We start from the raw sequence: 57,671 nt of genomic DNA on the forward strand, positions 1-57,671 counted from the left end.
ACTGGCCGCCAGGACGGCGGCCAGAGGCTGAGTCGCGGCAAGGATGCCGCGTCTCAGCCGGTCCGCCAGATGAAGCCGGAGTGGAGCGGACCGCGCAGCGGCAGGTTTCCAGCGCAATGCCGGGGGTGCAGGGGGACGGGCGAAACGTCCCCCTGCCCGTTCACTCGCAAGGGTCAGAAAAACTATCTCCGTATTCACAGTGAACGGAACAGCCCACGGAACCAGAATGTGAAGCAGGTTTAAGCGTGATGCCGAATCTGTATGAAATTATTGTGCCCACATTTTTGCCGGGTGGCGGCTACGCCTTACCCGGCCTACTCACTGTCAGTCTTTCAGGTGAGGCAGATATTTTCCCCAGTTTTTATCATCTTCAGCGGCCAGACAGTTGCAGGTTTCCTGCGGGCTCACCGCCGGGGGGGTTGGGCGCATCAGGGAAACCTGGCGGGAACGCAGGCGCGCATCCAGGACTGGCCGCCAGGACGGCGGCCAGAGGGCGGGTCGAGACAGGGACGTCGAGTCCCGCCCGGTCCGCCAGATGAAGCCGGAGTGAAGCGGACCGCGCAGCGGCAGGTTTCCAGCGCAATGCCGGGGGTGCAGGGGGACGGGCGAAACGTCCCCCTGCCCGTTCACACGTAACGAACAGAAAAAATGACCGCGTACTGACAGTGAACGGAACAGCCCACTGAACCAGAATGTGGGGCGCTTGCACAGCACCACCAGGGAGATAACAGGCCTGTTTGCACTACCATGCCCGCATTCCTGTCAGGTGGCGGCTGGCGCCTTACCTGACCTGGAAACCCATAAATACCGGGCTCCCCGCCTTCAGGCGGCTGAGGACCTGTAGCCCCGGTAAGCGCAGCGCCACCGGGGGATAACAAGCCCATTTAGATATCATGCCCACATTTTTGCCGGGTGGCGACTACGCCTTACCCGGCCTACTCACTGAGGACCCGTAGCCCCGGCAAGAGCAGCGCCTCCGGGGAAAACCCCAAGAGCCAGAAACAAAAAAGCCGGAAGTTTCCCTCCGGCTTTTCTCATCACAAAAAGTGATTAAGCAACATCTTCGTACTGAGGCACCGGGTTACGGAAGCTTTTGGTCACGCAGGCCAGATACACCAGACCAATCGCCCCCCAAATCAGGCCGAGAATCATTGAACTCTCTTCCAGATTGATCCACAAAGCGCCCACCGTCAACGCGCCGCACACCGGCAGCACCAGGTAGTTGAAGTGGTCTTTCAGCGTCTTGTTGCGTTTTTCACGGATCCAGAACTGAGAAATCACCGACAGGTTAACAAAAGTGAACGCCACCAGCGCACCAAAGTTAATCAGCGCCGTCGCGGTAACCAGGTCAAAATTAATCGCCAGCAGCGCAATCGCGCCCACCAGCAGCACGTTCCATGCCGGGGTACGCCACTTCGGATGAACGTAACCAAAGAAACGGGTCGGGAACACGCCGTCGCGGCCCATAACGTACATCAGACGGGAAACGCCCGCGTGCGCGGCCATACCGGATGCCAGAACGGTGACGCTGGAAAAAATCAGCACGCCCCACTGGAAGGTTTTACCGGCAACATACAGCATGATTTCAGGCTGTGACGCATCCGGATCTTTAAAGCGAGAAATATCCGGGAAGTACAGCTGCAGGAAGTAGGACGCGCCGATAAAGATCAGGCCGCCAATCAGCGCGGTCAGGAAAATCGCCCGCGGGATCACGCGCTCTGCGTCTTTGGTCTCTTCCGACAGAGAAGAGATACCGTCAAAGCCGAGGAACGAGAAGCACAGAATCGTCGCACCGGTGATCATCGGCACCACGTGCGCGCCTTCGGACCAGAACGGACGGGTGCTGGTCAGCGTACCCGCGCCTTCGCCGTGCATCACACCGTGAATAATCAGGCCGACAATCACCGCGACGATCCCCAGTTGCAGGATCACGATCAGGGTGTTGAAGTTCGCCACGCTCTTGATGCTGCGCAGGTTGGAGATGGTCATAAAAGCCACCAGCGCGACAACAAAAATCCACGATGGAACAGAAGGCACCAGCGCTTCAAAGTAAATTTTCGCCAGCAGAATGTTGATCATCGGCATGAACAGATAGTCCAGCAGCGACGACCAGCCCACCATAAAGCCGACCGCCGGATTAATGGACTTCTGCGCGTAAGTATAGGCGGAACCGGCGGACGGAAAACGACGCACCAGTTTACCGTAGCTCAGTGCCGTAAAAAGGATAGCGATCAGCGCAAAGGCATACGCCGTGGCGACGTGACCGCCGGTCAAACCAGAGACGATACCAAACGTATCGAACAGCGTCATTGGCTGCATATAGGCGAGGCCCATCATTACAACCGGAATCAGCGTAAGCGTTTTACGTAATTCCACGCGAGAGGTCTTTGGAGTAGCGTTAAGCGACATAGTTATCCCCTTTTACGGTGAACGCCAGCGCGTAAGCAAAAAATAGCCCCATTTCTTTGTATTCCTCAGCGACAACGACTGTCGGTTTTTAGTAAATATCTATCCGGTACGAAGCCCGGCCTCTTGGTATTGAATGATGTATCTTTCAACCAAAAAAATAACCGACGCTTTAAAAAAGCGTCGGCCAGTTTCTGATTTTCAGGGCGCGTATTTTGCAACAACTTCCGGCACGATGACAAGACGTTACATGGCTAAATAGTTCATTGCCTTATTCAACAGCCTAATATTCATACGGTTTTATTATCGCCCGGCGAAAAAATCAGATTATGTTCACCAGGTTTCCTGACGCCCGTTACTCCATTGGCATCACCAGCGGATCGGGATATTGATATTCAAACCCCAGTTCGTTGCAAATACGGCTTCCGTCAACGATCTTGCCCGCGCCGTTCTGCGGATTATCGGCAAAAACCGGTGCCGGGAGCCCAAGCTCGCGGGCCATCTGCGGGTAAAAGATGCCGCGCGCCGGGTGCTTTGGCGCACAGATATTGTAGATGTGCCCGCCCTTCGGTGCCTGCAATAGCAGTTCAATCGCGGCAATCACATCCTGGAGATGCACCAGATTGACGCCCTGCTGACCATCCGGCGCGGATTTACCGGCAAAGAAGCGCCCCGGATGGCGGGAGGGCCCCACCAGACCGGCAAGGCGCAAAATATCCACCGACGTGCCGGGAAGATTATGCAGCCAGTCCTCCAGCTCTTTCAGCACTTTACCGCTGGCGGTTCGCGGGTTGCGCGGCGAATTCTCTTTCAGCGTCCCGCTGGCGTCGCCATATACCGAGGTCGAACTGGTAAAGATGATGCGCGGCACATGATAGGCCAGCGCGGTATCGACAATTTCCTGCACCGCCTGCAGGTAAAAATCCTCCCCCGGCCCGGTACGGCGCGCCGGTAAGGTAATGACCAGCGCATCAACGTTCATTAATGCATCCAGATCTTCGCTATCGCAGACCAGCTGCGGCTCCAGACGAAGCGGATAACTGTCGATGCCGCACATCCTCGCCGCTTCAACGCCATCCTGCGTTGTCTTACTCCCGGTAACCTGCCATCCGCGTGACATCAACGACAGCGCAAGCGGCATACCCAGCCATCCTAAACCCACGATTGCGACCTTTTTCATCCCCTCGCTCCTGACTTTTCGCTGTGCTGACTTAAGGCTACGCCAGCCAGCGGCAACTGACAATTTCTTCAGTGAATATGAAATGAATTAATGATAGAAAAAAGCCCTTGCTTTATGCCGCTCAAGTGGTTTAGGTTAAAAGGCATCAAATGCATAGCCATTCGCAGAGAATTTTATGAACAGCGTTCAATTTAACAACCACCATCATCACCATCATCCTGACTAGTCTTTCAGGCGATGTGTGCTGGAAGACGTTTGGATCTTCCAGTGGTGCATGAACGCAATGAGAGCCCCCGGAAGATTCACTTCCGGGGGCTTTTTTTTAGACGTAATTTAGACAAATTCAGACAGGTATACAGAGGAAAACAAGCATGTCAGACAACAGCCGTTTACGCATAGCTATTCAGAAATCGGGGCGTTTAAGCGAAGATTCACGCGAATTACTCAGCCGCTGCGGCATCAAAGTGAACTTGCACACCCAGCGCCTGATTGCGCTGGCGGAAAATATGCCGATCGATATTCTGCGCGTGCGTGATGACGATATCCCCGGCCTGATCATGGACGGCGTGGTGGATTTGGGGATTATCGGCGAAAACGTGCTGGAAGAAGAGCTGCTGAGCCGTCGCGCCCAGGGAGAAGATCCGCGCTACTTCACCCTGCGCCGTCTCGACTTCGGCGGCTGCCGCCTGTCGCTGGCCACCCCGGTAGACGAAAGCTGGAACGGCCCGGCGGCGCTGGACGGTAAACGCATCGCCACCTCCTACCCGCACCTGCTGAAGCGTTACCTCGACCAGAAAGGAATTTCGTTTAAATCCTGTCTGCTGAACGGTTCTGTTGAAGTTGCCCCACGCGCCGGTCTGGCCGACGCGATTTGCGACCTGGTTTCCACCGGCGCGACCCTTGAAGCGAACGGCCTGCGCGAAGTGGAAGTGATGTTCCGCTCCAAAGCCTGCCTGATTCAGCGCGACGGTGAAATGGAGGATGCCAAACAGCAACTGATTGACCGCCTGCTGACCCGTATTCAGGGCGTGATTCAGGCCCGCGAATCGAAATACATCATGATGCACGCGCCAACCGAGCGCCTGGAAGAAGTGATCGCCCTGCTGCCGGGCGCCGAGCGTCCGACCATTCTGCCGCTGGCCGGCGACAAACAGCGCGTGGCGATGCACATGGTAAGCAGCGAAACGCTGTTCTGGGAAACCATGGAAAAACTGAAAGTGCTGGGCGCCAGCTCCATTCTGGTGCTGCCGATTGAGAAGATGATGGAGTAATCCGGCGGGTCGGTCACAGGACAAACAGGGGAAACAATCATGAGCTTCAACACAATCATCGACTGGAACGGCTGTAGCGCAGAACAACAACAGCAACTCTTAATGCGCCCGGCGATTTCCGCTTCCGCCAGCATCAGCAGAACGGTGGCGGAGATCCTGAATAATGTTAAAGACAACGGCGATGCGGCGCTGCGTGAATACAGCGCGAAATTCGATAAAACCGACGTTAAGGCGCTGAAAGTCAGCGAAGAAGAGATCGCCGCCGCCGCTGCGCGCCTGAGCGATGAGCTCAAGCAGGCGATGGCGGTGGCGGTGAAAAATATCGAAACCTTCCATAATGCGCAGAAACTGCAGGCCGTTGACGTGGAGACCCTGCCCGGCGTGCGCTGCCAGCAGGTGACCCGCCCTATCGCCTCCGTCGGCTTATATATTCCCGGCGGTTCGGCGCCGCTGTTCTCGACGGTGCTGATGCTGGCGACGCCAGCGCGCATCGCGGGCTGCCAGCAGGTGGTGTTGTGCTCGCCGCCGCCGATCGCCGATGAAATCCTCTACGCCGCCCAGCTCTGCGGCGTGCGCAATATCTTTAACGTCGGCGGCGCGCAGGCCATTGCCGCGATGGCCTTCGGCACCGAGTCGGTGGCGAAAGTGGATAAAATCTTTGGCCCGGGCAACGCCTTTGTCACCGAAGCGAAACGCCAGGTGAGCCAGCGTCTTGACGGCGCGGCGATTGACATGCCCGCCGGGCCGTCGGAAGTGCTGGTGATCGCCGACAGCGGCGCCACCCCGGACTTCGTCGCCTCGGATCTGCTTTCCCAGGCGGAGCACGGCCCGGATTCGCAGGTGATCCTCCTGACGCCGGATGCCGCAATGGGCACGCGCGTCGCACAAGCGGTGGAACGCCAGCTGGCGGCCCTGCCGCGCGCGGAAACCGCCCGTGGAGCGCTCTCCGCCAGCCGGATCATCGTGGCCCGCGATCTTGCGCAGTGCGTGGCGATCTCCAATCAGTATGGCCCGGAGCACCTGATTATTCAGACCCGCAACGCCCGGGAACTGGTCAGCAACATCACCAGCGCCGGTTCGGTGTTCCTCGGCGACTGGTCGCCGGAGTCCGCTGGCGATTACGCCTCCGGCACCAACCACGTGCTGCCGACCTACGGTTACACCGCCACCTGCTCCAGCCTCGGCCTGGCGGATTTCCAGAAACGCATGACCGTACAGGAACTGTCGCGGGAAGGGTTTGCCGCCCTCGCGTCCACCATTGAAGTTCTGGCCGCCGCCGAGCGCCTTGACGCCCACAAAAACGCCGTTACGCTGCGCGTCGCAGCCCTTAAGGAGCAAGCATGAGCATCGAAGATTTAGCCCGCGCCAACGTTCGCGCCCTGACGCCCTATCAGTCTGCTCGCCGCCTGGGCGGTAAAGGCGACGTCTGGCTGAACGCCAATGAATTCCCGACGGCGGTCGAGTTCCAGTTAACCGCGCAGACGCTGAACCGCTACCCGGAACCGCAGCCGAAAGCGGTGATTGAACGCTATGCGCAGTATGCGGGGGTGAAGCCGGAGCAGGTGCTGGTCAGCCGCGGCGCCGATGAAGGTATCGAACTGCTGATCCGCGCCTTCTGCGAGCCGGGCCAGGACACGGTGCTCTACTGCCCGCCGACCTACGGCATGTACAGCGTCAGCGCCGAAACCATCGGCGTTACCTGCCGCACGGTGCCGACCCTCGCCGACTGGCAGCTCGATCTGCCGGGCATCGCGGCGAATCTCGACGGCGTGAAGGTGATTTTCGTCTGTAGCCCGAATAACCCGACCGGGCAGATCATCAACCCGCAAGATTTCCGCACTCTGCTGGAAATGGCGCGCGGGAAAGCCATCGTGGTGGCGGATGAAGCCTATATTGAATTCTGCCCGCAGGCGACGCTGGCGGGCTGGCTGAACGAGTACCCGCACCTGGTGGTGCTGCGCACGCTGTCGAAAGCCTTTGCCCTCGCGGGCCTGCGCTGCGGCTTTACCCTGGCCAACGCGGAAGTGATTAACGTGCTGCTGAAGGTTATCGCCCCTTACCCGCTCTCGACGCCGGTCGCCGATATTGCCGCCCAGGCGCTCAGCGTGGAAGGGATCGCCGCCATGCGGGCGCGGGTGGCGCAGATCCTCAGCGAGCGCGACTATCTGGTCAGCCAGCTACGCGACATCGCCTGCGTTGAAGAGGTGTTCGATTCCGAAGCCAACTACGTTCTGGTGCGGATCACCGCCTCCAGCGCGGTATTTAAATCTTTGTGGGATCAGGGCATTATCTTACGTGACCAGAATAAACAACCGTCATTAAGCGGCTGTTTGCGTATCACTATCGGTACCCGTGCAGAGAGCCAGCGCGTAATTGACGCTTTGAATGCGGAGAATGTATGACTCAGAAGTTTCTCTTTATTGACCGTGACGGCACGCTGATTGCCGAGCCGCCGGTTGATTTTCAGGTAGACCGCTTTGATAAGCTGGCCTTTGAGCCGCAGGTGATCCCGGCCCTGCTGAAGCTGCAGCAGGAAGGCTATAAGCTGGTGATGATCACCAATCAGGACGGTCTGGGAACCGCCAGCCTGCCGCAGGACGAGTTCGACGGCCCGCACAATCTGATGATGCAGATTTTCTCCTCGCAGGGCGTTAACTTCGAGGAGGTGCTGATTTGCCCGCACCTTCCGGCTGATAACTGCGACTGCCGCAAGCCGAAAACCCGGCTGGTGCTGCCGTGGCTGGAACAGGGCGTTATGGATACCGCACACAGCTACGTGATTGGCGACCGCGCCACCGATATCCAGCTGGCGGACAATATGGGCATCGCGGGCCTGCGCTATGACCGTGAAAAGCTGGACTGGCCGGCCATTTGCGAACAGCTGACCCGCCGCGACCGCTACGCCCACGTGGAGCGCAACACCAAAGAGACGCAGGTTGACGTCAAAGTGTGGCTGGACCGCGAAGGCGGCAGCAAAATCTCCACCGGCGTCGGCTTCTTCGATCATATGCTCGACCAAATCGCCACTCACGGCGGCTTCCGAATGGAAATTAAGGTCGGCGGCGATCTCTATATCGACGATCACCACACCGTGGAAGATACCGGCCTTGCGCTGGGCGAAGCGCTGAAGCTGGCGCTGGGCGACAAGCGTGGCATTGGCCGTTTCGGCTTTGTGCTGCCGATGGATGAGTGCCTGGCCCGCTGCGCGCTGGATATCTCCGGTCGCCCGCATCTTGAATATAAAGCCGAGTTTAGCTATCAGCGCGTTGGCGATCTGAGCACCGAAATGGTCGAGCACTTCTTCCGCTCGCTCTCCTACACCATGGCGGTCACGCTGCACCTGAAAACCAAGGGCAAAAACGACCATCACCGCGTGGAGAGCCTGTTTAAAGCCTTTGGCCGCACCCTGCGCCAGGCGATTCGCGTCCAGGGCGATACGCTGCCGTCTTCAAAAGGGGTACTGTGATGAACGTGGTGATCCTCGATACCGGCTGCGCCAACCTCAATTCGGTGAAATCGGCGGTGAGCCGCCACGGCTATACGCCAGTGGTCAGCCGCGACCCGGATGTGGTGCTGCGCGCCGATAAACTGTTTCTCCCTGGCGTCGGCACCGCGCAGGCGGCGATGGACCAGCTGCGTGAGCGCGAATTAATCGAACTGATCAAGGCCTGTACCCAGCCGGTGCTGGGCATTTGCCTTGGCATGCAACTGCTGGGCAAGCGCAGCGAAGAGAATAACGGCGTCGATTTGCTGGGCATCATCGATCAGGATGTGCCGAAAATGCACGACCACGGCCTGCCGCTGCCGCATATGGGCTGGAACCGGGTGTCCGCCAAAGCCGGGGATCGCCTGTTTCGCGGCATTGAAGACGGGGCTTATTTCTATTTTGTCCATAGCTACGCGATGCCGGTGAATCCTTATACCATCGCCCAGTGCAACTATGGCGAGCCGTTTACCGCCGCGGTGCAAAAAGATAACTTTTTTGGCGTCCAGTTCCACCCTGAACGCTCCGGCAGCGCCGGGGCGCAGCTGCTGAAAAACTTCCTGGAGATGTGATGATCATTCCTGCTTTAGATTTAATTGACGGCACGGTTGTCCGTCTCCATCAGGGCGATTACGGCCAGCAGCGCGACTACGGCAACGATCCGCTGCCGCGCCTGCAAGCCTATGCCGCGCAGGGGGCTGAAGTCCTGCATCTGGTGGACCTGACCGGCGCGAAAGATCCGGCGAAGCGCCAGATCCCGCTGCTGAAAACGCTGGTTGCCGGTGTCGATGTGCCGGTACAGGTCGGCGGCGGCGTACGCAGCGAGGAAGATGTGGCCACCCTGCTCGATGCGGGCGTGGCGCGGGTGGTGGTCGGTTCAACGGCGGTGAAATCCCCGGACGTGGTGAAAGGCTGGTTTAACCGTTTTGGCCCGCAGCATCTGGTGCTGGCGCTCGACGTGCGCATTGACGCCGCAGGCACTAAGCAGGTGGCGGTCAGCGGCTGGCAGGAGAACTCCGGGGTGACGCTGGAGGAACTGGTGGAGAGCTATCAGTCAGTGGGCCTGCAGCATGTGCTGTGCACCGATATTTCCCGCGACGGAACGCTGGCGGGCTCTAACGTCTCGCTGTATGAAGAAGTCTGCGCCCGTTATCCGCAGGTGGCGTTTCAGTCCTCCGGCGGCATCGGCGATCTTAATGATATCGCCGCCCTGCGCGGCACCGGCGTGCGCGGGGTGATTGTCGGCCGCGCGCTGCTGGAAGGTAAATTCAACGTAACGGAGGCCATTCAATGCTGGCAAAACGGATAATCCCCTGTCTCGACGTTCGCGACGGCCAGGTAGTGAAAGGCGTGCAGTTCCGTAATCACGAGATCATCGGCGATATCGTTCCGCTGGCAAAACGCTATGCCGACGAGGGCGCGGATGAGCTGGTGTTCTACGATATCACCGCCTCCAGCGATGGCCGCGTGGTGGACAAAAGCTGGGTATCGCGGGTGGCGGAAGTGATCGACATTCCTTTCTGCGTGGCGGGCGGCATTAAGTCGCTGGAAGAGGCGGCGCAGATCCTCTCTTTCGGCGCGGATAAAATTTCCATCAACTCCCCTGCTCTGGCGGACCCGACGCTGATTACGCGTCTGGCGGACCGTTTCGGCGTGCAGTGCATTGTGGTGGGTATCGATACCTGGTTTGACGCCGACAGCGGTAAGTATCACGTCAATCAGTATACCGGCGATGAAAGCCGCACGCGCGTGACCCAGTGGGAAACGCTGGACTGGGTGCAGGAAGTACAGAAGCGCGGGGCCGGAGAGATTGTCCTTAATATGATGAATCAGGACGGCGTGCGTAACGGCTACGATCTGCAGCAATTAAGCAAAGTGCGCGCCGTATGCCATGTGCCGCTGATAGCTTCCGGCGGCGCGGGCACCATGGAACACTTCCTGGAGGCTTTCCGCGACGCCAACGTCGACGGCGCGCTGGCGGCTTCGGTGTTCCATAAGCAAATTATTAATATTGGTGAACTGAAAACGTACCTGGCAGCACAGGGCGTGGAGATTAGGGTATGTTAACTGAACAACTGGACTGGCAAAAAACCGACGGCCTGATGCCGGTCATCGTGCAGCACGCCATTTCCGGGGAAGTGCTGATGCTGGGCTATATGAACCAGGAGGCGCTGGCAAAAACCGAAGAAACCGGCAAAGTGACCTTTTATTCGCGGACCAAACAGCGTCTGTGGACCAAAGGCGAGACGTCCGGTAATTTCCTCAACGTGGTGAGCATCACCCCGGATTGCGATAACGATACCCTGCTGGTGCTGGTCAATCCCATTGGCCCGACCTGCCATAAAGGCACTTCCAGCTGCTTCGCGGAAACCGGCCATCAGTGGCTGTTCCTTTATCAACTGGAGCAACTGCTGGCGGAACGCAAACACGCCGATCCGGCGAGCTCCTATACCGCCAAGCTGTACGCCAGCGGCACCAAGCGTATTGCGCAGAAGGTAGGCGAGGAAGGCGTGGAGACCGCGCTGGCGGCAACGGTGCATGACCAGTTCGAGCTGAAAAATGAAGCCTCGGATTTGATGTATCACCTGCTGGTGCTGCTACAGGATCAGGGACTGAGCCTGACGGATGTGGTGGAGAATTTGCGTAGCAGGCACACTAAAGCCTGATGATGACAGGGAGGCCCGGCGCCTCCCTTTGTTTTTGCCGTTGTGTTGATTGTATTGATTGTATTGAAATTCCAGGCCGGGTCAGGCGTCAGCCGCCACCCGGCGTAAATGCAGGCACAGTTGCTGATACAGATTCGCCTCCACGCTCAAACCCGCCAACCCACTTCACACTGCTGACACCGCGCGTTGTTCCGGGATCGCCCGGCGGCGCTGCGCCTGCGCGTGCCTGCGTCGCCGAATGCTGAAGGTCGTGTAGGCCGGGTCAGGCGTCAGCCGCCACCCGGCGTAAATGCGGGCACAGTTGCTGATACAGATTCGCCTCCACGTTCAAACCCACCAACCCACTTCACACTGCTGACAATGGGCGTTGTTCCTGAATCGCCCGGCGGCGCTGCGCCTGCGCGGCCTTGCGTCGCCGAATGCTGAAGGTCGTGTAGGCCGGGTCAGGCGTCTGCCGCCACCCGGCAAAAATGCGGGCACAGTTGCTGATGCAGACTCACCTCCACGCTCAAACGCACTAACCCATTTCACAGCGTTGTTCCGGGATCGCCCGCCTGCGCGGGCCTGCGTCGCCGAATGCTGAAGGTCGTGTAGGCCGGGTAAGGCGTCAGCCGCCACCCGGCAAAAATGCGGGCACAATCGCTGATACAGATTCACCTCCACGCTCAAACGCGCCCCGGCCATGCTTTTATGCAGGCGCGATCCCCGCGCAATGGTAAAGCAGGTGATCCACACAGCAAGCCAGTGTAAAATCAATCATTATATAATGCGGGACACAGCGAGCCCGGAGGATAAATATGAAGTTTTTAGTGACTGGAGCCGCAGGATTTATCGGCTTTCATGCTTGTAAACGCCTGCTTGAGGCAGGTCATGACGTCGTCGGCATCGACAATATGAACGACTACTACGATGTCAATCTTAAACAGGCCCGCCTGGATTTGCTGCAATCCCCCCAGTTCCGCTTTCACAAAATCGATCTGGCGGATCGTGAAGGAATTGCCCGGCTTTTTGCCCAGGAGCAATTCAACCGGGTGATCCATCTTGCCGCCCAGGCTGGCGTCCGTTACTCCCTGGAAAATCCCTTTGCTTACGCCGACGCTAACCTGATCGGTTACCTGAATATTCTCGAAGGCTGCCGCCATAATAAAGTCGGGCACCTGCTCTATGCTTCATCCAGTTCCGTCTATGGCTTAAACCGCAAAATGCCCTTCTCCACCGACGACTCGGTTGACCACCCGGTTTCGCTGTATGCCGCCACCAAAAAAGCCAATGAACTGATGGCGCATACCTACTCTCACCTGTACGGTATCCCGACCACCGGACTGCGGTTCTTTACCGTCTATGGCCCGTGGGGGCGCCCGGACATGGCGCTGTTCAAGTTCACTAAAGCGATGCTGGAAGGAAAAAGCATTGACGTCTACAACTACGGCAAGATGAAGCGCGACTTCACCTATATCGACGATATCGTTGAGGCGATTGTGCGGATGCAGGATATTATCCCGCAGCCGAACCCTGAGTGGACCGTTGAAACAGGATCTCCTGCAGACAGCTCCGCGCCCTACCGCGTGTATAACATCGGTAACAGCTCGCCTGTTGAACTGATGGACTACATCACTGCCCTGGAAGAGGCGCTGGGGATGGTCGCGGAGAAGAATATGATGCCAATCCAGCCCGGCGATGTGCTGGAAACCAGCGCCGATACCAAACCGCTGTATGATATGGTGGGATTCAGGCCGCAAACGACCGTCAAACAGGGCGTGAAAAATTTCGTGGACTGGTATAAAGCCTATTACAAAGCCTAATCGCGATTGCCAGATCGCTCATGATAAACCGCAGTGCAAGCACTGCGGTTGTCTATTCTGCGATGGTTGCCAGAAGTTCTGTATCAGGCGTAGCGCGGTTATGGATAACTTTTTCAGCCATCACAACGACAAAAAGCGCAACTTGTTAACAAAACAACAACAATTCATACCAGAAAGCATCATTTGTACATTTTTTCATCTAATTTTTTATGGAGTATTATTCCACAAAAACAACAAATTTTAGATGATATTACCATAATCATAATAAAATCCACAAATACAACCCAGAAAATAACTCAATAGAAGAATATTTATATATTTCCTTACATAAAAACAAATCTAGGAAATTTCTTAAACCCAGGGTATGTTAAACATGTAGTTCATATTGTTGTCGATGCAGTATTCACTCACGAGCGAATGGATTTATACCATCACTTTCTCTGGGGGACGAATTATGGCAAACGTAATTTTCCTGATCGTCGCTGCTATTCTGTTGATCATTTCTATTTTTTCGCTGGTTTCTTATATCAGGGATCAACGAAAGAACAAATTAACGTTTAATAAGCATAAGTGGTAAAAAGAAAGAACTTAATATAATTAATTGTATTAATAGCTATTTGCGGCAAGAAAATTAACACGCCTTTCGGTTAACGTTGAATGGCCTTATGATTAGCCAATAAAAAATGATAAGAAATTTTTAGCACGGATCTGGTATTAATATTTTCTTCGTATGACGACATAACTGATCTTTTCATCGACCATACGAGTCTGCACAGAAACACTCCCGCACAGGCCGTTCAGTGTAAGCCAGCGCGAATCTCATGGCACTGACGGTCTCTTCCCCTGGGCGGCTTCAGAAATAACAAAAGCCTGCAAGCAGGCTTTGTCTTACCTTCCGGCGCTTATTTCCAGCGTCCACATCTCAGTGACGGTAGCTCTTCACAAGGTGGATTTAACATATCCGACCTGAATGATTAGGACAAGATGCGCAATTCAGGAATTTAATCGGAGTCACATTTTTATGCGGAGAGAACGGAAAGGAAGCTCGGGAAGATTTGCAGGATGAATAGTTGGACAGAGTTCAGGCGGGTGATGGTTGAAGAGAAGGTCTGGCCGGGAGCAACGCCCCCGGCCAGAGAAAAGATCAGTCACTGCCAAACAAATCGCGGGTATAGACTTTATCAGCCACGTCGGCCAGCTCATCCGCCATACGGTTAGAGACAATCACGTCAGCCTCTTGTTTGAAAGCGTCAAAATCACGCACAACGCGGGAATTGAAAAACTCATCTTCCTGCATCACCGGCTCATAAATAATGACCGGGATCCCCTTGGCCTTGATGCGCTTCATAATCCCCTGAATAGAGGAGGCTCGGAAGTTATCTGAGCCGCTCTTCATTATCAGGCGATAAATCCCGACAACTTTAGGCTTACGTGCCAGGATAGAGTCGGCGACAAAATCTTTGCGCGTGCGGTTAGCATCGACGATCGCGCCAATGATGTTATTCGGCACAGAGGCATAGTTCGCCAGCAGTTGCTTGGTATCTTTCGGCAGGCAGTAGCCGCCGTAGCCAAAGGAGGGGTTGTTGTAGTGATTGCCGATACGCGGATCGAGGCATACCCCTTCAATGATCTGTTTGCTGTTCAGCCCATTGCTCTCTGCATAGCTATCCAGCTCATTAAAGTACGCTACGCGCAGGGCCAGATAGGTGTTGGCAAAGAGCTTAATGGCTTCGGCTTCCGTCGAGTCAGTAAACAGCGTCGGGATATCCTGCTTGATTGCCCCCTCTTTCAGCAGACTGGCAAAACGTTCCGCGCGTTCTGAGCGCTCACCAATCACGATACGGGATGGATGCAGGTTGTCATACAACGCACGACCTTCACGCAGGAATTCCGGCGAGAAAATAACGTTATCAATACCAAGGCGCTCTTTAATCTCACGCGTGAAGCCAACAGGAATGGTTGATTTGATAATCATTACCGCGTTGGGGTTAATCTCCGTGACATCGCGAATAACGGCTTCAACGGTCGAGGTATTGAAGTAGTTAGTTTTCGGATCGTAATCAGTCGGCGTGGCGATAATGACATAATCCGCATTACGATATGCATCATGCTTGTCCGTTGTCGCACGAAAATTCAACGGTTTTTCCGCCAGATATTCCTGAATTTCTTTATCGACAATCGGGGAAATCTTTTGGTTAATCATATCCACTTTGGACTGAACGATATCCAGCGCAACCACTTCGTGGTTTTGCGCAATCAGGATGCCGTTCGACAAACCAACATAGCCGGTACCGGAAATTGTTATTTTCATTCGATCACACTTTAATCAGTTAACTGGATGGCGGCTTATTAGCCGCTAATTAAACAAAACTGTGGATGTTTCTACTCTCAGGAAGAATGTAAGTCAAGCCAGGTTGACCAGGGAATAAAAGTATTGACCAGATGTTTAAATACTGGCCTGGTTTATAAAGAACCTGACCAGTATTTATACCCGTCATACTTCAGGTTGCTTATGTGTTGGCTTCGCTCATTCAGCCCAGTCACATAGCTATTAATGCTCCTGGGGGACTCACTCCTTTGCAGCCTTTAAGCAACTCGAATTATTTCGGGTATATACCCGTCATACTTCAAGTTGCATGTGCGTTGGCTTTCCTCGTTCACCCCAGTCACGTACTGGAGTACGCTCCCGGGGATTCACTGCGTCGCCGCCTTCCTGCAACTCGAATTATTTCGGGTATAGATATATTTAGACGCTATTTATAGACTTCTGCAGTTTCTAAAGTATGCGCCTGCAAATCCTTGTCAGACAAAGAGAGCGAACAACCGGAAAGCTCAGGCCACTGGATGTTGATCTGTGGGTCATTCCAGATGATGCTACGCTCGGACTGCGGTGCATAGTAGTTAGTCGCTTTATATACAAACTGCACCGTTTCACTCAGCGCCACAAAACCGTGAGCAAACCCTTCCGGGATCCACAGCTGACGCTTGTTCTCCGCACTCAGTACCGCCCCAACCCACTTACCAAACGTCGGTGATGAACGGCGGATATCAACGGCTACGTCAAAAACCTCACCTTCGATGCAGCGCACCAGTTTCCCCTGTGCATGTGGATCAAGCTGGTAGTGCAGACCACGCAGGACGCCTTTCTGCGACTGGGAGTGGTTATCCTGCACAAACTCCACTTTCCGTCCGACGGCTTCATCAAACACTTTGCTGCTGAAGCTTTCGAAGAAAAAACCTCGCGCATCGCCAAACACACGTGGCTCAAAAATCAGTACTTCAGGGATCTCTGTCTTAATAATATTCATGTCTTGCCTGCCCGTTTACTTGCCAAGAACTTCTGTTACCACACGCGCTACACCCTGACGCCAGTCCGGCAGCGTTACGCCAAATACCCGCTGGAATTTATCATTCGACAACCGTGAGTTCAGCGGGCGTTTTGCCGGTGTCGGGTAGGCCGTGGTCGGAATACCGCTGACCTCTTTAATCGCCAGTTCCGTTCCCTGCGCACGCGCCACATCAAAGACAAATTTGGCGTATTCAAACCAGTTGGTTTCACCGCTGGCCACCAGATGATAGGTCCCGGCTACCGCGCGATTACGCTGCTCTTCACGAATGGCTATCGCCGTGCAGTCCGCCAGCAGCTCCGCGCCGGTTGGCGCACCGTGCTGATCGTTAATAATCGACAGCGACTCTTTCTCTCCCGCCAGGCGCAGCATGGTTTTGGCGAAGTTGGCCCCGCGAGTAGCATACACCCAGCTGGTACGGAAAATCAGATGTCGCGGATTGCCTTGCTCCAGCGCTATCTCCCCTGCTCGCTTGGTTTCACCGTACACGTTCAGCGGCCCTGTAGCCTCATCTTCCTGGCGGTAATGGCTACCCTGACCGTCGAACACATAGTCCGTTGAGTAGTGGACCATCAACGCACCAAGTTTCGCCGACTCAGCCGCCAGCACAGCGACCCCCTTGTCATTAAGCAGATCGGACAGTTCCCGCTCGCTTTCCGCTTTATCCACCGCGGTATGCGCCGCGGCGTTTACTACTACATCCGGTTTTACCGTACGAACCGTCTGTGCAATCCCTTCCAGGTTTGTCAGATCGCCGCATAACTCTTTATCAAAAAAGTCCACAGCCACGACTTCACCTAACGTGGACAGTGCGCGCTGCAGCTCCCAGCCAACCTGACCATTCTTACCAATCAGTAAAATTTTCATACGTTAATACCCTGTTGATGACCAGTCGCTACGACTTTTCGTTGAGCAGACGTTTCAGGTAAGCGCCATATTCCGTCTTCTTCAGGCGTTCTGCCTGTACCGCCACGCCTTCCGCGCTTAACCACTGATTGCGGTAAGCAATTTCTTCCAGGCAAGCAACTTTCATGCCCTGACGTTTTTCGATGGTATGGATAAACTGTGAGGCCTCAATCAGGCTGTCGTGGGTCCCGGTATCCAGCCAGGCGAAACCACGTCCAAGGAGCTCGACCTGCAGGTCGCCACGATCAAGATACATCTGATTAAGGGTGGTAATTTCAAGCTCGCCCCGTGCGGAAGGCTCCACTTCCTTAGCCATCGCCACTACATCGGTATCGTAAAAATAGAGGCCGGTCACCGCCCAGTCTGATTTCGGCTTCAGTGGCTTCTCTTCGATGGACAGCGCTTTGAAGTTTTCATCAAACTCCACCACCCCAAAACGCTCCGGATCGAGAACCTGATAACCGAACACGGTAGCGCCCGATGTTTTGCTGGCTGCGGCATCCAGTTTGCGGCCAAAACTCTGACCAAAATAGATATTGTCGCCCAGGACCAGTGCGCAGGCATCATTACCAATAAACTTCTCGCCGATAATAAAGGCCTGTGCCAGACCGTCCGGGGAAGGCTGAATAGCGTATGAGAAATTCACCCCAAACTGAGAACCATCCCCCATCAGACGCTGGAAAGCAGGCATATCGTCCGGCGTGGTGATAATCAGGATATCCCTGATCCCCGCCAGCATCAGCACAGAGACCGGGTAATAAATCATCGGCTTATCGTAAATCGGCAAAAGCTGTTTGGAGACGCCCTGAGTGATCGGATATAAACGCGTGCCGGAGCCACCTGCCAGTACAATACCTTTCATCGTTGTTTCCTTATTTAATTGTTCAGGCCAAGACGTTCACCGGCATAGGAGCCATCCAGAACGCGCTGCCACCAGGTCTGATTGTTCAGATACCAGTGGACCGTTTTCTCAATCCCACTTTCAAACGTCTCCTGCGGCACCCAGCCAAGATCGCGCTGAATTTTGGCGGCATCAATGGCATAGCGCAGGTCATGGCCCGGACGATCTTTCACAAAGGTAATCAGATCGGCAAACTGGCTAATATTATTTGGCTTCTGTTCAACCACTTTATCGAGGATGGCGCAGATGGTCCGCACAACATCGATATTTTTACGTTCGTTGTGACCACCGATATTATAGGTTTCCCCGCTACGACCTTCAGTCGCTACCTTATAGAGCGCACGGGCGTGATCTTCCACATACAGCCAGTCGCGGATCTGCTCGCCATTGCCGTATACCGGCAGCGGTTTCCCGGCCAGAGCGTTGAGGATGGTCAGCGGAATGAGCTTTTCCGGGAAGTGATACGGGCCGTAGTTATTAGAGCAGTTAGTCACCACCACCGGCAGACCGTAGGTACGGTTCCAGGCGCGGACCAGATGGTCGCTGCCCGCCTTGGAGGCCGAATACGGACTGCTCGGCGCGTATGGGGTCTCTTCGGTGAACAGATCATCAGTACCGTGCAGATCGCCATAAACTTCATCAGTCGAGATATGGTGGAAGCGGAAAGACTGCTTTTGCGCCTCATCAAGCGTTGACCAGTAGTGACGGGCTGCTTCCAGCAGGGTGAAGGTACCAATCAGGTTGGTCTGGATAAAGGCCGCCGGACCATCAATGGAACGGTCAACATGACTTTCCGCAGCCAGGTGCATCACGATGTCCGGACGGAAATCGCTGAACTGCTCCGCTACAGCTTTGGCATCAGTGATATCCGTCTGCGAAAAAGAGTAACGTTCGTTACCAGACACCGGAGCCAAGGACTCAAGGTTACCTGCATAAGTGAGGCAGTCTATTACGCGAACTTCATCATTGGTATTGTCAATAATATGACGAACAACAGCAGAACCAATAAAACCAGCACCACCTGTAACGAGAATTTTCATACTTATTATTCCAAATTGGTTATTTATTAATCATCTAACCCGCAACTATAATTAACTCTAAAATCCCTTTACCCAAATCCAAAATAAACAAAACTTATAATTTAAAAAAATGCAAAGGAATTATATAAATTAATATCTAATTGCGTTCAGAATTAGCTACACAAGAAGTGCTAATAGCTCTTCAGTCTTAGCCCGCATTAAAGCATCATCCGCTTTCGATTCGACATTGAGACGGACCACAGGCTCGGTATTTGAACTACGCAGGTTAAAACGCCACTCCGGATATTCAATGCTGATACCGTCAGTCGTGTCTACATTCGCTGCATCCAGCTCGTAGCGCTCCCGGATGCGATCAATCGCCGCTGCAGCATTCTCAAGCTTACGGTTAATTTCCCCGGAAGCCGGGAATGCCTCCTGACGATCCGCCACCAGCGCTTTCAGAGAGCTGTTTTTCAGGCACAACAGTTCTGCTACCAGTAGCCACGGGATCATCCCGCTATCGCAATAAGCGAAATCACGGAAATAGTGGTGCGCGCTCATCTCGCCACCATAAATGGCATCTTCCTGACGCATACGTTCTTTAATAAATGCATGCCCGGTTTTCGACATCACCGGCGTACCACCACTACGGGTCACAATATCTACCGTGTTCCATGTCAGGCGCGGGTCGTGAATGATTTTTGCCCCCGGTTGCTTCTGTAAAAAAGCTTCTGCCAGCAAACCAACAATATAATAACCCTCAATAAATTCTGCTTCGTTATCAAACAGAAAACAGCGGTCGAAGTCGCCGTCAAATGCGATCCCCATATCAGCAGCATGCTCACGCACCGCATCGGCAGTATCCTGACGGCACTCCGGCAGCAGTGGGTTAGGAATACCGTTGGGGAAATTACCATCCGGCTGGTGATGCACTTTAATAAAGGTCACTGGTGCGCCTGCAGCAATAAAACGTTTTTCTACTTCATCAATTACATGCCCCGCAGCACCGTTGCCGGAGTTCACCACCAGCTTCAGTGGACGGGTGAAGTTTGCCAGATTCACGTAACCCATCAAATGGTCTACGTATTCCTGCAGAATAGAAATCTGACGCAGTGTACCGCGCCGGGATGGTTCTACCGCTGAAAACTGGTTCTCTTCCGCTAAACGCTGAATATCTCGCAGACCGGTATCACCACTGATTGGTTTCGCATTTTCCCGTACCAGCTTCATACCGTTATAGTTCATCGGGTTATGGCTAGCCGTCACTTCGATACCGCCATCTACGCCGAGATGAAATGTGGCAAAGTAAATCTCTTCTGTACCACTCAGGCCAATATCCAGTACGTCAGTACCCGCATCCATCAGGCCATTGGCCAGCGCCAGCTTCAAGGATTCGCTGGTCAGGCGGACATCACCACCTACCACAATCTGTTTTGGCTTCAGGAACTCGCCGTAAGCACGACCAATTCGGTAGGCAATATCTTCGTTTAATTCTTCGCCAAGTTCACCACGAATATCGTAGGCTTTAAAACAGCTTAATTTTGCCATCTATTTAATCCTTAAATACAAATTAGCAACGGCCATACTGATCTTTAATACGAATAATGTCATCGTCGCCCAGATATGAGCCAGACTGTATTTCCAGTATTTCCAGAGGAATACGTCCCGGGTTTTCCAGGCAGTGCTCAGCACCTATGGGAATAAACGTCGACTGATTTTCAGTGAGCAGGAACTGCTTGCCATTAACCGTAATCTGCCCGGTACCTGCCAAAATCACCCAATGCTCAGCACGATGGTGATGCATCTGCATGGAAAACGCACCACCCGGTTTAACAGTAATCCGGTTAACGTTAAAGCGTGGAGTCTGCACCACCACATCACTGCGCCCCCAGGGACGGTAAATTTCGCGATGGCGTTTGTATTCGCTACGCTGGTTAAGCTTCAGGTACTCCACTACTTTTTTCACATCCTGAGAGCGGTTTTTGTTCATCACCAGAACTGCATCTTTGGTGCTGACAATCACCAGATCCTCAACACCAATGGCCGCCACCAGCTTTTCGTCGCTGTTGATATAACAGTTCTGGCTATTGTGTACCCAGGCATCCCCCATCAGTACATTACCCAGATCATCTTTCGGGCTAACGTCCCAGAGGGCAGACCAGGATCCCACGTCGCTCCAGTCTGCATCCAACCCTACCACGACAGCATCGGCAGTTTTTTCCATCACGGCATAATCAACAGACTCATCCGGACAGATGCTGAAAATATCGTGCGAGATGCTAATAAAATCGCTACTGCTATCAGCGGCACTGACTGCTGCTGTACACACCTCAAGGATGTCGGGACGAAACTTCTCTAGCTCAGAAAGGTATTTTTTGGCCCGGAACATAAACATTCCGCTGTTCCAGTAGTATTCACCGGAAGCCAGGTAGCCCTGTGCGCGCTCCAGATCCGGTTTCTCCACAAAACGAGCGACTTTATATGGTATTTGCTCCCCTTCACTCAGCGCTTCGCCACGCTGGATATAGCCATACCCGGTTTCCGGGGAATCCGGTACGATACCAAACGTGACCAAATGATCAGCCTGTGCGTACTGCTCCGCTACACGAATGGCATCGTGGAAGACCTTCTGATTATTAATGATGTGGTCAGCTGCGAGTACAAGCATCAGCGGATCTTCACCATTTTGCGTCGCCTGCAATGCAGCAAGCGCGATAGCTGGTGCGGTATTGCGGCCAATCGGCTCAAGGATGATATTGTTTGACAGTTTATTGAGCTGCCGTAACTGTTCAGCCACCAGAAAACGGTGTTCTTCGTTGCAGATAACCATCGGTTCATAAACTTCAAGCCCCGACAGTCGAGAAATAGTTTCCTGCAGCATTGAATTCTTCCCGTACAGCCGTAAGAACTGTTTAGGATAAAGTTCACGAGACATCGGCCAGAGACGACTACCTGTCCCGCCAGCCATAATTACAGGAAGCAACATATTAATATCCTTTAATTAAACCCTGTGATTAAACACCCAGAAAAATACTGAAGACAGAAGAAGAGTAATATATAAATACAGAAAGCAGATATACTAAGGAATCCGAAAAAAGAGCAATAAAATTATATATTCAGAAAATAAAATACCAACAGATGCATAGCATGCATAAAAATATGCGGAGGAAATAGCCAGACCAAGAGTCTGGCTATTGCAGAACTAAATTAATCCAACCACTCAGTGTGGAATACACCTTCTTTATCGGTACGCTTATAGGTATGAGCACCAAAATAATCACGCTGAGCCTGAATCAGGTTCGCTGGCAACACCGCGGAACGGTAGCTGTCATAATAAGCGATCGCCGCAGAGAAAGTCGGGACCGGAATACCGTTCTGCACCGCGTAAGCAACCACATTACGCAACGCCTGCTGATACTCATCAGCAATATGCTTGAAGTATGGCGCCAGCAGCAGGTTAGCGATATCCGCGTTCTGTTCATAGGCATCCGTGATCTTCTGCAGGAACTGAGCACGAATAATACAGCCAGCACGGAAGATTTTTGCGATCTCACCGTAGTTCAGATCCCAGTTGTATTCATCGGATGCTGCACGCAACTGGGAGAAACCCTGAGCATAAGAAACAATCTTGCCCAGATACAGAGCACGACGAACTTTCTCAATAAACTCAGCTTTATCACCCGCAGTTTGCGCTTGCGGCCCAGTCAGCACTTTCGAAGCGGCCACACGTTGCTCCTTCAGGGAAGAGATATAGCGAGCGAAAACGGATTCAGTAATCAGGGACAGCGGTTCACCAAGATCCAGAGAACTCTGACTGGTCCATTTACCGGTACCTTTGTTGGCCGCTTCATCCAGAATCACATCAACCAGGTATTTACCCTCTTCATCCTTTTTGGTGAAGATATCCTTGGTGATGTCAATCAGGTAGCTGCTCAGTTCACCTTCATTCCATTCGGTAAAGGTCTGCGCCAGTTCTTCGTTAGAAAGTGCCAGACCGCCCTTCAGTAAAGCGTACGCTTCAGCAATAAGCTGCATATCGCCGTACTCAATACCATTGTGAACCATTTTCACATAATGACCTGCGCCATCCGCACCAATGTAGGTTACGCATGGCTCACCGTCTTCTGCGACTGCAGCAATCTGCTTAAGAATCGGTGCGACCAGTTCATAAGCATCTTTCTGCCCGCCAGGCATAATCGATGGCCCTTTGAGAGCGCCTTCTTCACCACCGGACACACCGGTACCGATAAAGTTAAAGCCTTCTGCTGAAAGCTCACGATTACGGCGAATCGTGTCCTGGAAGAAGGTATTGCCACCATCGATGATGATATCACCTTTATCCAGATAGGGCTTCAGGGAATCGATGGCACTATCAGTGCCTGCACCCGCTTTCACCATTAACAGGATACGGCGTGGAGTTTCGAGCGATTCAACAAACTCTTTCACCGTATAGTGCGGGACCAGTTTCTTGCCCGGATTCTCGGCAATCACTTCTTCGGTCTTTTCACGGGAGCGGTTGAAAACGGAGACGGTATAACCCCGGCTTTCGATGTTGAGCGCAAGGTTGCGCCCCATCACTGCCATACCGACAACCCCGATCTGTTGCTTGGACATTACATACTCCTGTCAGGTATTTTCACCACGATTTCGTTATTCGCAATGTGTTCTATGCGTTAAGCTATGTTAACTCAAACATAATAAAGCATAAAGACAAAAATTATGCTTTATTATTTTTTGAAAAACACGATGTAGACATTTTTATACTGATTTAAAAATAGATTAATTATAGTTATATAAGCAATTCACAGAATAATAACGACAAGGTTTTGACATTGCCTGCACTGTATTTATTTACTAAACCTAATCAAATCAAAAAAACATTGAAATCGGACATAACACTTAATAATTAATGCTCCCAGACTGATAATTACTTAATGTTAACGGAATAAGTAAATTATTCTTTTGACAGGATGTCTTTTTTAACGGTTTGGGAAATAGACCATCTGAATAATCATAAAAAAGTGGTGTGTTAACGCAATTTATATTTTTAATCGTTATAAATACCTTTTCAATACCATCAGAAAATAAATTGTATCGAGAAAAAATCAATTTTCTTTGAGTAGGGGAAAAGAATATATATATATCATCAATTTTTTTAAAGTAAAATTTATTACTTTTTAATATATTCCCCATATCAGTAAATACATCTCCAACACTAGTTATTCCGCCATTTGAATCCAATAACGAAGAATTTGTATTTAAATACGGTTCGACTCTAAAAAAAAAGGCTCTATCTATTTTTGATAGATTAATCCAGTATTGCGCCGCAATAAAATACGAGACAACCTGTTTCTTGCCATGTGGTGGTTTTCCCTCTGCACTCAAATTCCATTCAGTTAAAAAAATAGGCACATTTTTCATACCCAAAACTGCAAGCTTATTTTGTATGTTACTTGAAATAGAGCCAAGATCACTGGGATCGTATTTATGTCCCTTCCCCCAATCTCCATACCAATGAAAAGTTACAAAATTGAGCAAGTCCAAATCATGTTCTTTAATACTCTTGAAAAAATCGTAGTAAGCATCTATGTAATAAGCATTATCAGCATAACCACCAACCATTATATTAGAATCGACTTCTTTAATTGCTTTTGCCGTTAGAAGATAAAAATTTAAAAAATCCCTCATTGGAGCCCTGAAAAAATTCTTACCTGATGGTTCATTACCAATTTCCCAATATTTAACACCATACTTTGAATAAACATGTCTAACGATATTTTTAACGTAATTAGTCCATGCATTCATGTCATTTGGAGGGCAGTAAGCATAATTTTTGCTGTTGGGACATGATGATAAAAACCTAGGAGTATAAAATACATTTGCAATTACTGAGCTAGCTTTATTAATATTAACATGATCTAACTCTTTATCCAATAAATCATAATTCCATTTATTTAATATAGGATCATATAGGGAACGATAATCTGCGGTAACCGCTTCTAGTCTAATACCCGTAGGCATCATTTTTTTCAGAGGAGAATAAAATTTGTATTGAAGTAAAGTTTGACTTCCTCCTCCTAATGCTATTCCTAAAGAGTTATTAGAATATGCTTGTTCAGAAAAAGCAGAAATCTCACGATTACCATCTAAGTCTATAGATATCTGAGCTCGTACAAAAAAAGAAAGAAAAAGCAATGATAAATAAACAAAACGCATGACAAACTCCTTTCAAAGGAAATCACGACATATGAAAATCATGAATAAGTTGCAAACTCTTTCTTAGCTTTGAATAACATAATCTGACATAACTAGAGGTTACTCAATAGCGCCCTAAAAAGCGCATCACCAATCACATAATTACATTTATGAATTACTTATGAATCGGCATACGGTCATAGGCTACTTATACACTTCAGATATTCCATAATGCCCAGTCCATTTATTTTCGGTGGAATATCCACAAAAATATGGATATGCTCGGCATAGCATTCCACTTTTTCAATACAGACTTTTACCAGTCTCACTGTTTTCAAATAATTTCATTTAGTGCTCGACTTATCGCACCATGAAACACCACTCATCACTATTTAGGTACAATAATTACATTTCCATCGGAATTGCGCTAACCGCTTTCTTCCTCTATTGCACTTTCTTTTTACTGCCTGTTTGAATCTTGCAGTTGTCAGATCGCAAAATATTTTAACAAATCAAAAAGGTTTTACATTACAGCTCAAAGCTGAAATTTTCATACATCTCAGCTAAATAACTGATCCTAATACCGCTACACTTTAGCCAGCCCATGCTTTCCACCGGGGAATGGGCTGACGGTATCCATAAAGTGACGAACCTTTTTCAACAGTTGCCACATTGAACGGCACTGGTGATTTCGGGTTATTGTTTCATGAAGCGCCTGCCACAACCGTTCAACATGATTGACCCACGGCGAGTAAACTGGCTGATAAATCACTCTGAACTTTGGGTTTGCTTTCAGCCAGCGCAACGTTTCACGGCTTTTGTGGATGATGTAGTTATCGACAATGAGCGTTATCGATTTTGCCCGCCGGTATGTCGCCTTCAGATGTTTTAACATACTGATAAATAATGATGAACCTTTGCTGTTTCCACCCACGTAGCTGACTTTGCCCGTACCACTGTGCAGCGCACCGGCAAGATAGTACTTTTCATTCTGCCCCGGCGTGACAACGCGTTTTTGCTGCCCGCGTAACTGCCAGTCAGCGCCGATTTTGGGATTGAGGTCGATATCCACTTCATCTTCGTAAAACACCGGGTGTTCTGTGCTACAGCTGGCTAACGCCACATTAATCGCTGCCATTTTTTCTTCCTTATTCGGGTCCCGGATACGCAGTGTTGGCGCTGCTCTGCGCCATACCAGTCCGGCAGCAGGTAACCATCGCCGGATGGTTGAAGCATGTAGCGGACAACCGGTGACATCACGGATTTTTATCGCCAGCAGTTCGGTACTCCAGCGGGAACGCTGATAACCAAAATCGCCGGGAGAATGCTTAACGAGCTCACGCAGCAATGCACAAATATGCTCGAACGGCCAGCGTCGGGAGCGTCCTGCGGGTAAGGATTTCAGGCCTTCAATACCTGAGTGCGTAAACCAGTTAATCCAGCGACCAACGGATGAACGGGCACAACAGAGTGTTCTGGCAACATCGCTGACCCGTTCACCCCGATGAAGCATCAGCATAGCCGTTAGCCTGCGGGCATGATTTTTATCGCGAGTTTTATGGATAGCTTTCTGCATCAGGCGTCGTTCGCCACGGGGTATTGGTGCTATGATCGGCATCGCTCAGTCCGGTTGGTGATTTGGGATATTCAGCGATTGATCAGATCGCATAAACCGGACTGAGTTCCCCCTGAGTGATCTACTATTCCGAGCAGTTATTTAGCTAAGAGATTTCTTCGCACAATAAACACGTAAACTCAAAATCGATTTCTAAATAGCCTGCACAGTAGAAATATTTATTGAATGCCTCCATATATATTAAGTCGACAAGACAACATAGAAAGAACTGTATCAACAACATTTGCTATCAATTTGCGTGTACCAATAAATGTCAACGATGTTGTCACACAGGACTAGCGAGCCGATGACGTTCCTTTCATCATGGTACGAACCACTCGGTGGCAATTTAGAGCAAAGAACGGCCAGCACAAATATTTCAGCGTCCTGAACAACTCTTCAGCATACGGATTATCATTACTCACTCGTGATCTCGCAATCTATTGTTTAACTGTAAGACTTTTCAGGTATGCTAGAATAAAAAAACCATGTTCAGGTGAAATTCATTTTATTTTTCACGACATCACCCACAGACTAATTTTTCAAAGAGAGGCAACTCCTGCCGCAGAAGGTTACTCTGGCAGTACGGGATATCTTGCCACTGTTTACTACTGTATGTCCTTATTGACAGGCACATCATAGGCCCTAATTATACTGGTATAATTATGTCAATTGTGATAAATCAAATACATATAATCAACAATTCATAGCACATCATACATGGCCTTGATTCTACTTGAGACTAAACCTTATATCTTTCTATAAAGGATTTTTTAATGCATCAAGTGGTATTATCAGAGACAGCGCGCATGCTCACTCTGCCATATCCATTTGTTATAACTGTTTAGAACATCAATTATAGGTGAACTCAGAAATGTTGCAGAAGAATATTATACCCTGCATATTTGAAGTCTTCTCGATTGAATTCAAACATGTCTATATAGAAAGATTTCTACTGGTTAATACTGACTTTTATTTTATCAAGTTGAATCCATTAATAGACATGCTTACAAATTCATATCAACATTATTAGCAGTTAAGGTTAACTTTCCATTAATTATGTTAATTATAGTTTCGGCAAAATCCGCAGTACTATTTGCGATATATAACTTTTGTCCTTGATCAATTATTCCTTCAGCCCCTACATCAGTAGTAACAACGTCTAATCCCGCAGCTAATGCCTCGATAACTTTTATTTTTATACCTGCACCATATCTCAAAGGAACGATTGCTATGTGCGCCTTTTCGAAAAATGGAACAGGATCATCAACATATCCCGTAACAACTATTTTATCACTTTCAAGTAATTTAACTTCTTCAGTAGGATTAGAACCGACTATAAACAATTTAGTTTCAGGAACTTCATTTACTATGATAGGGAATATATCGTTAACGAACCATTGAACAGCATCAATATTTTCGAATCTGCTCATTGCTCCCCAAAATAAAAGGCAACCAGGTATCACCTTATCCCTTGAAATTTTTTTGTATATATCCGAAACTACAGGATAATCAATATAAACATTAGATACTGAATCTGAAATATCTCTAATGAGTTTAGCATCTTTTTCATTCAAAACTATTTTATTTGTTATTTTTTTTATAATAACTTGCTCCCAACGAAACATTTTCTTATGTTGAGTTTTATAAAAAAAACTTTTAATAAACGAAGTGTTTAATTCGGCGAATCTTGCTAAGGATTGAGATATAACATCATGAAAAACAACAGTAGTATCATTATTCATTTTATCCTGTAAATACACAGCTCCTTGCTCAAATTCAATATGGATGTGAGCAACAGGATATTTTTCTAATAATAAATTTAGTTTTCTCTTCATTCGCCTATCATTCCGAATCGCTACTTTTGCCGGAAGATAAAAGCTGAAAATAAAGTTCTTTAACCTATTAAAATTTGACAGTGAGATAAATGACACAGACTTACAAAAAGTATAGTTTTCTTCGCGTATATATTCATATTCTGCATCATTAACGAAAGACACTAGATGAACACTGTACTCTTCAGTAAATTTTTTCAATCTAGTATATGCAAGTTTTTGTCCTGCCTGAGGAAAATCAGGTGACGGCAAATGCATAGAGATAAATATTAATTCACGGTTCATTTGATAGTAGCCATAACTGTCGATTGATTGTATAAACTTTTTTTCTTTCTACCCAAAAAGTCTAACCCACTAATAACAAAAACTAGTGAGTAATATATCCATGTATCATTGTCATAACCGGTATAAAGAGTATTTGTAATTACTAATATAGGGACTATCATTAATATTGAATGTATTGTATTTCTATTCCTGTGACAAATTTTTGTAAAAATAGAGATAAGAAATCCTAAGTAAAATAGAGAACCAGGTATACCGAGATCAAGATAATTATTTATATATAAATTATGCATGTTATTAGCACTTCCAGTTATACTATATTGACCAAGGAATTTACTGGCACTTAACAATCCATCCCCCCAAATAGAGATATCTGATATCCTAGAAAAAAAAGCACTCCAATACAATACCCGAATTCCCATCCCGTCATCACGACTTACATTAGTAATGCTATCAAGTCGGACTAGATTAGCAATTATAGGGAAAGTTGCTATACCTATAAAAAACATTAAAGGCAATATTATGTAATAACGATATACTGGCCTTATTGTAAAAAACACCAGCAATAAAAAAGTAAATGCGGATAGTAACAATGAAGTTCTAGACAGTGTTAATGCGGAACATACTATATATATGAATCCAAAAAAATAATTAACCTTACCTTTTAAACGAAAATATACGTATGAGTGCAAGAAGCCAAAAAGCGATATTTTTGCTCCCATAATATTTTTATCTTGCACTCCCCAAAACATAGTATGTTCAGTGAACATTAACCCGGCAGTATAAGAATTATCTGCGCTAAATTTGATTCCACCTGACATAATTTGAAGTAGTAATATTTGTAAAAAGGAAAGAATGACTACAACCGCAAGATATTTTTCTATAATCTCAAGTGCATGAAAGTCATTTTCGACTGACTTTTTAGAAAAAACAGAAGATATACTTATAACCAAAAAAAAACCACAATTAAAAATCAATTTAATAATGGCAAGGTCGGCTTCATCACTTCCGAGGCCATTAACTAAAAAACTCAGTACACAATACGAGCCATATAAAAATGCGAACAGAAAGACAGAAATATTTTTTCTAGTTAACCCCATAAAAAATATTACAACTGCGGATATCATATAAATAACTGGATATATTTTGAAAGGAATAAATGATCCTAAAAGAGTAATACCTAAGAAATGAGTAGCCAAAATATGTTTATTGAACATGATATTTCCTTTTTCTAGAAAAGAAAATCAAGCTCCAAAAGAAAAACTTTAACCGTTTAATAAATTTAACCTCAATAACTCTTCCATCATTATAATTACAAACTGCTGTTAAATACTTTTCATTGAGGATAGTTTTTATCTTCCTGATTTTTTTTTCTGGAGATATATTATCTTTATTATACCATCCATTTCCGTTACCATACATCCAGCCAGTTAAATGCAACTGTAAATCACTCGAGATACATTCATTCCATCGAAGATGATTTAATCGATCTAATTTTACATAATTATCTAATGTATTTTCATCAATACAAATACTACCCCCCATTTTTTCTAGTAAACTACCGGTCATCAAAAAAAGATATGAACTTATCCAATGGCTAAATGTCTTATCTTCAATTGAAAATTCTTTCCATACACTATCTGTCGTCCCAGCAATACCAATAAAAGCATGCCTATTATTTTCTTTTATAACATTTGAAAAAGTTCTAATAAATTTTCTTTTTATATTTTCATTCCATGGATTATGGTGGCAGAATGTATCATTACAAAAAATAAAAATATCTGAACTATTAATATCCTCAATAGTGGATAGTCCTACATCCCAACCACTAAACTCCCAATTTTTATTATTACCAATCACCACATCAAAATTATTAGAAAACTTATTACTTGAATTATTTATTACTATAAGCTTTGAATCCGGTTCTATTTTTTTTAATAAATCATAGAATTCATGAATAGATTTATCAGCATAGTTCTCATAATAAATAAGAATTATTCCATATACCATATCAACGTCCACCAAGTCAAAAATTGCTTTTAGCTATATCAAAGACATTTTTCCAACAAATGCTTATAGATTTAATAGAAAAATTTTTTGCACAATTGCGTGAGAATTGCTTCATTTCCCGAAGATAAGTTTTATCATAATAAAATCTATCAAGAATAGAAGATGCACCATTAATAAATTGTTCCTCTGAGAAAATTAATTGTTTTAACTCATTACTATGATTAAGTATCTCTTTGGGCCCCATATGGTCTGTTACTATAGGAATACAACCCGTAGCCATAGCCTCAATTAAAGAGATGCCGAATAGTTCTTCCCACCCATTTATTTTAACCGATGGCAATAGAATTATATCATTTGCAGAGCAAATTCTCGCAAGCTCGGATTTAGATTCAACATATCCTTCCACGTGAATATTCCCCCTCTCATTTTCTAAAATTTTTCTATAATGCTCTCCACTACCAACAAATGTAAATTTGCAGTTAGGATATCTAATACTTAACTCAATAATTTTATCGATTCCTTTTTGCCTTACAAGACGTCCTACGAACAGAATATGTAAATCCTCTGTTTTAAACTTTATTTCATTACTTAAAAATACATCATCAAATGCATGATATACTACATTTATTTTATTCCTACTATCTCCCGGCAAAAACGCTCTAATTTCATCAGCAGTTTTATTTGTCACTGCTGCAATAGAACTTACTCTTTTTGATAAAAAACACTTCCATTTATTGGTAATTAATTTCTTTGATATAGAATTATTTTTCGGAAAATTATTACCTGACCAATCTATCCATGATGAATGATATATAATAGTTGAATATTTTAGTATTCTTGCTAAATAAATCACCCTCCAATCTAATGGAGCCATCCCCAATATTACAAATTTATTCTTGTTCGTTCTAGGAAATAAAAAGGATATAAGCAACCACACAAAGTTTTTAATTGTTTTTAGTATAAGCGCCCCGTTCTTATTTTTGATACCTCTTAACAATCGTCTAGTTATACTAAACTCTTTATATTGCGGCTTATTATATATCTCACTACTTTTTAAAAAATACTCCAAACCAGCATAATGATTATGCGCACCATATTCATGTAATATTATCACATCTATATTTTTTTTCACATTATACCCTCCTCTTTTTTATATAGAATAAAACCATCATTAGAGCTATGATCAACTGAGTTGACATCGAGGCCAAAATAAGACCAATAACACCGAAATATTTTACAATAGGTATTGAATAAAACAAATGAAAAATAGAACAAACTGTATATAACACACTTAATTCTTTATTATAGCCATTTCCAGCCATAAACCAATGACCAAAAACCATTGCAATAGACACTATGAATATTATCGGTGACATAACGCCAAGATAGTAAGATGCTGTTTTATTTTCGATGCCAAAATAATAATCAGAAAAATATAAAGAAAATATAAATGTTCCAAGTGATATTAGAAATCCTACGATCATGAATGCATACCCAAACTTTATAAGTTGGATATTATTTTTTTTTCGCTGTGAATCACATACATTTGGATAAATTGCTTGTGATATAGGTGTTAATAATGTTTGAGCAGCAATTCTTACCCTGTCTGCAGAGTAATAACTACCGACAATTGCAATAGGTTCATATTTGCTCAATAAGATTGAATTAAAATTAGTGTAAAAACTAATTGCAAAGTTAGATATAAACACAGGAAAACTTAATTTTAAACTTGTTGTAATATCCATAAATGTTGGGGAGTAAAAGGAGACAAGTTTCATGTGCCAAACCTTAAAATTCAGAATAATAGATGGCACAAGAAAAGTAAGACTATACACAGCAAGAGCCATATATATATCATTTTTCCCTTTCACTAATAAGAAAGTACAGATCAGTACTACAGTTCTACTTATAACCGATATAATCGACAAATATCGCATTTTTTCTAACCCCTGAAATAACCATACAGGGAAAAAAGCATTACCAATTATCGAAAAATATGCAACAAACATAATCCATATATATTTTTCATTATACACCAAGACCATAAGAAAACTTAGAGTGAATCCCAAAATACATAGAACTAATTTTGAAGACATCGTAATCCAATACACCTTGCTTAGCTTTATAGGATCATGCTTATTTAATGCAACATCTCGAGTTGCTGTTAAATTATATCCAAAATCCACAAGCAGCAAAAAATATTGGGAGTATGCCAATATTAATGCATAAACCCCATAATTATTAATACCTAAAACACGAATAAGGTAAGGCAACGTTAACAAAGGAAAAATATAGCTTGATATTTGCGTTAACATTAGCCAAGCTATATTTTTTTTCACCTTTGACATTTTTCCCCCTTCCTAAAAAATAACAACTACGTGGAAAACATACACTTAAACACTCACTCAATGCTTAAGATAACGCCTAAAGGTTTGAGTTAACTATGCTATGGTCATTTGAATGTGAATAACAAATTAGCTCGTAACAACAGATAAAACTTTTCATCACAAACCAATATATTATTATTTATTGCATCATAGTCACCAAATATGCGTCTTAATATGCTGACTTATTAATAAACCCTTTAAATATTGTCAATAGTATTATTTTTAAATCAAACCAAATACTCCACTCCCTGATATATTCTAAATCATATTCAACTCTTTTCTGCATTTTATCTAAAGTATCAGTTTCTCCACGCCAACCGTTTATTTGTGCCCACCCTGTTATTCCAGGTTTGACTTTATGTCTTAACATATAACCTTCAATTAAACTTCTATATTGCTCATTATGAGCAACCGCATGTGGTCTTGGCCCGACAATGGACATCCCTCCGCCCAGAACATTAAAGAATTGAGGAAGTTCATCCAGTGATGTTTTGCGCAAAAAACTGCCTACTTTAGTAACTCGTATATCGTTCTTGGTTGCTTGTTTTACGACAGTATCATTTTCCATTACAGTCATTGAACGGAATTTCCAGACCTTGATTGCTTTTCCATCCATACCGTATCTTGTTTGTTTAAATATAACAGGGCCAGGAGATGATATCTTTACAGCTATAGCAATAATTAACAGAAGTGGTGATATTAAAATAATTATCAGCAATGATACAAATATATCTTCCAGTCTTTTAAAGACCATATTTATACCATTTATAGGTGTGTCAAAAAGAGGTACAACAGGAACACCATTAACCTCTTCAGTCCGCGACTGTAGAATATTAAAGGTAAAAATATCTGGTATCAAAATAACAGAGCAGGTTGTGTCTGTTAGATTTCTTATTAATTCTTTCATTTCAAGCTCATCACTCATACTCATTGCCAGGTAAATCCTATCTAATTTACCTGCTTTAGCATCTACAATAAGCTTTGAAAAATCACCTTTATATTCTATTTCAGTATGATCAACTATTTTATTATCATAAATCCCCACGACAACAAAACCTAACCATGGCTCATCTATAAAACTTTTTGCTAAGTTTATTGCAACAGGCATTGAGCCCGCTATCGCAATTCTTCGCGTATTATAGCCCAAAGTACGAATAAATCTCGCACCAGCCCTAATCGACATCCGGCAAGCTATTACGCCCAAACAAACAAATAAGTACCATTCCAGCATGATCTTAAAAGGCAAGCCTAACACGTCAGAATAAGTAGTTATCCCCATAACCAACAGAAGGCTTAAAGTCCAATTTTTCAGAACCAAACTTAGTTCGGCTGACAATTTCACTCCACGCCAGGAGCGATAAAAGTCTGATATACCACCGATCATCTGGAAAGCAGATAATACGATCAAACATACTAATATTTGGTTATACCCAAAATATTTATTATTTATTAAGCAGACAGCATAAAGACCAACGAATATAATTGATATATCTGTAAAGCGTTGTACTATTGATATCAAAGATGCGTTTGGCTTTGAGCGTCCGCGATGATTCAAACTTGTCATGGCTAATATTCCGCTCTCTAATTTGAAGCATAACAAAACGGTTATGCAATTAATTTTATAACTGTATTAGTCCCAAAAACGTCTGTGCATACTAAATTTTTTGACAAAACTGATGGGTAGTTTTTTATAATTTTGACCTAATTTATATCCTAAGATCTTTGCAAAGTTGTGTACGGCTGATATGGGAAGATACAACGGATTATTTTTAAGTAAATACTTAAATTCAGATAGCAAGAATCTTTTTCCTTCTCCACCTGCACCACCAAATTTTTGTCTAATCCACGATTCGTCCGTTTGAAAGACACCAATATCAAAGTATCTTTTAAACTCTTCTAGTGTGGAATAATTGTGTGAATGGCGTACAATTGCACCAGATACATATGCAACACTATAGCCTGCCATTACACTCTTTGCTGCGAAATACATATCTTCACTTAATATTGTACTATCTGGAAATCCCTCAAGCTCTATAAATGTTGATATTCTATATGCTGCAAAAGAATTTGATGTAAATACCGTTTTTAACCCCATTATTGGCACATCAGCTTTAGATGCAATATAACCTAGTTGAGGATAGTTAAAATATCTTGCATGTTGAGATATGGAATTTGCATCATAATGTGGAAGTTGCCTACCATATGCACAGGAAACTAATGGATTATTAAATGCATTTATTATTCTTTCATAAAATTCAGGTTCTGGTATGGCATCTTGAGTCATAAAAATAATTATATCATAGTCATTTTTATGTAAATTAACTAAGAAATTTCTTGTACCACCATGATTAAAATCGGATGATTTAATGTGTGACACATTAAACCCATATTTATTGGCTATAGCTACGGACTCATCTTTACTTCCTGAATCCACCACTTCAACCAATGTATCATTAGGGGTATATTTGCTAATTTGTTCCGCAGTCTGTGCCCAGATATTACCGCCATTATAAACGGGTATTGCTATATATGCTTTCATTTTTGACCATTTATAATAATGCCGGTTTCCCGGCATTTGGATTACTTATCATCGGAATAAGAATAGCCATAGTGATTATAACCATAACCGTAATAACTACTTGCTTTTTTCACCATGCCATTGAGTATACAGCCTTTAACGACAACACCACTTTGTTCAAAGCGTTTAACACCAACCTCTATTTCTTTAATTGTGTTTTGCTCAAATCTAGCGATCAATAGTGTTGTGCCAACATAATGTCCAATAATGGCTGCATCCGTTACTGCTAAGATAGGTGGTGTGTCTAATATAACAATGTCATAATTTTCACTTGCCCAGTTTAGCAGTTCTTCTAGACGACGGTGCATTAATAACTCAGCTGGATTAGGTGGGACCACGCCACGTGAAATATAATCAAATCCTGCAATCGAAAAAGTTTTTATTGCCTTATTAATTTCAACCTTGCCAGACAGAACATCTGAAAGCCCATTATCATTGTTTAAATTAAATAATTTATGGGTATAACCTTTTCGCATATCCATATCAATAAACAAGACCTTCTGCCTAGTTTGCGCTATTACTGCCGCAAGGTTAGAACTGACAAAAGTTTTCCCCGCATTAGGACTGGCTCCGGAAATCATCAGTATATTGTTCCGCGCCTCCATCATCGCAAAATGTAAGCTGGTTCGCAAACCACGTATAGCTTCAATTGCCAAATCTGCCGGGTTTTCAACGGCTAAAAAGCTTTGAAATTCACTTCCTGATTTTTTACTCAATCTAAGAGATTGTGTGCTTCTTTTAGCAAACGTTTCCGAAACAGGTATACTTGCATAAACATTTATGCCTACCTCTTCCAGTTGTTCCGGACTTTCTATCCCTCTACGTAAGAACACCCTCAGCAGAACTAATCCTACCGATATCACCCCGCCTAAGATGATTCCAACTAATAAAATAATTACCTTTTTCGGTTTTACTGGCTTAGGTTGGGCTACAGCTGTATCAATAATTCGTACGTTGCCAATGGCGCTGGATTTAGCAATATTAAGTTCCTGTTGACGGTTTAGCAATTGCATATAAACTGCCTGCCCAGAATCAACATCCCGACTTAACTGTAAGATATCCTGTTGCGTTTTCGGCATGGCCGAAACACGTTGGTTAAGCTTGGCTTTTTCATCAAGCAAAGTTTGACGCTTTTCCAACAAAGCCTTATAGGTAGGATGTTCTTTGGTATATAGCTGTGAAATTTCTGATTCGCGAAACGTCAGTTCATTTAACTGGTTATCAACATTAACGATCTGCTCAAGAACTGATTTTGCCTCTAAAGAGAGATCCACTGAATCCTTTTGTCGCCGATATTGATTAAGTTTATCTTCTGCAATATCTAACTCATTGCGTACTTTAGGCAACTGTTCATTAAGAAACTCCAAGCTTTTGGCATCCTGTGCGGCCTGCCGCGCCACATTTTGCGCCAGATAATTATTACTGATGCTATTGAGTATTTTTTCCAGTAACAACGGATCAGGACCTGTTAATGACAGAGTTAACATTCCGGTATCTTTTCCCTGATCAGCAACTGAGAATGCATCTTGTAAGTCATTAATTGCTTTGAGCTTACTTACATAAGAAATAATATATTTAGAACCTGGTTCTGCCTCAATCTTATCAATCTTAAGAGCAATACCTTTGGTATTCAGTAAAACACCAACCTCTCCCGTCATCTCCTGATCGTTAAAAGTTACATTATAGTGTTTTTTGTCCTTAACCATCAGCTTCATTTCTGGAATATCCAGATCACTATCCGACGGTAAATAAAGTCTACTGACGACCAAACGACCTGGTTTTTGTCCGGTTAACCGCGACCACCCCTTGCCCAATAAGGGAAAATAGTCTTGCTCGACACGTGCCTGCAAATTTAGATCGTCAACTGTTTTCCCCAAGATCATCCGTGACTGTAATAGTGCGATTTCCGGTGCTGACTGCGGCTGGCTATCCGGTAACATTTGACTCAGGCTATTAAGGAGCGCATTGCCCTGTTTTTGCTCCACTTGCAATAGCGAGTCGGCCTGATAGATCGGGGTCGCAAATAGCGCATACAGAAGCGCAACAAGCGTAAATAATGCGGTAACGGAGATAATCAGCTTCCGATGATCAATTAACTCACCGATTAGGCGCCCTAAATCAATTTCATCCGCTTCTTTCTCGACGGTTCTGTTTTTCACTGATGACATGCCATTATTCCTGATAATTATGCGCCCAACTTCTCAACCCAACGTAAGCCAGCCTGCTCAATTAACTGATATACCGAAGCGAATGCTTCATCACTTTTTCGATATGGATCGGGGATTTCTTTTTGATTTATCCATTGGCCGAACAGCATCGTTTTCCCTCTGACTTCCGGCGCGATCCGCCCAATTTGTTCAAGATGCGATCTTTCCATTACCAGAATCAAATCATACTGACGGGCCAGTGCTGAGGTAAACTGCCGTCCTTGATGTCCTGCTAATGAAATTCCATGCTTTTCCGCAATCTTTACAGCACTCTCATCAGCGCCAGCGTCAACCAAGGCCCCCGTGCCGGCTGAATCTATTCTCTTATCAGGCAACGCTTGCCGCAAAAAACGTTCACCAATTGGCGAGCGGCAAATATTTCCAGTACAAACCACCAGAATCGAGTCAAACATAATCAATTCCAATTCTTAATATAACGAACGGTTTCTGTCATATCGTGTACACCCGTAATGGTCGGTACAAGTTGTGAAATGACACGATTCCAACGGACCAGCGGCGCAGTAGTCACATAGACAATATCATACGGCTGCAACTGGAATTCTGTCCCCAGAACCATCGCCGATGCATCCTGGGCATTAAGCTGGTAGATATTGGCAATCTTACCCTGCTTATCACCTTTTATTTGACGGATAACAAACACTCCGGTGGCATCACTATATTGTTGTGACATACCTTCCGCGCTGCCTAAGGCTTCTGCCAGGGTCATTCCGCTACGGTCCATCTTCAGTGTGCTCTGTTTACCCACTTCACCCATCACAAAGACTTTAAGATCATCGTTACGTGGCACAAATAAAATATCGCCGGGGTACAAGAGGCGATTCTGGGTGAGGTCGCCTTTCTGCATAAGTGCATACAGTGAAATTTTGGTATCTTTGCCGTTATGGGTCAGCACTACATTCCGCCAGTCTGCATCAGCGGCCAAGCCACCCGCTGCGTTGATCGCATCCATGACCGTTAGTGGAATATTGGTAATCGCTTGCTGACCAGATTTAGTCACCTCACCTGTCACATAGGCTTTCTGAGAACGAAACGCGGCAATGCTGACATCCACCTGTGGGCTTTCAATATAGGTGGTTAAACGGCTGGCAATTTCCTGGCGAACCTGACTGAGCGTTTTCCCCGCCACCTGGACCTTACCAATATACGGATAGAAAATTGTCCCGTCTGAGTTCACCCAGTTGCCGGTATCGCTGGCACTGCGGTACTGACCCGCTGGCGTGGTCAGTTCCGGGTGATCCCATACGGTGACCATGAGCACATCACCAATACCAATATGGTACTCATAGCTTTTTAGCAGGCTATCTAACTGCGGATTAGAGCGTGCAATCACCGGTTCAGGACGCAGTTGCTCCACAAGCCCCGGTGTCATTGGGTAAACATTCACCAGTTTATCCAGGTCATAATCGCTATCCGGTAGCTCAACCACATTCTTTCGCAGGCTGTTTAACCCCTGGCCCGGCATAATCGTACAACCGGATAAAAACCCTATCGCTAATGCCAATGCAGAAAATCTAACAATTTTTTTCGTCATAATGTCATATCATCAATAAACCAAAAGTTTTTAATCCCCTGACGACAGCAAGTTTTCCCGCCGTTGCGTTAAGGCTATAAATTAAAGGGAATTTCAATCCCGGCGCTCGCACCCACATCATCGCTATCGCTGTTATCTGCATCGGTGTACCAGAGAGACGTATTCAGGCGCACAGATTTATACACATCGCCGCTCCAGCCTAACTGGATCCCTTTGAGGGTATCTGCTTGCGGAAAGGCCTTATTAATCGACTGATTTTTCGGATTCACTTTTACATAAGCCAGACGCGCACTCCAGCGCTGGTTTTCTTCGGTGACCAGTTCAACTTTACCGGCGAAGAGCTGACCATCACCGCCCATCGCATCCCCGAGTGAATAACCTTGCTGATAGTAACCATCTTTATAGATATGGTGCGTATAACTATAGTTGGTCCGGCTCATATTGGTACGCGTATCATGGGCTTCCACATACCAGTTCACCGCATCTTTACCCCAGCTGTGGTGCCCTTCCACGCCACCCAGGAACATATTCGCCGATGGCAGATAGCCAGCCTCATCCTCACCGATCATCTGACCATAGAAACTCACTGGCCAACCTAAAGTCGGCTCTAACTTAAATTTAAAATCAAAGCCTGCAAGCTGGTTACCCGGTTCATTATCCGTCCCGGTATTATCCTTCCCGGTGAAACCATCCCAGAAACTGCTTAACGACTCCGGTCTCCCCTCACCGCCCCACTGCATAATGCGTGATGCGCCCAGTTCTAATGACTGGAACGGCGCAAAGGTCAGACGCCCGCCGATAATCTTGGTGTGGGGCACGGCGGTATATTGATTCATCTGGCTGGCGGAAATCTGATACTGCCACGGGCCAATCCAGCGCAGCCACCAGGTTTCCGGCGCGGCCTGTTCGGCACGCTGCATTAAAAAGCCGGTCATCGGACGAGCGGCATCCCCACGAATCAGGCTGCCTTCATAACCCGGCCCCCACCACTGCGACATCTGGCCGAAGGAGAGCCACTGATTCCACAGCTTCACCGCGCCATAAGCGCCGTTAGCGTTAAGGCGTGAGCCGTTGCTGATGCGTTCGTCGCCTTCAACATTCCCCTGCAGGTGAACATCCCACCATTCGCCACTGTTGTTAAAGGCTAGTGACAAAGAACTATCGGCAGGCTGGTTCTGACCAAATCCCTGCGGCGTACCCGGCTTATCGGTTGAGGTATAGCCGCTTACGCGAAAATCCGCTTTTAAAGCATCGAGACGTTGGTTGATTCGCGCCAGAACAATCTGTTCAGAAGAGTAGGACGGTTTTGCTTTTTTTAGCGCCCGGTTAATCTCTTCCTGGCTCAGCGGCCAGGTGGACAGGCTGAGGTGAATAACGCCACGATCGGAGAGCCATGCCAGGTCGTTACGCAGCTCGTTGTCATTCAGTACCAGGCCGGAAGCCCAGGCAAGTGAGCTGGTAGACGCAAGCAGTCCCAGAGCCAGTGCGATTCGCGTAATTTTTATCATTGAACAAGATCCATTTAAGCCCCGTTTCCGCAAGCCGATACAACAAGGGAAACACTGATAGACGCAGCGCTCTCTGGCGCCACCCCTGCTAAGTTCATGCGACAAATTTTGTTATGGCGGCAGCAAACTCAGACATGAACGCCATCCAGGGATCATGCCTGCTCCGCTTTTAGCAGCGAGCCTGCCGTACATAAATGTAAGCGAAATTATCATTAAAGGCCATTCCATAGCAGAGCGCGCACAGAGATTTCTCCCGCATGCGTTATACAGTCAACAGCGGGCCTGCTGACAAAGGCGTTAGTATATACAGCTTGTGGGGATAATCACCTGTGGGGGACGACTTTAAGAATTTTGTTCGCATGAGATGAGTGTAACAACAAACGGCAAAGCCCAGTCAGCAGGTACGCTACCGCCCGTGGCTTAACAGCTACCAATGCACTGTACTTCTTCGTTCATTTAATTCCGTTTAAATTCAACCGATCGCGTCAGCGAATCGGCAATTAATACAGCAAGGTAATCAATTTTTCGGCAATAAGTTTACGAGATTCTGCCGTCAATTGGGAGTGTAATTTTGATTATTTACTCCCATGCAACCGGCATAAGCAAAGGGTCTCATAACAATATTGTTTGCCGTCAAATACCTATAAACACATTCTAACCATCATCGCTTAAAAAATCGCAACAGCATGATTTTACTATCTTTTTTCCACATTAATTGTGTTGATTTACTTGCAAATTAATTATAATTAGTCAACTACAAGATTTAATAGTAAAAACAATTATATCCAACTGTTGTTTTCATTAATAAATTCGATATCTGGCCTGACACATTATTTAGGATACATCCTGGTTGATTATCATTATGCTAATTGTTGCGCACAATGTCATATCATCAATCTATTTCATGAATATGAAATGCGATACCGCCGCACGCCCCGCCATAGAGGGGCTCCATTCATACCGTGTGGCGAAGCGTACTCCCCACACTGTTGTCCGTTTCTGTCAGTAAAAACGCTTATGCAGATCGGCCCGGGTAAAGGGTTTATCCAGCGGGCCGATCTTAACCGCAATCTCCGCTAATAAAGACTGCGTTGGCGCTTTTGCTCCGGTGTTCAACAGCAACACAGGAATGATCAGCACGCTTGCCAGGCTTCCCCACGACAGAGGCGCGGTATGTACGCCACTGGCACGCAATTGCAGCCCCAGGAACAAGGCGCTTCCTGCCGCGCCTAACAGTAAACCGGCAACCACTTCCGAGGGTGAATGGGCATGAATGATTAATCGTGAGTAACCCACCAACCCGGCTAAGGCATAACCAAACAAAACCGAAAAAAGACGCACAACGGGTACAGCGCGTGAAGACAGCAGCCATAAAAGAATGGGCCAGAAAGCGGAGGATAATGCCGTGTGCCCGCTAAAACCGGTGAAATCCAGCTCGCGGTTCCCTATTCCCCACCCCATAAAGGCCAGTTTTGATGCGCAAACTATTGCGCCAGTAATGCCAAACACCAGCGCCCACTGCCAGGCCACTGACGTTGAATCCCTGCGCAATAAAAGGACGATAAACAACACGGCCGCACTGGGTAACAGCACGGTACTATCGCCAAAAAAAGTGACAAGCTGCCAGTTCATTTACTTTTCATCCTTTGACGATCTCTCCTGTCCGTAATGTCTATACTGCGACGTCAGTCCGGGCATACACATCCATGAACTTCACATTATTGTGCATACCTTATCCGTTGTTTAATGTGCAAACATGATCTCAGTCAAGTTTTATTTTGCTACCGCATGCGATTCAGGACTTATTTTTTAAGAAAAATCCTGGTAAGTGGTTATCAGCAAAGATTAAATTCAGCTAGTCCGACCATTCCATCATGAGGCGCTCTTTTTGACTACCAGAAACCTCCGAACGTTTTCCGCCTTGCCAGAGCGATACAACATAACAAAATAAATGTAACCCATTGTTTTACATTACTAATCTATTAAGACAAATCGTCACGGCCATTCAGGCAAATAAACGGATTCGCACCGCGGTTTATTAACAAACCGCGGCAACCGTTGATGTTTATATAGCCGTCATACTGCCCGTTTCCTGAGCGTGGGCAATAACCCGGCCCGTCTCAGGGCTTCGCTTTTTGAGCAAACACAAAAACTGAGCAAAAACGCCTGACGCATTTTTTCCCTGTAACGCAAATTATTCAGGGTATCCGTATACGCCTGAAAACGCCGGGTACAAAATTACGCTAATAGCTTTTTAATACTCTCGCGGAATTTTGCCCCTTCTTTATGGTTACGCAGTCCGTAGTTTACAAAGGCCTGCATATAACCCATTTTTTTACCGCAGTCGTAGCTGTCGCCGGTCATTAACATGGCATCGACCGCCTGCTTTTTCGCGAGTTCGGCGATGGCGTCGGTTAACTGAATACGGCCCCAGGCGCCCGGTTGCGTCCGTTCCAGCTCCGGCCATATATCAGCGGACAGCACATAACGGCCAACCGCCATCAGATCGGAATTCAGGGTCTGCGGTTCATCAGGTTTTTCAATAAACTCAATAATGCGCGCAACCTGGCCTTCGGACTCCAGCGCATCTTTGGTCTGAATCACAGAGTATTCGGAAAGGTCGCCATCCATACGTTTTGCCAGCACCTGGCTGCGGCCCGTCTCGTTAAAACGCGCCACCATTGCGGCGAGGTTATAGCGCAGCGGATCGGCGCTGGCGTCGTCAAGGATGACATCCGGCAATACCACGATAAACGGATTGTCGCCGACGATCGGACGGGCGCAAAGGATTGAATGGCCTAAACCAAGCGGCTGCCCCTGGCGCACGTTCATTATGGTGACGCCCGGAGGGCAGATGGCCTGCACTTCCGCCAGCAACTGGCGTTTTACGCGTTGCTCAAGCAGCGCTTCCAGTTCATAAGAGGTGTCAAAATGGTTTTCCACGGCATTCTTGGAAGAATGGGTCACCAGTACAATTTCTTTAATACCAGCAGCGACAATTTCATCAACGATGTACTGCACCATCGGTTTGTCGACAATTGGCAGCATCTCTTTTGGAATGGCCTTGGTGGCAGGCAACATATGCATCCCTAACCCTGCAACCGGTATAACTGCTTTCAAACTCACCATTATCATTCCCACCCATATGGTTATTAATCTATCGATTCCTGTCAGATTATTGTATCACTGGCATTTATCTATGATGATACACGGTTGATCACTCCCCTACTGTCAGTCAAATTCTGAAATTACAGATTAGTACTTAAGAATAGGCGCAAAACTCGCAGATCAGTAGCCAGATTTGAGAAAATTCTTATGTGTATCCAACCAACAGCATTCCTCAATAATTACAACAGGTTATAATTTTACGGTGTAATTTTAACGTATAAGATATAACGATAATACATATCTTTTGTCCCTCATTACGCTTTTGACACATGGTTATCTTTCAATATGAACCCGTGCAGGATAAGAGACCACTCATTAACCTCTGGTCAGGCAGAATAATCACTGATATTTATCATTTCATGATAAAATGCGCAAAATTAAGCCAGACTTGATGCATTTTACGCTCACTACGCGTTCTTCAATTTCGCTCGCTGAATAGCCTGCTATAGTCATCCGTTCAGATATTCATCACGCCTGGTGACTTTATCTTGTTGTGTCTATTTTTTAGATGCACAAAATTAACCTCTGTTTTTTTGCCATTTATATTGCCACATTATGATTTTGAGAATCCCATAAATATAGGGCTCCCCGCCTTCAGGCGGCTGAGGACCCGTAGCCCCGGTAAGCGTAGCGCCACCGGGGGATAACAAGCCCATTTAGCTATCATGCCCGCATTTTTGCCGGGTGGCGGCTGACGCCTTACCCGGCCTACTCACTGTCAGTCTTTCAGATGTGGCAGATATTTCCCCCGGTTTTTATCACCTTCAGCGGTCAGGCAGTTGCAGGTTTCCTGCGGGCTCACCGCAGGGGGGTTTGGCGCATCAGGGAAACCTGGCGGGAACGCAGGCGCGCATCCAGGACTGGCCGCCAGGACGGCGGCCAGAGGGCGGGTCGAGACAGGGACGTCGAGTCCCGCCCGGTCCGCCAGATGAAGCCGGAGTGGAGCGGACCGCGCAGCGGCAGGTTTCCAGCGCAATGCCGGGGGTGCAGGGGGACGGGCGAAACGTCCCCCTGCCCGTTCACTCGCAAGGATCAGAAAAACTATCTCCGTATTCACCGTGAACGGAACAGCCCGCTGAACCAGAATGTGAAGCAGGTTTAAGCGTGATGCCGAATCTGTATGAAATTATTGTGCCCGCATTTTTGCCGGGTGGCGGCTACGCCTTACCCGGCCTACTCACGGTCTACCGTCGCCCGTGAATGGGTGAGTTTTGTGCTTTCAGCAGAGTATTCGTCGCTGATTAAAGAAACAGTTTTTTATCATCTTCAGCGGCCAGGCAGTTGCAGGTTTACTGCGGGCTCACCGCCGGGGGGTTGGGCGCATCAGGGAAACCTGGCGGGAACGCAGGCGCACATCCAGGACTGGCCGCCAGGACGGCGGCCAGAGGGCGTGTCGAGACAGGACGTCGAGTCGCGCCCGGTCCGCCAGATGAAGCCGGAGTGGAGCGCACCGCGAAGCGGCAGGTTTCCAGCGCCATGCCGGGGGTGCAGGGGGACGGGCGAAACGTCCCCCTGCCCGTTCACTCGCAAGGGTCAGAAAACTATCGGCGTACTCACAGTGAACGGAACAGCCCGCTGAACCGGAATGTGAAGCAGATTTGAGCGTGATGCCGAATCTGTATGAAATTATTGTGCCCGCATTTTGCCGGGTGGCGGCTGACGCCTTACCTGATCTGGAATCCCATAAATACAGGCCCTACGCCACGGGTTCCGTTCACCGTAATCCCGCAGAAAATGAACTACCGTCGCCCGTGAACGGGTAAAGGGGGAGAAAACCGTCTCCCCCTTTACTATCCCCGCGGTCCCGCAAAGAAACCGGTGCTGCGCACTGCGCTCACCTCCCGACCCTCAGCCTGCGGTCGGCTCAACTCGACGGCCTGTCTCGATTCGCCTCTGGCCGCCATCCCTGGCGTCCAGCCCTTGTCTTCGGGTCTCCGGTTCGCCGGTTTCAGCGGGCACCAGGGCATCGCTGCGAGTTTTGTGGTTTCAGCAGGGTATTCGTCGCTGTTCGTTTTTTCAGGAGAGGTTCTGTGTTTTATCACCCTCAGCGGCCAGACAGTTCCAGGTTTCCTGCGGGCTCACCGCCGGGGGGTTGGGCGCATCAGGAAAACCTGGCGGGAACGCAGGCGCACATCCAGGACTGGCCGCCAGGACGGCGGCCAGAGGGTGGGTCGAGACAGGGACGTCGAGTCCCGCCCGGTCCGCCAGATGAAGCCGGAGTGGAGCGCACCGCGCAGCGGCAGGTTTCCAGCGCCATGCCGGGGGTGCAGGGGGACGGGCGAAACGTCCCCCTGCCCGTTCACTCGCAAGGGTCAGAAAACTATCGGCGTACTCACAGTGAACGGAACAGCCCACGGGACCGGAATATGAGAGTCCGGCACTGCGTTCGCCTCCCGGTCAGCGCAGCGCCACCGGGGGATAACAAGCCCATTTAGCTATCATGCCCGCATTTTTGCCGGCTGGCGCCTTACCTGACCTACTCACTGTCAGTCTTTCAGGTGAGGCAGAGGTATTTTCCCCAGTTTTTATCACCTTCAGCGGCCAGACAGTTGCAGGTTTCCTGCGGGCTCACCGCCGGGGGGTTGGGCGCATCAGGAAAACCTGGCGGGAACGCAGGCGCGCATCCAGGACTGGCCGCCAGGACGGCGGCCAGAGGCTGAGTCGCGGCAAGGATGCCGCGTCTCAGCCGGTCCGCCAGATGAAGCCGGAGTGAAGCGGACCGCGCAGCGGCAGGTTTCCAGCGCAATGCCGGGGGTGCAGGGGGACGGGCGAAACGTCCCCCTGCCCGTTCACACGTAACGAACAGAAAGACTGACTGCGTACTGACAGTGAACGGAACAGCCCACGGAACCAGAATGTGAAGCAGGTTTAAGCGTGATACCGAATCTGTATGAAATTATTGTGCCCGCATTTTTGCCGGGTGGCGGCTACGCCTTACCCGGCCTACTCACGGTCTACCGTCGCCCGTGAATGGGTGTGTTTTGTGATTTCAGCAGAGTATTCGTCGCTGATTAAAGAAACAGTTTTTTATCACCTTCAGCGGTCAGGCAGTTGCAGGTTTACTGCGGGCTCACCGCCGGGGGGTTGGGCGCATCAGGGAAACCTGGCGGGAACGCAGGCGCACATCCAGGACTGGCCGCCAGGACGGCGGCCAGAGGGTGGGTCGAGACAGGGACGTCGAGTCCCGCCCGGTCCGCCAGATGAAGCCGGAGTGGAGCGCACCGCGCAGCGGCAGGTTTCCAGCGCCATGCCGGGGGTGCAGGGGGACGGGCGAAACGTCCCCCTGCCCGTTCACACGCAAGAGTCAGAAAAACTATCTCCGTATTCACAGTGAACGGAACAGCCCGCTGAACCGGAATATGAGGCGCTTGCACAGCACCACCAGGGAGATAACAGGCCGGTTTTCGCTACCATGCCCGCATTCCTGCCAGGTGGCGGCTGGCGCCTTACCTGGCCTGAAACTGACGGTGAACGGAACAACCCACTGAATCAAATGGGTAAAAACGAAAAATGCACCATCTTTGCCATAACCGCCAAAATAGCGATTGCCATTAACCAATCAAACAAACGACAACACCGATGGCGCGCTTAACCGATCGGCATCAGCCAGATGCCCATCATTCAGCAATCAATCTGCACAATCATCGCAATGGCGATTCCTTACCTGATGCGCCGGAGAAGGCAGAAAACATTGCATTTCATCCCTGGCTTATTCATGATCGATTGATGGTACTTTTAGGTTGTAAAGGTTTTAACTGATTATGGAATGGATTGCCGACCCCTCAATCTGGGCAGGTCTCATAACGCTCGTCGTCATCGAACTGGTACTCGGTATTGATAACCTGGTCTTTATCGCCATTCTCGCGGAAAAACTCCCCCCTGCGCAGCGCGACCGGGCACGGATAACCGGCCTGCTACTGGCAATGGTGATGCGCCTGCTGCTGCTGGCATCTATCTCCTGGCTGGTCACGCTCACCAAACCGCTGTTGACCTGGCATGATTTGAGCTTTAGTGCCCGGGATCTGATCATGCTGTTCGGCGGTTTATTCCTGCTGTTCAAAGCGACGGTTGAGCTTAACGAGCGGCTGGAAGGGAAGGACAGCGATAACCCCACCCAGCGCAGAGGGGCGAAATTCTGGGGCGTGGTCGCGCAAATCGTGGTGCTTGACGCCATTTTCTCACTCGACTCGGTGATTACCGCCGTCGGCATGGTTGACCATCTGGCGGTGATGATGGCCGCGGTGATCATTGCCATTAGCCTGATGCTGATGGCCAGCAAAGCCCTCACCCGCTTTGTGAACAGTCACCCGACGATCGTTATTCTCTGTCTGAGTTTCCTGTTAATGATTGGCTTTAGCCTGATAGCCGAAGGCTTTGGCTTCCCGATTCCAAAAGGATACCTGTACGCGGCAATCGGCTTCTCGGTGATGATTGAATCCTTTAACCAACTGGCGATTTTCAACCGCCGTCGCTTTCTTTCCGCCAATATGACGCTGCGGCAAAGAACTACCGAAGCGGTGATGAATCTGTTAAGCGGACGTAAGGACAATAATGAGCTGGACAGCGACAGCGCCTCGCTGGTTGCGGAGCATGACGACACCCCGCTGTTTAACCCTCAGGAACGGCGGATGATTGAGCGGGTACTGAATCTCAATCAACGTACGGTCAGCAGCATCATGACCTCGCGTCATGATATTGAACACATTAACCTCAGCGCCCCGGAAGAAGAGATCCGCGCCCTGCTGGATAAAAATCAGCATACCCGTCTGGTGGTCACCGGCGGTAATGACGATGATGATATGCTCGGCGTCGTGCATATTATCGACCTGCTGCAGCAGTCGCTCCATAACCAGCCGCTCAATCTCAAGGCCCTGATTCGCCAGCCGCTGGTATTCCCGGAAACGCTGCCGCTGCTGCCGGCACTGGAGCAGTTCCGCAACGCCAGAACCCACTTTGCCTTTGTCGTCGATGAATTTGGCTCCGTTGAGGGAATTGTGACTCTCAGCGACGTGATGGAAACCATCGCCGGTAATATGCCTAATGAAGCGGAAGAGATTGATGCCCGCCATGATATTCACAGCAACAGCGACGGCAGCTGGACGGTCAATGGCCATATGCCGCTGGAGGATTTAGTTCAGTACGTTCCTCTGCCGCTGGATGAAAAACGCGAGTACCACACGGTTGCCGGTCTGCTGATGGAGTATCTGCAGCATGTCCCGCAGGAGGGCGAAGAGGTGGTAATTGACGGATATGTTCTGCGCACGTTGCAGGTTGAAAGCCATCGGGTGCAAAAAGTCCAGATAGTCCCGCCGGTGCAGGAAGAAGCAGAGCTGGATTATGATGTGTAATGCCGCCGGAGAGGCAGCGTAAGAATCTTGCGGACGACGACGGGTGGCAAACCTGTTTTAGCTATTGCGCCAGTCTGATTACGCCGGGCGGCGGCTAACGCCTTGCCCGGCCTACAAAAGCGACGATCTCAATGTTCTGCCAATTTACCGCAGGCCCGCGCAAGCGGGTAGTGTAAACCCACCACACTTTGCCAAAAAATCGATAATCCGATGTAACAGAACCTTCTGCACATGGCGTACTAGCGGAATATCGAATATATTGTATATATACTCGTCATACTCCAGGTTGCTTATGTGTTGGTTTCGCTCATTCGCCCCAGTCACATTGCTATCTATGCTCCCGGGGACTCACTCCCTTACCATCTTTAAGCAACTCGAATTATTTAGGGTATATACGATATATGGTTAAGCTACGGCGAGGAATCAGATCATGATCACACGAGGCAAAGACGCTGATTTTGAAATCATTGCAGTCCCGGAAGGCAATATTTCGTATGTTAAGACTCATGACGGGCATGCCGACGTTACTATTACGGTGCCGGATCTTCATGATGGACAGGAAGACCGGTACTATGTACTGAAACACCCCCCATCAATTAATGACGTCGCCTTTAAAATTGCACTTGAAGCCGCTCTCCATGCGGTAACAGGGTTGAGCCAACTTCCCACGACTGCACAAAACAAAACGGCTTCGGCACAGGCTAAGGCCAAAGGCAGACAAAAGAACGCAGGCACAACTAATACAGAACGTCTGGAGAAACTTAAAAAGAACATCCTGGATGATAGCGAATGGCTCCCTGCTCAGGAAGTTTCACGCCGGGGAGGGGCCAGCGCCAGTGTGAAAAACCCCAGTGGGTTACCCAATCGCTGGAAACGGACAGGAAAGATTTTCGCCATAACATCGGAAGGGAGGGACCTGTATCCAGCATATGCGCTGGATATTGGCGGGCAGCCCCTGCCACAGATGAGAAAGATTATAGCGCTGTTCGGGGAAACAAAAACAGCCTGGTCGCTGGCCGTTTGGTTTGGCACCCCTAACAGTTGGTTGGGTAATAAAAAACCCAAAGATCTCCTGATCTCAGCACCAGAGCAGGTATTGGAAGCCGCATTAAGGGCTAAGGAAGGGCCTGTTCATGGTTAAAAAAATCAAAACCCCCAAAGAAACTGATAATCTTTCGACCAGGCTGACAACCTGGCCAAAAGGAAAAACCATTGAACGAATCCATTCATCACAGTTTGGCGCGACAGAGTTTAATCCAGGAAAAGGGAAAGGCAGGTTCAGCCCAATTATTAAAAGCGAAGGCAGCAACATCCCTACATTATATGGTGGGGAAACCCTGCCTGTCGCCCTAATGGAAACGGTGTTACACGATCTCCCCATTCCCTGCGAAGACGCGCCTGTGGAGCTGTCCACTCTCGACAACCTTGCCCGAAGCCAGATTTCCGCCAAAAAAGATATTCAACTTGTTGACCTCAATCCCCGGTTTATGAAGAGAGTTGGCATCACGCAGGGCGATTTACTCGGGTCCTCCGCGGATAATTACCCGGAAACGCGTAAATGGGCCGAAAAAATCCATAATGATAATCCTGAGGCCCACGGAATCCAGTGGCCTTCTAAACAGCATGGCGATAAAGCCATTATGTTGTTTGGAGATCGCGTAGATATTCGCGATCTCGACGTGACTGTCGATTCCGAACCGGCCTCAATATCAACAGACGTTAATAACGAACTCACAGCTCTGGCCGAAGAAATGGCTCTGGTGCTGATCCCCAAGGCGTTGGTATAGAGAAGACATCTCTACCAAAGAATCAGATTGCCGATAAACGGTGATTGCCCGGCCTACAAATCACCGGGCCTGATGTTGCTACCGTGCCCGTCTGTTGCCGGGCCCGGCGAACCGGAATGCCGGCATAACGCGCGTTGACGCGCTTACAGCTTATCCAGAAGCGTCTTCACATCCTTGCTGTCCCGGCTATTTTTATTGCGCTCGACCCACTCATTAAGCCGCTTTTTCGCTTCATCCTGCAGCTGTTTCCGCAGAATCTGGTCAACCTGCAGACTGTAGTTCATCGCCTGCCAGTTGCCATAAATACGCAGCGGGATCGCGGTCTGTCTGAGCCGCTCAATCAGCTTGCTCTCCCCTTTCCAGCCGCCGAGCACCTGCACGTTGAAGCGCATATCGCATGCTTCTTTCAGCAGGTTAAGCTCACCCTGCCCCGTCAACGCCAGCAGCGCGGATTGCCCCTGCATATGACTTAAGGTGACCACGCCCTTCGCCAGCGCCAGAGAGGTGTTAAACGTATCCAGCCGGGTGGCGTTATCACCGACGTTATCCTCCGTCTGGAGATTAGCGCTGCGCGCAATAGCCTGCTGCACCAGTTGCTGGAAGTTGAGCCCTTCCGCGCGGGTATCCGTCATCTGAATTTGCGCCTCTCCCCGCCAGTTGCGGCGGAAATCATCGGCATCAATCTTCTCGCCAGAGAACTCGCCGTTCAGAGAGAGTTTGCCGCTAAGGTTTAGCGAATAGTTAAAGGCCCGCAGAATCGAACCGATCTCAACATTGTCCAGCTGCGGCTGAAACGACGCTTGCGGCGTCCCGCCGCGGGCATCCAGAGAACCGGGCAACGACAGCCGTCCGCCATCCAGATTCCCCTGTAGCTTCGCGATCGTCAGCAGCCCCTGCTGATTGCGAATATCGCCATTCACCTGCGTAAAATGCATGCCCCGCCACTGTAACTGATCGGCCTTCAGGGTCATGCGGGCATTAAAACCACGCAGGGCATTATAATCCTGCTGCATACCGCTATCCGCGATCACCGGACGTAACGGCGGGCTCAGATTTTGCCCTTGCTGATTAACGCCGTTATCCCTGGCCGCTGAGGTATGGCTGAGGAGACGGTCAAGGTTCAGCGTCCCCGCCTGCAGGTTCAGCGTCCAGTCGGGCTGCGCCCCCAGCACGACGCTGGCATTCCCGGCAAGCGTCGTGCCGTTAGCCGATAAATTCAGCTTGTCGAAGCTAAGCTTTTTGGCATCCTCCAGCCAGCTTACCTGCATGCTACCCTGGCCGTTAATCCCTTCCGCAGGCAGTTCCGCTCCACGCAGTTGCCAGTCTAGCTGCGAAATCTCCGCTTTCAGGGAGTGAGGATAATCCCCGCCCTGAATCTGCGCGGATAAAGAGAGCGCCAGATCCCGCTGATCGCGGTTAATCCGCCCTGAAAATTCAAGCCCGGCACGATGGTTTTCATCCTGCTCCATCTGCAGATGGATATCTCGCACCGTAACCTGTTCGCCATCTTCATGCTGAAAGAAGAGCACGCTATCGACAACCTGCAATTGCCGGACATCGTACGACCAGCCGCGATCCTCAGGCGCCTGCGGCAGCGTATTTTCATGCGGGACCACCGGCGCATCCTGGCTGCGCACGGCTGCGGTTTTGGATGTCAACTGGATAACCGCGCCTTTCAGCATCACCTGCTTTACCTGCAACTGATGGGTAATCAGCGGGAACAGCGCGACGTCAAGGCGCATATTATCCGCACGCACGATCGGCTCTTCGGCGCCGGGCGCGGTCAACGTCATACGGCCTGAGAGGATGCTGAGCTGCGGCCAGACGTGCCAGCGCAAGGGGCCATCCAGCGCCAGCTGGTAGCCGCTACGATTCGCCACCTCTTTAATCATATAGGCGCGAAAATCGTTGGGATTAACCAGCAATACCAGCGCGGTAAGACCGGCGACAACCACCGTCAGCAAGATCATCAGCGTGGTCAGAATTCGTCTCATGACATCCTCAGCAAACCACTAAAATTATCAATCCTTGTCGATACGACTCGCCACCGCACCCTGCTGGTCGCGGTATTTAGCGTCTTCGCGGCGGTTATAAGGCCGCGCCGCCGGGCCGGATAAAGGTTCAAAGCTTAACGCCCCGATAAGCATTCCCGGGCGCAACGCCAGCGGCAGCTTACCTGAATTATAGAACTCCAGCACAATACAGCCGGACCAGCCAGGATCGATACGGTGGGCGGTCACATGCACCATTAACCCCAGCCGCGCCAGCGAAGAACGGCCATCGAGCCAGCCGACCAGATCCGCCGGTAGCGTCACCGATTCAAACGTCACCGCCAGCGCCAGCTCGCCCGGATGCAGGAAAAACGCGTCGCCATCCTGCAGGACGATCTCCTCGCTCATTACGCGATCCAGCGCGGCGCTCACTTCCGTTTTCGGCCCGCTCAGGTCAATAAAGCCCGCCGTATGGCCGCGAAAGGTGCGGAATTTATTCCCCAGACGCACATCGACCGTCGCGCCATTAATGCGCTCAACCGGCGGGCGCGGATTAATCGCCAGCCGCCCTTCATCCAACCAGGCTTCTATATCTCGGTCGCACAGACGCATGAACGTTCTCCTTTAAGGCATTGCGCCCTTACGCCTTCCGGGGATAAGGGCAGGTTGTCTTCTCTTTGCACGTTACACAATTCGTTGGGGTTATTCAAAGAACTGACTGATTTTGGCCTTCAGAATATCGATAGCAATGCGGTTCTTACCGCCGCGCGGCACAATAATATCCGCATACTGCTTGGACGGGTCGATAAACTGCAGGAACATCGGGCGCACCGTTTTCTGATACTGCGCCATCACCGAATCCATTGAACGCCCGCGCTCGTTCACGTCGCGCTTGATACGGCGCATCAGGCAGATATCCAGCGGGGTATCGACAAAAATAGAGAAGCTGAGTTCATTGCGCAGGCGGGCGTCGGTCAGCAGGAGGATCCCTTCAAGGATGATCACTTTCTTCGGCTCAATATGGATGGTTTCCGGCATTCGGGTATGCTCAACGTAGCTATATACCGGCAGTTCAATCGGCTCGCCGTTCTTCAGCATCTGTAAATGCTGCAACAGCAGGCTGTGATCCATCGAACTGGGGTGATCGTAGTTGGTTTTTACCCGCTCTTCCATCGACAGATGACCTTGATCCTTATAATAACTGTCTTCCGGAATAACGCCGATATGTTCATCGCCGACCTGTTCACGTAATTCACGATAAAGCGTACTGGCGATAAGGCTTTTGCCCGAAGCCGATGCGCCGGCGATGCCTATGATGACGCACTGATGAGACGTATCAGTCATAACTTTTTTGCGACCTGATTAACCTGGAAATGTATACACTCGACCGTTCAAGCTGCCTTGTTGTCGGCGGCGTTGCTCGCTCAGTTCCCTGACGTTCGTCAGTTCCGGGGCTCACGTCCCCGCCGCGTTACACCGCTTGCCGCCTCACATTTTCGGGGCCAGCGCGGTTCAAAACGCTAACGCGCCTGGGGCGCATCTTGAATGATTTTGCGTATATGAAGGGTGGCGGTTAACCGCCAAACGCCGCAATTATAGGGATTTCAGCGCGTTGATACCAGTGCTATAGGTTTCATCCTGTAAACCGCCGTGTGGCAGGCAACGCAGCCCGGTCCTATTCCGCCTCCGGCAGCCAGCCTTCGCTATACCATATATGCAGCAATGCATAGGAACGCCACGGCTGCCAACGGCTGGCATAGCGCGCAATCCGCGTTGGCGTCATGCCGGGGAAACGCTGTTTAATCAGATAATCATCGGCCAGAAAGATATCCCGCGCCTGCCAGCCGCGTAGCGCGAAATAGTTCGCCGTCCAGCGGCCAATACCGGGTAGCGTCTGTAACTGCTTTATTCCGGCCTCAATATTATCCGGCGCGACCAACGGCAGGTCGCCGCTGATGGCTGCCTGCGCCAGATGAATCAGCGCCTGCGCGCGCCGTAGGGGCATCCCCAGCGCCTTCAACGCCAGCGGATCGGTCGCTGCCAGCTGTTGCGGTCGCGGAAACAGAGAAAAACCGGGCGCATCGGGCAGCGGCTGGCCGCAAAGCGCCACCACTTTGCCGGTCAGCCTGGCCGCCATCGCCACGCTGACCAGTTGCCCCAGTACCGCGCGAACCGCTTGTTCAAAAGCATCGAGGGAGCCAGGCAGGCGCAACCCCGGCCCGTTCTGCGCAAGCGGACCCAGCGTCGTGACAATCTGCTGCGGCTCGCAGGATAAATCAAACAAGCGCCCAATCCGCGCCAGGCATTGGTCCTTTACCGGCTGTAATCCCGCGGAAAGCGTCACCCGCATCCCCTGCGCGGCGTCATCCGGGACGACGGTAATCAGCCCCGCATGCCCCTTCAGGGCGAAGCTGCGGATGTAGCGCCCGTCGGTAAAGGTTTCAACGCCCTGCACCGCACGGGCGCCAAGAAAACGAAACATCCACCGCCAGTCATAGGGAGAGTGCCAGGGTAACAGCGTCATCATTGCTCCTTTTTCTGCACGTCAATGATAGCGGTTTCGCGCCAGAGGTGCCTTGCTTTTAAATTCCAGTTGTCGCTGTCGCGCCAATCCGCTAAAGTCGCCCCCCTTCTTCACCGGCATGGGGATTTTGCAGGCTATGTTTATTGGTTTTGACTACGGTACCGCCAACTGTTCAGTGGCGGTAATGCGCGAAAATACGCCGCAACTGCTGACGCTGGAGAATGGCAGTGCCTTGCTGCCATCAATGCTTTCAGCCCCCACGCGCGAAGCGGTCAGCGAATGGCTTTATCGCCATCATAACGTCCCGACCCACGGTGATGAGAACCAGGCGCTGCTGCGGCGCGCCATCAGTTACAACCGCGATGAAGATATCGACGTACTCAGTCATAGCGTGCAGTTTGGCCTCGCCTCTCTGCATCAGTACATTGATGACCCGGAAGAGGTCTACTTTATCAAGTCGCCAAAATCGTTCCTCGGCGCCAGCGGGCTCAAGCCTCAGCAGGTGGCGTTGTTCGAAGATTTAGTCTGCGCCATGATGCTGCATATTAAGCTGCAGGCACAAACGCAGCTGACGGAAACTATCGACCAGGCGGTTATCGGGCGACCGATAAATTTCCAGGGGCTCGGCGGCGATGTGGCCAATGCGCAGGCTCAGGGGATACTGGAACGTGCGGCAAAGCGCGCCGGATTTCGCGACGTGGTGTTCCAGTTTGAACCGGTGGCCGCCGGGCTGGATTTCGAAGCGACCCTCACGGAGGAAAAACGCGTTCTGGTTGTCGATATCGGCGGCGGCACCACCGACTGCTCGTTGTTGCTGATGGGGCCGCCGTGGCGGCAAAAGGCCGATCGCCAGCAAAGCCTGCTTGGCCACAGCGGCTGCCGCGTCGGCGGTAACGACCTGGATATCGCGCTGGCGTTTAAATGCCTGATGCCGCTGCTGGGGATGGGCGGCGACAGCGAAAAAGGTATCGCGCTGCCAATTCTGCCGTGGTGGAACGCGGTGGCGATTAACGACGTACCAGCGCAGACTGATTTTTACAGCGCCGCCAATGGCCGCTTGCTGAACGATTTGCTGCGCAGCGCCCGCGATAGCGAGAAGGTCGCGCTGCTGCTGAAGGTCTGGCGCCAGCGTCTGAGCTATCGTCTGGTGCGTAGCGCGGAAGAGAGCAAAATCGCCCTTTCCGCACAGCCGAGCGTTACGACTGGCCTCCCCTTTATCAGCGAAGATCTGGCGACAGCCATTAGTCAGCAGGGGCTGGAAGCCGCCCTGAGTCAGCCGTTGGCCCGTATTATGGAGCAAGTTCAGCTGGCGCTGGATAACGGCAATGACAAACCGGATGTCATTTACCTGACCGGCGGCAGCGCCCGTTCTCCGCTGATTAAACAGGCGCTGGCGGCCCACCTGCCGGGAATTCCCGTTGCCGGTGGCGATGATTTTGGTTCGGTAACCGCCGGGCTGGCCCGCTGGGCGCAGGTGGTGTTTGGTGAGTGACGTCAGGTCTTTTTCAGGTAATGCAGCGAGGGGCGCGGGTCGGGTAGCGCCGCGCCACCGGGGGATGGCAGGCAAATTTTAGCTACCATGCCCGAATTCCTGTCAGGTGGCGGTTAACGCCTTACCTGACCTGGAAATTGATGAATACCAGGCCCCCCTCCTTCAGGCGGCTGAGAACCCGTAGCCCCGGTAAGCGCAGCGCCACCGGGG

Annotated in this window: 47 protein-coding genes and 1 other annotated feature; of the genes, 16 read left to right on the forward strand and 31 right to left on the reverse strand. The window is 49.0% G+C overall.

Translation table 11 applies throughout. The features are described 5' to 3' along the window. Nucleotides 1–1,050: 1,050 nt before the first annotated feature. From FN037_RS23845 to FN037_RS23855, 3 genes are all read right to left on the reverse strand, one after another. Nucleotides 1,051–2,409 (reverse strand): APC family permease, encoded by a 1,359-nt coding sequence (locus FN037_RS23845; protein ID WP_171034901.1) that lies wholly within the window; start codon nucleotides 2,407–2,409, stop codon nucleotides 1,051–1,053. Further along, nucleotides 2,399–2,461, reverse strand: coding sequence for a membrane protein YoeI (gene yoeI / locus FN037_RS24820; protein ID WP_138361761.1), 63 nt, complete (start codon nucleotides 2,459–2,461; stop codon nucleotides 2,399–2,401). The genes FN037_RS23845 and yoeI overlap by 11 nt, the downstream gene beginning before the upstream one ends. A 300-nt stretch (nucleotides 2,462–2,761) precedes the next feature. Continuing rightward, nucleotides 2,762–3,586, reverse strand: a complete 825-nt coding sequence (locus FN037_RS23855) for an SDR family oxidoreductase (protein WP_138361752.1) — start codon at nucleotides 3,584–3,586, stop codon at nucleotides 2,762–2,764. Nucleotides 3,587–3,761: 175 nt separating this feature from the next. On the opposite strand from FN037_RS23855, the gene hisL reads away from it, so the two are divergent. From hisL to FN037_RS23910, 11 genes are all read left to right on the forward strand, one after another. Continuing rightward, entirely contained in the window at nucleotides 3,762–3,812 is a 51-nt protein-coding gene (hisL, locus tag FN037_RS23860; RefSeq protein ID WP_138361762.1) for a his operon leader peptide, read from the forward strand. Next, nucleotides 3,788–3,909, forward strand: a sequence feature (His leader region). Its footprint overlaps the gene before it by 25 nt. 48 nt (nucleotides 3,910–3,957) lie before the next feature. Beyond that, nucleotides 3,958–4,857, forward strand: a complete 900-nt coding sequence (gene hisG / locus FN037_RS23865) for an ATP phosphoribosyltransferase (protein ID WP_138361753.1) — start codon at nucleotides 3,958–3,960, stop codon at nucleotides 4,855–4,857. Nucleotides 4,858–4,896: 39 nt separating this feature from the next. Beyond that, nucleotides 4,897–6,201, forward strand: a complete 1,305-nt coding sequence (hisD, locus tag FN037_RS23870) for a histidinol dehydrogenase (protein ID WP_138361754.1) — start codon at nucleotides 4,897–4,899, stop codon at nucleotides 6,199–6,201. Then, nucleotides 6,198–7,259, forward strand: coding sequence for a histidinol-phosphate transaminase (hisC, locus tag FN037_RS23875; protein WP_142503300.1), 1,062 nt, complete (start codon nucleotides 6,198–6,200; stop codon nucleotides 7,257–7,259). The genes hisD and hisC overlap by 4 nt, the downstream gene beginning before the upstream one ends. Beyond that, a complete protein-coding gene (gene hisB, locus FN037_RS23880) occupies nucleotides 7,256–8,323 on the forward strand; it encodes a bifunctional histidinol-phosphatase/imidazoleglycerol-phosphate dehydratase HisB (protein WP_142503301.1) in 1,068 nt (355 codons plus the stop codon). Before hisC ends, hisB begins: the two co-directional genes overlap by 4 nt. Continuing rightward, complete coding sequence (gene hisH / locus FN037_RS23885) at nucleotides 8,323–8,913, forward strand: imidazole glycerol phosphate synthase subunit HisH (RefSeq protein ID WP_138361757.1); 591 nt, start codon at nucleotides 8,323–8,325, stop codon at nucleotides 8,911–8,913. Before hisB ends, hisH begins: the two co-directional genes overlap by 1 nt. Further along, the gene (gene hisA / locus FN037_RS23890) at nucleotides 8,913–9,650 is read left to right on the forward strand and encodes a 1-(5-phosphoribosyl)-5-[(5-phosphoribosylamino)methylideneamino]imidazole-4-carboxamide isomerase (protein ID WP_142503302.1); all 738 of its coding nucleotides are present in this window, start codon (nucleotides 8,913–8,915) and stop codon (nucleotides 9,648–9,650) included. The genes hisH and hisA overlap by 1 nt, the downstream gene beginning before the upstream one ends. Then, nucleotides 9,632–10,408 (forward strand): imidazole glycerol phosphate synthase subunit HisF, encoded by a 777-nt coding sequence (gene hisF / locus FN037_RS23895; protein WP_138361759.1) that lies wholly within the window; start codon nucleotides 9,632–9,634, stop codon nucleotides 10,406–10,408. Before hisA ends, hisF begins: the two co-directional genes overlap by 19 nt. Further along, nucleotides 10,402–11,007 carry a bifunctional phosphoribosyl-AMP cyclohydrolase/phosphoribosyl-ATP diphosphatase HisIE gene (hisIE, locus tag FN037_RS23900; RefSeq protein WP_142503303.1) on the forward strand — a complete coding sequence of 202 codons (606 nt, stop codon included), beginning with the start codon at nucleotides 10,402–10,404 and terminating at the stop codon, nucleotides 11,005–11,007. Before hisF ends, hisIE begins: the two co-directional genes overlap by 7 nt. Before the next feature lie 797 nt (nucleotides 11,008–11,804). Then, on the forward strand, nucleotides 11,805–12,809 hold the full coding sequence (locus FN037_RS23905) for an NAD-dependent epimerase (RefSeq protein ID WP_142503304.1): 1,005 nt from the start codon (nucleotides 11,805–11,807) through the stop codon (nucleotides 12,807–12,809). 454 nt (nucleotides 12,810–13,263) lie between these two features. Continuing rightward, nucleotides 13,264–13,386 (forward strand): small membrane protein, encoded by a 123-nt coding sequence (locus tag FN037_RS23910; protein WP_142503305.1) that lies wholly within the window; start codon nucleotides 13,264–13,266, stop codon nucleotides 13,384–13,386. A gap of 567 nt (nucleotides 13,387–13,953) precedes the next feature. Here FN037_RS23910 and ugd read toward each other — a convergent pair. From ugd to galF, 24 genes are all read right to left on the reverse strand, one after another. Beyond that, entirely contained in the window at nucleotides 13,954–15,120 is a 1,167-nt protein-coding gene (gene ugd, locus FN037_RS23915; protein WP_138362877.1) for a UDP-glucose 6-dehydrogenase, read from the reverse strand. A 442-nt stretch (nucleotides 15,121–15,562) separates the two neighbouring features. Further along, nucleotides 15,563–16,117, reverse strand: coding sequence for a dTDP-4-dehydrorhamnose 3,5-epimerase (rfbC, locus tag FN037_RS23925; RefSeq protein WP_142503306.1), 555 nt, complete (start codon nucleotides 16,115–16,117; stop codon nucleotides 15,563–15,565). Nucleotides 16,118–16,132: 15 nt separating this feature from the next. Next, nucleotides 16,133–17,023: a dTDP-4-dehydrorhamnose reductase gene (rfbD, locus tag FN037_RS23930; protein WP_142503307.1), complete on the reverse strand. Its 891-nt coding sequence runs from the start codon at nucleotides 17,021–17,023 to the stop codon at nucleotides 16,133–16,135. 28 nt (nucleotides 17,024–17,051) lie between these two features. After that, nucleotides 17,052–17,924, reverse strand: coding sequence for a glucose-1-phosphate thymidylyltransferase RfbA (rfbA, locus tag FN037_RS23935; protein ID WP_142503308.1), 873 nt, complete (start codon nucleotides 17,922–17,924; stop codon nucleotides 17,052–17,054). Between the two features lie 14 nt (nucleotides 17,925–17,938). Further along, complete coding sequence (gene rfbB / locus FN037_RS23940; protein ID WP_142503309.1) at nucleotides 17,939–19,003, reverse strand: dTDP-glucose 4,6-dehydratase; 1,065 nt, start codon at nucleotides 19,001–19,003, stop codon at nucleotides 17,939–17,941. Between the two features lie 156 nt (nucleotides 19,004–19,159). Continuing rightward, the gene (gene rfbK / locus FN037_RS23945; protein ID WP_142503310.1) at nucleotides 19,160–20,530 is read right to left on the reverse strand and encodes an O9 family phosphomannomutase RfbK; all 1,371 of its coding nucleotides are present in this window, start codon (nucleotides 20,528–20,530) and stop codon (nucleotides 19,160–19,162) included. 22 nt (nucleotides 20,531–20,552) lie between these two features. Further along, nucleotides 20,553–21,968, reverse strand: coding sequence for a mannose-1-phosphate guanylyltransferase/mannose-6-phosphate isomerase (locus tag FN037_RS23950; RefSeq protein ID WP_142503311.1), 1,416 nt, complete (start codon nucleotides 21,966–21,968; stop codon nucleotides 20,553–20,555). A 221-nt stretch (nucleotides 21,969–22,189) separates the two neighbouring features. Beyond that, entirely contained in the window at nucleotides 22,190–23,596 is a 1,407-nt protein-coding gene (gndA, locus tag FN037_RS23955; RefSeq protein WP_142503312.1) for an NADP-dependent phosphogluconate dehydrogenase, read from the reverse strand. 285 nt (nucleotides 23,597–23,881) lie between these two features. Then, nucleotides 23,882–25,198 (reverse strand): GH39 family glycosyl hydrolase, encoded by a 1,317-nt coding sequence (locus FN037_RS23960; RefSeq protein ID WP_142503313.1) that lies wholly within the window; start codon nucleotides 25,196–25,198, stop codon nucleotides 23,882–23,884. A gap of 176 nt (nucleotides 25,199–25,374) precedes the next feature. After that, nucleotides 25,375–25,506 (reverse strand): transposase, encoded by a 132-nt coding sequence (locus FN037_RS24825; protein WP_409513738.1) that lies wholly within the window; start codon nucleotides 25,504–25,506, stop codon nucleotides 25,375–25,377. A 257-nt stretch (nucleotides 25,507–25,763) separates the two neighbouring features. Then, nucleotides 25,764–26,795: an IS630 family transposase gene (locus FN037_RS23970; RefSeq protein ID WP_142503315.1), complete on the reverse strand. Its 1,032-nt coding sequence runs from the start codon at nucleotides 26,793–26,795 to the stop codon at nucleotides 25,764–25,766. Nucleotides 26,796–27,799: 1,004 nt separating this feature from the next. After that, complete coding sequence (locus FN037_RS23975; RefSeq protein WP_142503316.1) at nucleotides 27,800–28,912, reverse strand: glycosyltransferase; 1,113 nt, start codon at nucleotides 28,910–28,912, stop codon at nucleotides 27,800–27,802. Beyond that, nucleotides 28,909–30,126 carry an O-antigen ligase family protein gene (locus FN037_RS23980; RefSeq protein ID WP_142503317.1) on the reverse strand — a complete coding sequence of 406 codons (1,218 nt, stop codon included), beginning with the start codon at nucleotides 30,124–30,126 and terminating at the stop codon, nucleotides 28,909–28,911. The genes FN037_RS23975 and FN037_RS23980 overlap by 4 nt, the downstream gene beginning before the upstream one ends. Then, nucleotides 30,116–30,919 carry a hypothetical protein gene (locus FN037_RS23985; RefSeq protein WP_142503318.1) on the reverse strand — a complete coding sequence of 268 codons (804 nt, stop codon included), beginning with the start codon at nucleotides 30,917–30,919 and terminating at the stop codon, nucleotides 30,116–30,118. Before FN037_RS23985 ends, FN037_RS23980 begins: the two co-directional genes overlap by 11 nt. 16 nt (nucleotides 30,920–30,935) lie before the next feature. Then, complete coding sequence (locus FN037_RS23990; RefSeq protein ID WP_142503319.1) at nucleotides 30,936–32,051, reverse strand: glycosyltransferase family 4 protein; 1,116 nt, start codon at nucleotides 32,049–32,051, stop codon at nucleotides 30,936–30,938. A 1-nt stretch (nucleotide 32,052) separates the two neighbouring features. Then, nucleotides 32,053–33,267, reverse strand: coding sequence for an oligosaccharide flippase family protein (locus tag FN037_RS23995; RefSeq protein WP_142503320.1), 1,215 nt, complete (start codon nucleotides 33,265–33,267; stop codon nucleotides 32,053–32,055). Between the two features lie 208 nt (nucleotides 33,268–33,475). Beyond that, the gene (wcaJ, locus tag FN037_RS24000) at nucleotides 33,476–34,870 is read right to left on the reverse strand and encodes an undecaprenyl-phosphate glucose phosphotransferase (protein ID WP_142503321.1); all 1,395 of its coding nucleotides are present in this window, start codon (nucleotides 34,868–34,870) and stop codon (nucleotides 33,476–33,478) included. A 66-nt stretch (nucleotides 34,871–34,936) separates the two neighbouring features. Continuing rightward, nucleotides 34,937–35,845 carry a glycosyltransferase family 2 protein gene (locus FN037_RS24005; protein WP_142503322.1) on the reverse strand — a complete coding sequence of 303 codons (909 nt, stop codon included), beginning with the start codon at nucleotides 35,843–35,845 and terminating at the stop codon, nucleotides 34,937–34,939. A gap of 41 nt (nucleotides 35,846–35,886) precedes the next feature. Then, on the reverse strand, nucleotides 35,887–38,052 hold the full coding sequence (locus FN037_RS24010) for a polysaccharide biosynthesis tyrosine autokinase (protein WP_142503323.1): 2,166 nt from the start codon (nucleotides 38,050–38,052) through the stop codon (nucleotides 35,887–35,889). Between the two features lie 17 nt (nucleotides 38,053–38,069). Continuing rightward, complete coding sequence (locus FN037_RS24015; protein WP_142503324.1) at nucleotides 38,070–38,504, reverse strand: protein tyrosine phosphatase; 435 nt, start codon at nucleotides 38,502–38,504, stop codon at nucleotides 38,070–38,072. Between the two features lie 2 nt (nucleotides 38,505–38,506). Continuing rightward, the gene (locus FN037_RS24020) at nucleotides 38,507–39,643 is read right to left on the reverse strand and encodes a polysaccharide export protein (RefSeq protein WP_142503325.1); all 1,137 of its coding nucleotides are present in this window, start codon (nucleotides 39,641–39,643) and stop codon (nucleotides 38,507–38,509) included. Between the two features lie 74 nt (nucleotides 39,644–39,717). After that, a complete protein-coding gene (locus tag FN037_RS24025; RefSeq protein WP_142503326.1) occupies nucleotides 39,718–41,151 on the reverse strand; it encodes a capsule assembly Wzi family protein in 1,434 nt (477 codons plus the stop codon). Nucleotides 41,152–42,153: 1,002 nt separating this feature from the next. Beyond that, nucleotides 42,154–42,783 (reverse strand): phosphatase PAP2 family protein, encoded by a 630-nt coding sequence (locus FN037_RS24030; protein WP_138359887.1) that lies wholly within the window; start codon nucleotides 42,781–42,783, stop codon nucleotides 42,154–42,156. A gap of 606 nt (nucleotides 42,784–43,389) precedes the next feature. Then, a complete protein-coding gene (gene galF, locus FN037_RS24035) occupies nucleotides 43,390–44,286 on the reverse strand; it encodes a UTP--glucose-1-phosphate uridylyltransferase GalF (protein WP_171034829.1) in 897 nt (298 codons plus the stop codon). A 3,612-nt stretch (nucleotides 44,287–47,898) separates the two neighbouring features. Between galF and FN037_RS24040 the strand changes: the two genes are divergently transcribed. From FN037_RS24040 to FN037_RS24055, 4 genes are all read left to right on the forward strand, one after another. Further along, on the forward strand, nucleotides 47,899–48,078 hold the full coding sequence (locus FN037_RS24040) for a hypothetical protein (RefSeq protein WP_142503327.1): 180 nt from the start codon (nucleotides 47,899–47,901) through the stop codon (nucleotides 48,076–48,078). Nucleotides 48,079–48,080: 2 nt separating this feature from the next. After that, on the forward strand, nucleotides 48,081–49,667 hold the full coding sequence (locus FN037_RS24045) for a TerC family protein (protein WP_138359890.1): 1,587 nt from the start codon (nucleotides 48,081–48,083) through the stop codon (nucleotides 49,665–49,667). A 430-nt stretch (nucleotides 49,668–50,097) separates the two neighbouring features. Beyond that, nucleotides 50,098–50,808, forward strand: a complete 711-nt coding sequence (locus tag FN037_RS24050) for a DUF2384 domain-containing protein (RefSeq protein ID WP_142503328.1) — start codon at nucleotides 50,098–50,100, stop codon at nucleotides 50,806–50,808. Continuing rightward, nucleotides 50,801–51,454: an RES family NAD+ phosphorylase gene (locus tag FN037_RS24055; RefSeq protein WP_142503329.1), complete on the forward strand. Its 654-nt coding sequence runs from the start codon at nucleotides 50,801–50,803 to the stop codon at nucleotides 51,452–51,454. Before FN037_RS24050 ends, FN037_RS24055 begins: the two co-directional genes overlap by 8 nt. Nucleotides 51,455–51,597: 143 nt before the next feature. Here FN037_RS24055 and asmA read toward each other — a convergent pair whose 3' ends face one another. The 4 genes from asmA to alkA form a co-directional block, all read right to left on the reverse strand. Continuing rightward, on the reverse strand, nucleotides 51,598–53,448 hold the full coding sequence (asmA, locus tag FN037_RS24060) for an outer membrane assembly protein AsmA (RefSeq protein ID WP_142503330.1): 1,851 nt from the start codon (nucleotides 53,446–53,448) through the stop codon (nucleotides 51,598–51,600). 27 nt (nucleotides 53,449–53,475) lie between these two features. Beyond that, nucleotides 53,476–54,057, reverse strand: coding sequence for a dCTP deaminase (gene dcd / locus FN037_RS24065; RefSeq protein ID WP_138359894.1), 582 nt, complete (start codon nucleotides 54,055–54,057; stop codon nucleotides 53,476–53,478). 90 nt (nucleotides 54,058–54,147) lie between these two features. Further along, nucleotides 54,148–54,789, reverse strand: a complete 642-nt coding sequence (gene udk / locus FN037_RS24070) for a uridine kinase (protein ID WP_138359895.1) — start codon at nucleotides 54,787–54,789, stop codon at nucleotides 54,148–54,150. Between the two features lie 331 nt (nucleotides 54,790–55,120). Then, complete coding sequence (gene alkA, locus FN037_RS24075) at nucleotides 55,121–55,969, reverse strand: DNA-3-methyladenine glycosylase 2 (RefSeq protein WP_142503331.1); 849 nt, start codon at nucleotides 55,967–55,969, stop codon at nucleotides 55,121–55,123. 136 nt (nucleotides 55,970–56,105) lie between these two features. Between alkA and yegD the strand changes: the two genes are divergently transcribed. After that, complete coding sequence (yegD, locus tag FN037_RS24080; RefSeq protein ID WP_138359896.1) at nucleotides 56,106–57,461, forward strand: molecular chaperone; 1,356 nt, start codon at nucleotides 56,106–56,108, stop codon at nucleotides 57,459–57,461. Nucleotides 57,462–57,671 lie beyond the last annotated feature (210 nt).

It is taken from the genome of Klebsiella sp. 2680 (assembly GCF_900198535.1).
Taxonomy (GTDB): domain Bacteria; phylum Pseudomonadota; class Gammaproteobacteria; order Enterobacterales; family Enterobacteriaceae; genus Klebsiella; species Klebsiella indica.

What these genes read in the sequence shown, in the direction of transcription:
- FN037_RS23845 (WP_171034901.1), bottom strand. Translation starts at nt 2,409, where the DNA reads ATGTCGCTTAACGCTACTCCAAAGACCTCTCGCGTGGAATTACGTAAA.
- FN037_RS23855 (WP_138361752.1), bottom strand. Translation starts at nt 3,586, where the DNA reads ATGAAAAAGGTCGCAATCGTGGGTTTAGGATGGCTGGGTATGCCGCTT.
- hisG (WP_138361753.1), top strand. Translation starts at nt 3,958, where the DNA reads ATGTCAGACAACAGCCGTTTACGCATAGCTATTCAGAAATCGGGGCGT.
- hisD (WP_138361754.1), top strand. Translation starts at nt 4,897, where the DNA reads ATGAGCTTCAACACAATCATCGACTGGAACGGCTGTAGCGCAGAACAA.
- hisC (WP_142503300.1), top strand. Translation starts at nt 6,198, where the DNA reads ATGAGCATCGAAGATTTAGCCCGCGCCAACGTTCGCGCCCTGACGCCC.
- hisB (WP_142503301.1), top strand. Translation starts at nt 7,256, where the DNA reads ATGACTCAGAAGTTTCTCTTTATTGACCGTGACGGCACGCTGATTGCC.
- hisH (WP_138361757.1), top strand. Translation starts at nt 8,323, where the DNA reads ATGAACGTGGTGATCCTCGATACCGGCTGCGCCAACCTCAATTCGGTG.
- hisA (WP_142503302.1), top strand. Translation starts at nt 8,913, where the DNA reads ATGATCATTCCTGCTTTAGATTTAATTGACGGCACGGTTGTCCGTCTC.
- hisF (WP_138361759.1), top strand. Translation starts at nt 9,632, where the DNA reads ATGCTGGCAAAACGGATAATCCCCTGTCTCGACGTTCGCGACGGCCAG.
- hisIE (WP_142503303.1), top strand. Translation starts at nt 10,402, where the DNA reads ATGTTAACTGAACAACTGGACTGGCAAAAAACCGACGGCCTGATGCCG.
- FN037_RS23905 (WP_142503304.1), top strand. Translation starts at nt 11,805, where the DNA reads ATGAAGTTTTTAGTGACTGGAGCCGCAGGATTTATCGGCTTTCATGCT.
- FN037_RS23910 (WP_142503305.1), top strand. Translation starts at nt 13,264, where the DNA reads ATGGCAAACGTAATTTTCCTGATCGTCGCTGCTATTCTGTTGATCATT.
- ugd (WP_138362877.1), bottom strand. Translation starts at nt 15,120, where the DNA reads ATGAAAATAACAATTTCCGGTACCGGCTATGTTGGTTTGTCGAACGGC.
- rfbC (WP_142503306.1), bottom strand. Translation starts at nt 16,117, where the DNA reads ATGAATATTATTAAGACAGAGATCCCTGAAGTACTGATTTTTGAGCCA.
- rfbD (WP_142503307.1), bottom strand. Translation starts at nt 17,023, where the DNA reads ATGAAAATTTTACTGATTGGTAAGAATGGTCAGGTTGGCTGGGAGCTG.
- rfbA (WP_142503308.1), bottom strand. Translation starts at nt 17,924, where the DNA reads ATGAAAGGTATTGTACTGGCAGGTGGCTCCGGCACGCGTTTATATCCG.
- rfbB (WP_142503309.1), bottom strand. Translation starts at nt 19,003, where the DNA reads ATGAAAATTCTCGTTACAGGTGGTGCTGGTTTTATTGGTTCTGCTGTT.
- rfbK (WP_142503310.1), bottom strand. Translation starts at nt 20,530, where the DNA reads ATGGCAAAATTAAGCTGTTTTAAAGCCTACGATATTCGTGGTGAACTT.
- FN037_RS23950 (WP_142503311.1), bottom strand. Translation starts at nt 21,968, where the DNA reads ATGTTGCTTCCTGTAATTATGGCTGGCGGGACAGGTAGTCGTCTCTGG.
- gndA (WP_142503312.1), bottom strand. Translation starts at nt 23,596, where the DNA reads ATGTCCAAGCAACAGATCGGGGTTGTCGGTATGGCAGTGATGGGGCGC.
- FN037_RS23960 (WP_142503313.1), bottom strand. Translation starts at nt 25,198, where the DNA reads ATGCGTTTTGTTTATTTATCATTGCTTTTTCTTTCTTTTTTTGTACGA.
- FN037_RS23970 (WP_142503315.1), bottom strand. Translation starts at nt 26,795, where the DNA reads ATGCCGATCATAGCACCAATACCCCGTGGCGAACGACGCCTGATGCAG.
- FN037_RS23975 (WP_142503316.1), bottom strand. Translation starts at nt 28,912, where the DNA reads ATGAACCGTGAATTAATATTTATCTCTATGCATTTGCCGTCACCTGAT.
- FN037_RS23980 (WP_142503317.1), bottom strand. Translation starts at nt 30,126, where the DNA reads ATGTTCAATAAACATATTTTGGCTACTCATTTCTTAGGTATTACTCTT.
- FN037_RS23985 (WP_142503318.1), bottom strand. Translation starts at nt 30,919, where the DNA reads ATGGTATATGGAATAATTCTTATTTATTATGAGAACTATGCTGATAAA.
- FN037_RS23995 (WP_142503320.1), bottom strand. Translation starts at nt 33,267, where the DNA reads ATGTCAAAGGTGAAAAAAAATATAGCTTGGCTAATGTTAACGCAAATA.
- wcaJ (WP_142503321.1), bottom strand. Translation starts at nt 34,870, where the DNA reads ATGACAAGTTTGAATCATCGCGGACGCTCAAAGCCAAACGCATCTTTG.
- FN037_RS24005 (WP_142503322.1), bottom strand. Translation starts at nt 35,845, where the DNA reads ATGAAAGCATATATAGCAATACCCGTTTATAATGGCGGTAATATCTGG.
- FN037_RS24010 (WP_142503323.1), bottom strand. Translation starts at nt 38,052, where the DNA reads ATGTCATCAGTGAAAAACAGAACCGTCGAGAAAGAAGCGGATGAAATT.
- FN037_RS24015 (WP_142503324.1), bottom strand. Translation starts at nt 38,504, where the DNA reads ATGTTTGACTCGATTCTGGTGGTTTGTACTGGAAATATTTGCCGCTCG.
- FN037_RS24020 (WP_142503325.1), bottom strand. Translation starts at nt 39,643, where the DNA reads ATGACGAAAAAAATTGTTAGATTTTCTGCATTGGCATTAGCGATAGGG.
- FN037_RS24025 (WP_142503326.1), bottom strand. Translation starts at nt 41,151, where the DNA reads ATGATAAAAATTACGCGAATCGCACTGGCTCTGGGACTGCTTGCGTCT.
- FN037_RS24030 (WP_138359887.1), bottom strand. Translation starts at nt 42,783, where the DNA reads ATGAACTGGCAGCTTGTCACTTTTTTTGGCGATAGTACCGTGCTGTTA.
- galF (WP_171034829.1), bottom strand. Translation starts at nt 44,286, where the DNA reads ATGATAATGGTGAGTTTGAAAGCAGTTATACCGGTTGCAGGGTTAGGG.
- FN037_RS24040 (WP_142503327.1), top strand. Translation starts at nt 47,899, where the DNA reads ATGGCGCGCTTAACCGATCGGCATCAGCCAGATGCCCATCATTCAGCA.
- FN037_RS24045 (WP_138359890.1), top strand. Translation starts at nt 48,081, where the DNA reads ATGGAATGGATTGCCGACCCCTCAATCTGGGCAGGTCTCATAACGCTC.
- FN037_RS24050 (WP_142503328.1), top strand. Translation starts at nt 50,098, where the DNA reads ATGATCACACGAGGCAAAGACGCTGATTTTGAAATCATTGCAGTCCCG.
- FN037_RS24055 (WP_142503329.1), top strand. Translation starts at nt 50,801, where the DNA reads ATGGTTAAAAAAATCAAAACCCCCAAAGAAACTGATAATCTTTCGACC.
- asmA (WP_142503330.1), bottom strand. Translation starts at nt 53,448, where the DNA reads ATGAGACGAATTCTGACCACGCTGATGATCTTGCTGACGGTGGTTGTC.
- dcd (WP_138359894.1), bottom strand. Translation starts at nt 54,057, where the DNA reads ATGCGTCTGTGCGACCGAGATATAGAAGCCTGGTTGGATGAAGGGCGG.
- udk (WP_138359895.1), bottom strand. Translation starts at nt 54,789, where the DNA reads ATGACTGATACGTCTCATCAGTGCGTCATCATAGGCATCGCCGGCGCA.
- alkA (WP_142503331.1), bottom strand. Translation starts at nt 55,969, where the DNA reads ATGACGCTGTTACCCTGGCACTCTCCCTATGACTGGCGGTGGATGTTT.
- yegD (WP_138359896.1), top strand. Translation starts at nt 56,106, where the DNA reads ATGTTTATTGGTTTTGACTACGGTACCGCCAACTGTTCAGTGGCGGTA.